The sequence below is a fragment of the Dechloromonas hortensis genome (assembly GCF_009469765.1).
In the GTDB taxonomy this organism is placed as follows: domain Bacteria; phylum Pseudomonadota; class Gammaproteobacteria; order Burkholderiales; family Rhodocyclaceae; genus Azonexus; species Azonexus hortensis.
The window spans coordinates 1-57,349 of record NZ_SSSQ01000016.1 but is presented as its reverse complement, the minus strand read 5'-3'; the positions used below and the strand labels follow the sequence as shown (position 1 = coordinate 57,349).

54 protein-coding genes, 1 tRNA gene and 2 pseudogenes (1 of these 57 cut by a window edge) are annotated in these 57,349 nt (G+C 58.6%); 11 read left to right on the top strand and 46 right to left on the bottom strand.

The genetic code is table 11. From position 1 onward, the window contains the following. Window positions 1-51: the start of a type I restriction endonuclease gene (locus GH663_RS19125; protein ID WP_153133194.1), read on the bottom strand. The gene continues 1,047 nt to the left of window position 1, outside the view; only the first 51 of its 1,098 coding nucleotides appear in the window; its start codon is at window positions 49-51; the stop codon falls past the left edge of the window. A gap of 164 nt (window positions 52-215) precedes the next feature. Between GH663_RS19125 and GH663_RS19120 the strand changes: the two are divergent. Continuing rightward, window positions 216-623: pseudogene (locus GH663_RS19120) on the top strand (leucine zipper domain-containing protein); the annotation flags it as partial. 262 nt (window positions 624-885) lie between these two features. Here GH663_RS19120 and GH663_RS19115 read toward each other — a convergent pair. The 4 genes from GH663_RS19115 to GH663_RS19100 form a co-directional block, all read right to left on the bottom strand. After that, complete coding sequence (locus tag GH663_RS19115) at window positions 886-1,320, bottom strand: HAD domain-containing protein (RefSeq protein WP_153133193.1); 435 nt, start codon at window positions 1,318-1,320, stop codon at window positions 886-888. Window positions 1,321-1,749: 429 nt separating this feature from the next. Continuing rightward, window positions 1,750-3,156 carry a hypothetical protein gene (locus GH663_RS19110; RefSeq protein ID WP_153133192.1) on the bottom strand — a complete coding sequence of 469 codons (1,407 nt, stop codon included), beginning with the start codon at window positions 3,154-3,156 and terminating at the stop codon, window positions 1,750-1,752. Beyond that, window positions 3,156-3,350: a helix-turn-helix transcriptional regulator gene (locus GH663_RS21460; protein ID WP_153133191.1), complete on the bottom strand. Its 195-nt coding sequence runs from the start codon at window positions 3,348-3,350 to the stop codon at window positions 3,156-3,158. Before GH663_RS21460 ends, GH663_RS19110 begins: the two co-directional genes overlap by 1 nt. Window positions 3,351-4,054: 704 nt before the next feature. After that, a tRNA-Ser gene (locus GH663_RS19100) sits at window positions 4,055-4,142 on the bottom strand. A gap of 26 nt (window positions 4,143-4,168) precedes the next feature. On the opposite strand from GH663_RS19100, the gene mltF reads away from it, so the two are divergent. Continuing rightward, window positions 4,169-5,575 carry a membrane-bound lytic murein transglycosylase MltF gene (gene mltF, locus GH663_RS19095; RefSeq protein WP_153133190.1) on the top strand — a complete coding sequence of 469 codons (1,407 nt, stop codon included), beginning with the start codon at window positions 4,169-4,171 and terminating at the stop codon, window positions 5,573-5,575. On the opposite strand, the gene serS is transcribed toward mltF, so the two are convergent. The 3 genes from serS to GH663_RS19080 all read right to left on the bottom strand — a co-directional run bounded on the left by serS (window position 5,565) and on the right by GH663_RS19080 (window position 8,798). Further along, entirely contained in the window at window positions 5,565-6,845 is a 1,281-nt protein-coding gene (serS, locus tag GH663_RS19090) for a serine--tRNA ligase (protein WP_153133189.1), read from the bottom strand. The genes mltF and serS overlap by 11 nt on opposite strands. A 64-nt stretch (window positions 6,846-6,909) precedes the next feature. Beyond that, a complete protein-coding gene (locus GH663_RS19085; RefSeq protein WP_246181647.1) occupies window positions 6,910-7,485 on the bottom strand; it encodes a DUF4126 domain-containing protein in 576 nt (191 codons plus the stop codon). After that, window positions 7,485-8,798, bottom strand: a complete 1,314-nt coding sequence (locus tag GH663_RS19080; protein WP_153133188.1) for a replication-associated recombination protein A — start codon at window positions 8,796-8,798, stop codon at window positions 7,485-7,487. The genes GH663_RS19085 and GH663_RS19080 overlap by 1 nt, the downstream gene beginning before the upstream one ends. 207 nt (window positions 8,799-9,005) lie before the next feature. On the opposite strand from GH663_RS19080, the gene GH663_RS19075 reads away from it, so the two are divergent. The 6 genes from GH663_RS19075 (at window position 9,006) to GH663_RS19050 (ending at window position 12,001) form a co-directional block, all read left to right on the top strand. Continuing rightward, window positions 9,006-9,620, top strand: a complete 615-nt coding sequence (locus tag GH663_RS19075; protein ID WP_153133187.1) for a hypothetical protein — start codon at window positions 9,006-9,008, stop codon at window positions 9,618-9,620. Window positions 9,621-9,652: 32 nt separating this feature from the next. Then, entirely contained in the window at window positions 9,653-10,171 is a 519-nt protein-coding gene (locus GH663_RS19070) for a DUF4231 domain-containing protein (RefSeq protein WP_153133186.1), read from the top strand. Window positions 10,172-10,228: 57 nt separating this feature from the next. Beyond that, window positions 10,229-10,603 carry a MerR family transcriptional regulator gene (locus GH663_RS19065; RefSeq protein WP_211371210.1) on the top strand — a complete coding sequence of 125 codons (375 nt, stop codon included), beginning with the start codon at window positions 10,229-10,231 and terminating at the stop codon, window positions 10,601-10,603. A 63-nt stretch (window positions 10,604-10,666) separates the two neighbouring features. Further along, the gene (locus tag GH663_RS19060) at window positions 10,667-11,245 is read left to right on the top strand and encodes an NAD(P)H-dependent oxidoreductase (protein ID WP_066883526.1); all 579 of its coding nucleotides are present in this window, start codon (window positions 10,667-10,669) and stop codon (window positions 11,243-11,245) included. Between the two features lie 42 nt (window positions 11,246-11,287). After that, window positions 11,288-11,788, top strand: a complete 501-nt coding sequence (locus tag GH663_RS19055; RefSeq protein WP_153133185.1) for a GNAT family N-acetyltransferase — start codon at window positions 11,288-11,290, stop codon at window positions 11,786-11,788. 18 nt (window positions 11,789-11,806) lie between these two features. Next, entirely contained in the window at window positions 11,807-12,001 is a 195-nt protein-coding gene (locus GH663_RS19050; RefSeq protein WP_153133184.1) for a tautomerase family protein, read from the top strand. A 112-nt stretch (window positions 12,002-12,113) separates the two neighbouring features. Here the strand turns inward: GH663_RS19050 and lolA are convergent, their stop codons facing one another. From lolA to GH663_RS19035, 3 genes are read right to left on the bottom strand one after another with little or no spacing between them, the layout of a single operon-like run. Next, window positions 12,114-12,734, bottom strand: coding sequence for an outer membrane lipoprotein periplasmic chaperone LolA (lolA, locus tag GH663_RS19045; protein WP_153133183.1), 621 nt, complete (start codon window positions 12,732-12,734; stop codon window positions 12,114-12,116). Further along, window positions 12,731-15,031, bottom strand: a complete 2,301-nt coding sequence (locus tag GH663_RS19040) for a DNA translocase FtsK (protein WP_153133182.1) — start codon at window positions 15,029-15,031, stop codon at window positions 12,731-12,733. The genes lolA and GH663_RS19040 overlap by 4 nt, the downstream gene beginning before the upstream one ends. A 2-nt stretch (window positions 15,032-15,033) precedes the next feature. Beyond that, window positions 15,034-15,696: a Crp/Fnr family transcriptional regulator gene (locus GH663_RS19035; protein ID WP_211371209.1), complete on the bottom strand. Its 663-nt coding sequence runs from the start codon at window positions 15,694-15,696 to the stop codon at window positions 15,034-15,036. A gap of 129 nt (window positions 15,697-15,825) precedes the next feature. Between GH663_RS19035 and trxB the strand changes: the two genes are divergently transcribed. Both trxB and GH663_RS19025 read left to right on the top strand, forming a co-directional pair. After that, a complete protein-coding gene (trxB, locus tag GH663_RS19030) occupies window positions 15,826-16,782 on the top strand; it encodes a thioredoxin-disulfide reductase (RefSeq protein ID WP_153133181.1) in 957 nt (318 codons plus the stop codon). Between the two features lie 12 nt (window positions 16,783-16,794). Further along, window positions 16,795-17,550 (top strand): Smr/MutS family protein, encoded by a 756-nt coding sequence (locus GH663_RS19025; RefSeq protein WP_246181646.1) that lies wholly within the window; start codon window positions 16,795-16,797, stop codon window positions 17,548-17,550. 45 nt (window positions 17,551-17,595) lie between these two features. On the opposite strand, the gene GH663_RS19020 is transcribed toward GH663_RS19025, so the two are convergent. The 35 genes and pseudogenes from GH663_RS19020 to gyrA form a co-directional block, all read right to left on the bottom strand. Further along, the gene (locus GH663_RS19020; protein WP_153133180.1) at window positions 17,596-17,934 is read right to left on the bottom strand and encodes a P-II family nitrogen regulator; all 339 of its coding nucleotides are present in this window, start codon (window positions 17,932-17,934) and stop codon (window positions 17,596-17,598) included. A gap of 27 nt (window positions 17,935-17,961) precedes the next feature. Further along, window positions 17,962-19,581 carry an NAD+ synthase gene (locus GH663_RS19015; RefSeq protein WP_153133179.1) on the bottom strand — a complete coding sequence of 540 codons (1,620 nt, stop codon included), beginning with the start codon at window positions 19,579-19,581 and terminating at the stop codon, window positions 17,962-17,964. A 12-nt stretch (window positions 19,582-19,593) separates the two neighbouring features. Continuing rightward, window positions 19,594-20,130 carry an inorganic diphosphatase gene (ppa, locus tag GH663_RS19010; protein WP_153133178.1) on the bottom strand — a complete coding sequence of 179 codons (537 nt, stop codon included), beginning with the start codon at window positions 20,128-20,130 and terminating at the stop codon, window positions 19,594-19,596. Between the two features lie 60 nt (window positions 20,131-20,190). Further along, window positions 20,191-20,976 (bottom strand): 3'-5' exonuclease, encoded by a 786-nt coding sequence (locus GH663_RS19005; RefSeq protein ID WP_153133177.1) that lies wholly within the window; start codon window positions 20,974-20,976, stop codon window positions 20,191-20,193. Continuing rightward, window positions 20,973-21,872 carry a cysteine synthase CysM gene (gene cysM / locus GH663_RS19000; protein WP_153133176.1) on the bottom strand — a complete coding sequence of 300 codons (900 nt, stop codon included), beginning with the start codon at window positions 21,870-21,872 and terminating at the stop codon, window positions 20,973-20,975. The genes GH663_RS19005 and cysM overlap by 4 nt, the downstream gene beginning before the upstream one ends. Beyond that, complete coding sequence (rfaD, locus tag GH663_RS18995) at window positions 21,865-22,863, bottom strand: ADP-glyceromanno-heptose 6-epimerase (protein ID WP_153133175.1); 999 nt, start codon at window positions 22,861-22,863, stop codon at window positions 21,865-21,867. The genes cysM and rfaD overlap by 8 nt, the downstream gene beginning before the upstream one ends. A 9-nt stretch (window positions 22,864-22,872) precedes the next feature. Continuing rightward, entirely contained in the window at window positions 22,873-23,799 is a 927-nt protein-coding gene (gene rfaE1 / locus GH663_RS18990) for a D-glycero-beta-D-manno-heptose-7-phosphate kinase (protein WP_153133174.1), read from the bottom strand. Between the two features lie 15 nt (window positions 23,800-23,814). After that, entirely contained in the window at window positions 23,815-25,134 is a 1,320-nt protein-coding gene (locus tag GH663_RS18985; protein WP_153133173.1) for a UDP-glucose dehydrogenase family protein, read from the bottom strand. Window positions 25,135-25,143: 9 nt separating this feature from the next. Then, the gene (gene lapB, locus GH663_RS18980) at window positions 25,144-26,316 is read right to left on the bottom strand and encodes a lipopolysaccharide assembly protein LapB (RefSeq protein ID WP_153133172.1); all 1,173 of its coding nucleotides are present in this window, start codon (window positions 26,314-26,316) and stop codon (window positions 25,144-25,146) included. Beyond that, window positions 26,313-26,594: a LapA family protein gene (locus GH663_RS18975; RefSeq protein WP_170291459.1), complete on the bottom strand. Its 282-nt coding sequence runs from the start codon at window positions 26,592-26,594 to the stop codon at window positions 26,313-26,315. Before GH663_RS18975 ends, lapB begins: the two co-directional genes overlap by 4 nt. Window positions 26,595-26,668: 74 nt before the next feature. Then, on the bottom strand, window positions 26,669-26,953 hold the full coding sequence (locus GH663_RS18970; RefSeq protein ID WP_066883492.1) for an integration host factor subunit beta: 285 nt from the start codon (window positions 26,951-26,953) through the stop codon (window positions 26,669-26,671). Window positions 26,954-26,965: 12 nt separating this feature from the next. Further along, the gene (rpsA, locus tag GH663_RS18965) at window positions 26,966-28,645 is read right to left on the bottom strand and encodes a 30S ribosomal protein S1 (protein ID WP_066883490.1); all 1,680 of its coding nucleotides are present in this window, start codon (window positions 28,643-28,645) and stop codon (window positions 26,966-26,968) included. A gap of 91 nt (window positions 28,646-28,736) precedes the next feature. Continuing rightward, entirely contained in the window at window positions 28,737-30,668 is a 1,932-nt protein-coding gene (locus GH663_RS18960) for a bifunctional 3-phosphoshikimate 1-carboxyvinyltransferase/cytidylate kinase (protein WP_153133217.1), read from the bottom strand. A gap of 53 nt (window positions 30,669-30,721) precedes the next feature. Continuing rightward, window positions 30,722-32,536, bottom strand: a complete 1,815-nt coding sequence (locus GH663_RS18955; RefSeq protein ID WP_153133170.1) for a nucleoside-diphosphate sugar epimerase/dehydratase — start codon at window positions 32,534-32,536, stop codon at window positions 30,722-30,724. Between the two features lie 188 nt (window positions 32,537-32,724). Beyond that, window positions 32,725-33,279, bottom strand: a complete 555-nt coding sequence (locus GH663_RS18950) for a sugar transferase (RefSeq protein ID WP_153133169.1) — start codon at window positions 33,277-33,279, stop codon at window positions 32,725-32,727. Beyond that, window positions 33,279-34,238, bottom strand: a complete 960-nt coding sequence (locus tag GH663_RS18945; RefSeq protein WP_153133168.1) for a UDP-glucose 4-epimerase family protein — start codon at window positions 34,236-34,238, stop codon at window positions 33,279-33,281. The genes GH663_RS18950 and GH663_RS18945 overlap by 1 nt, the downstream gene beginning before the upstream one ends. Beyond that, window positions 34,235-35,371: a glycosyltransferase family 4 protein gene (locus GH663_RS18940; RefSeq protein WP_153133167.1), complete on the bottom strand. Its 1,137-nt coding sequence runs from the start codon at window positions 35,369-35,371 to the stop codon at window positions 34,235-34,237. Before GH663_RS18940 ends, GH663_RS18945 begins: the two co-directional genes overlap by 4 nt. Further along, window positions 35,368-36,294 (bottom strand): glycosyltransferase family 2 protein, encoded by a 927-nt coding sequence (locus tag GH663_RS18935; RefSeq protein ID WP_153133166.1) that lies wholly within the window; start codon window positions 36,292-36,294, stop codon window positions 35,368-35,370. Before GH663_RS18935 ends, GH663_RS18940 begins: the two co-directional genes overlap by 4 nt. Before the next feature lie 48 nt (window positions 36,295-36,342). Further along, a complete protein-coding gene (locus GH663_RS18930) occupies window positions 36,343-37,410 on the bottom strand; it encodes a glycosyltransferase family 2 protein (RefSeq protein ID WP_153133165.1) in 1,068 nt (355 codons plus the stop codon). Further along, window positions 37,407-38,297 carry an alpha-1,2-fucosyltransferase gene (locus GH663_RS18925; protein ID WP_170291458.1) on the bottom strand — a complete coding sequence of 297 codons (891 nt, stop codon included), beginning with the start codon at window positions 38,295-38,297 and terminating at the stop codon, window positions 37,407-37,409. The genes GH663_RS18930 and GH663_RS18925 overlap by 4 nt, the downstream gene beginning before the upstream one ends. 7 nt (window positions 38,298-38,304) lie before the next feature. Then, complete coding sequence (locus GH663_RS18920; protein ID WP_153133163.1) at window positions 38,305-39,270, bottom strand: glycosyltransferase family 2 protein; 966 nt, start codon at window positions 39,268-39,270, stop codon at window positions 38,305-38,307. Further along, entirely contained in the window at window positions 39,267-40,967 is a 1,701-nt protein-coding gene (locus GH663_RS18915; RefSeq protein ID WP_153133162.1) for an FkbM family methyltransferase, read from the bottom strand. The genes GH663_RS18920 and GH663_RS18915 overlap by 4 nt, the downstream gene beginning before the upstream one ends. Window positions 40,968-40,995: 28 nt before the next feature. Next, entirely contained in the window at window positions 40,996-42,267 is a 1,272-nt protein-coding gene (locus GH663_RS18910; RefSeq protein ID WP_153133161.1) for an ABC transporter ATP-binding protein, read from the bottom strand. Between the two features lie 3 nt (window positions 42,268-42,270). Continuing rightward, window positions 42,271-43,119 carry an ABC transporter permease gene (locus GH663_RS18905; RefSeq protein WP_153133160.1) on the bottom strand — a complete coding sequence of 283 codons (849 nt, stop codon included), beginning with the start codon at window positions 43,117-43,119 and terminating at the stop codon, window positions 42,271-42,273. 29 nt (window positions 43,120-43,148) lie between these two features. After that, window positions 43,149-44,345, bottom strand: a complete 1,197-nt coding sequence (locus GH663_RS18900; RefSeq protein WP_153133159.1) for a DegT/DnrJ/EryC1/StrS family aminotransferase — start codon at window positions 44,343-44,345, stop codon at window positions 43,149-43,151. Further along, on the bottom strand, window positions 44,342-45,265 hold the full coding sequence (locus tag GH663_RS18895) for a GDP-L-fucose synthase family protein (RefSeq protein WP_153133158.1): 924 nt from the start codon (window positions 45,263-45,265) through the stop codon (window positions 44,342-44,344). Before GH663_RS18895 ends, GH663_RS18900 begins: the two co-directional genes overlap by 4 nt. 30 nt (window positions 45,266-45,295) lie before the next feature. Then, window positions 45,296-46,402, bottom strand: a complete 1,107-nt coding sequence (gene gmd / locus GH663_RS18890) for a GDP-mannose 4,6-dehydratase (RefSeq protein ID WP_153133216.1) — start codon at window positions 46,400-46,402, stop codon at window positions 45,296-45,298. A gap of 236 nt (window positions 46,403-46,638) precedes the next feature. Further along, window positions 46,639-46,986, bottom strand: coding sequence for a GDP-mannose 4,6-dehydratase (locus GH663_RS18885; RefSeq protein WP_246181648.1), 348 nt, complete (start codon window positions 46,984-46,986; stop codon window positions 46,639-46,641). 78 nt (window positions 46,987-47,064) lie between these two features. Then, window positions 47,065-48,010, bottom strand: a pseudogene (locus GH663_RS18880) (IS481 family transposase). Between the two features lie 147 nt (window positions 48,011-48,157). Then, a complete protein-coding gene (locus tag GH663_RS18875; protein WP_153133157.1) occupies window positions 48,158-48,997 on the bottom strand; it encodes a DNA ligase in 840 nt (279 codons plus the stop codon). After that, a complete protein-coding gene (locus tag GH663_RS18870; RefSeq protein WP_153133156.1) occupies window positions 48,997-49,878 on the bottom strand; it encodes a prephenate dehydrogenase in 882 nt (293 codons plus the stop codon). Before GH663_RS18870 ends, GH663_RS18875 begins: the two co-directional genes overlap by 1 nt. After that, entirely contained in the window at window positions 49,879-50,967 is a 1,089-nt protein-coding gene (hisC, locus tag GH663_RS18865) for a histidinol-phosphate transaminase (protein WP_153133155.1), read from the bottom strand. 9 nt (window positions 50,968-50,976) lie between these two features. Further along, window positions 50,977-52,068, bottom strand: a complete 1,092-nt coding sequence (gene pheA, locus GH663_RS18860) for a prephenate dehydratase (RefSeq protein WP_153133154.1) — start codon at window positions 52,066-52,068, stop codon at window positions 50,977-50,979. Window positions 52,069-52,074: 6 nt separating this feature from the next. After that, entirely contained in the window at window positions 52,075-53,160 is a 1,086-nt protein-coding gene (gene serC, locus GH663_RS18855) for a 3-phosphoserine/phosphohydroxythreonine transaminase (RefSeq protein ID WP_153133153.1), read from the bottom strand. Further along, on the bottom strand, window positions 53,160-55,784 hold the full coding sequence (gyrA, locus tag GH663_RS18850) for a DNA gyrase subunit A (protein ID WP_153133152.1): 2,625 nt from the start codon (window positions 55,782-55,784) through the stop codon (window positions 53,160-53,162). The genes serC and gyrA overlap by 1 nt, the downstream gene beginning before the upstream one ends. Window positions 55,785-55,881: 97 nt before the next feature. Between gyrA and GH663_RS18845 the strand changes: the two genes are divergently transcribed. Beyond that, complete coding sequence (locus GH663_RS18845) at window positions 55,882-57,216, top strand: TRZ/ATZ family hydrolase (protein ID WP_153133151.1); 1,335 nt, start codon at window positions 55,882-55,884, stop codon at window positions 57,214-57,216. Window positions 57,217-57,349 lie beyond the last annotated feature (133 nt).

Genomic DNA, 57,349 nt, shown 5'->3' with positions numbered 1-57,349 from the left:
GGTGTTTGCAATACGAGAAGACAACGCGCGCAGCTGGTCGATGAAGTCCATGAAATCCCCTTAATAGTTGTTTGGCGTATGACTTTCGGATGTTATCCCAAAATTTGAGATGGCCGCCAATCTGCCGCTAGCTGTGATCTCTCTGTAGGTTGTTCACTCGGGGCGTCTCCCCGGAGAATTGGAGGCGCCCACCATACAAGCCTCCGAGGCCCCGAATGAACATCCATAAAAATGCCCGATTAACGCCGCAAGATCGAGCCCTTCTTGTGCGCCGAATGCTCGCTGGCGGTCTGCGAGTCGAGGAAGCCGCTCACGCCAGTGGCGTCAGCGTACGAACTGCCTACAAATGGCTTCGGCGGGCCGGCCTTATGCTCGATCTCGACATCAAGAAGCCCGGGCGCTTTCAGCGGCCGGGGCATCGGGTCACCGGGGACCGCACCCAGAGCTCGCCCCGGGCCGGCTGGGAAATCGTCCATGTCGCCCTCGACGACCATTCGAGAGTCGCCTTTGCCGATATCCAGCCTGACGAAAGTAGGCGCAGCGCGTGCCGGGCCTTACTGTCGCCCCTCCGTTACTACCGCTCGTTCGGCATCGCCTTCCGGCGGGTTCTGACCGATAACGGCGGGTAAATTGCTTCAGGTGAGTCCGATTGATAGACGAAGAAGAACCATTGACGCTTCTGAAAAATCACCACGAAAATGGTCGAAGCATGATGTTATTTGACATATTTGTTACTTAATATCATAAAACATCTCATATCTTTGCTTACTATTCATCCGCAATTAGCCATTTCCGCTAGTTCAGGTGAGCTATTTTGAGCTGGCTTGAAACATATCATCGCGTCAGGTGAGCCGTTTTGATAGATCAACCGGATAATCTGCCACATCATTTTGACGGGATAAGTTCAAGAATCCGGTCAATATCCTGGCTGACCAGCCCAGTCCGGTAATCGATCAGTACAACCCTCGGGGAGCCGTGAGTGTAGTTGCTTGCAACATCGTCAACGGCAATCCAATCTGTCATCCCGTTGGCCTGCAACCATGCCTCAACCTCTCGTTCGCGACCACGATATTCATATCGATATTCGGGAATTTCCGGTGTCACGCCGGCAAAGCGATCCCTGAACTCTGGACGACCGCGAAACAGCATCTCGCTCAGTTGTTCGGCCGAATGTTTTAAGCGCCAATCCGATGTCACCACCAAGCGAGCTGCAGGACGTGCGAGCAGGATCGCATGCAAAATCGGCAGCGAACAGAACAATTGTTCTGCTGTTGCTGGTTCCGGATGCAATACTCCATCGAAGTCCAACATGATGATCATGCTTTGCAACTCAATTCCAGGTGACTTTGTTCAAGAGTATGCATCACACCCTTTCCTATGGTCGTTTGAACGCAAGACCTGCCCAATTTAGCTTGTGGGTAGCTGGGTAACAAACCACCCTTGCTTGCATTCCCATCTTCCGCCCGTTTCGGTAACTTCAAATAGCATTCGGCCAATATACTGTATAACCCACTGTATGCGTCTAGTGCCATTTACAGCCATCCACACCGTGTGGCACACGGTGCCCCGGACAGTGCTCCACACGGTGTGGTTACAACAGGACTTGCATCCGCCCCGCTTCGCGGTGGTTGCGCCCCGCTGGGGCGTTGCTACGACCCCAACACGCACAAGCCAGTCGACAAGAATCTCCGACGGCCTAGGCGGCTTCAGGTCGCGCATATCAAGCTTGCCGGCATTGCGGAGCACTCTTCATGCTGCGTCCTCAACTTTTTCAAGCATTAACGCCAGTTCGTCGGGCAATTCTGTATTGAAAATGGCGCGATAAGCTTCAGTAAAAGCTTGCTTTCCAGCATCCAGTGCAACTTTGAGTCGTTTCTCTTGGTTGAAAGTTGCGCCCTGAATCCGATTCATAATTGCCGTTCTTGGATCGCCGTAGTTAGTCCATTCCTCGTCGGTATTGAAATGCTTGTTGGCTGCCGGCTCCTGTAGCGTCCCAGCATTCGCCTTCTCGACGACCGACTGCCAAAACGCCCCGGTGCTGCGGATCTTGCGCGGCTCCGACCCGGCTATCGCCGCGACTGCCCGGTCGGCAGCTTCTTTGTTCTTAGCTGCTTTCAAGACAGTCTTCAAAATGGCGACTACATCTCCATCGCTCCACCCTGCATTTTGGAGTCGCGCTTTTGCCTTTGTCTTTTCTTCTTCATTAAAAACAACTCCATCCCCATCCTCGCCTTTATCGCTTTTTGTCTTTGGCGAAGGCGAAGGCGAAGCCGGAGCGGGTTGAGTGGAGTGAAGTGAACTAGAGTGAAGTAGAGTAAAGTCGAGTACACAGGAAGTGCTTGATTGCAATGAGAAAGCCTTTGCAAGTTCGGTGAACTTTGTATTGAGAAGGCGTTCAAGGTCACGCTTTACCGCGTTTTTTAGACGCCGAGATTGGATTTCGAGTGCCGCGCCAATGGCGTCGAGTTGCTGGTTCTTGTAGTCAAGTTTGCCTGGCATGGAAAGCCAACCAACAACCCGGTATTCTCCCGTCGACCAATCGACATCGACAATGCCGCGCTTCGCGACGTTGGCAACGCCCTGGGCGGCGGCGGCGCTAGTCTGTGCAGTCATCTCCGCAAGCATCGAGACGTTCAGCACGCCGATACCAGCCGCCGAGATATGCTCATTGCAAACCAGTGCCAAGGCAATCGCGGCATCGGAGACCATCACCTTGCCGCCGCGGGGGGGCAAGCTAGAAATGAGGTTAAGCCGCACCGCAAGGCTTGGGACTAGCTCACTAGCTTCTGCACGTAAGCGCTCCATGCTTTCGCGGACATGCGCAGAGCGGACGTTCTTGGTGTTCTCCTTTGCATGCTTTGCAAACCAGCTTTGGCCTCTGATGTTGTTGACCTCGAAGAAGTCAGCAGGAAATACTTCAAGCGTATGCTCGTCGAAAACAACCCGGCCGAGCCCATCCAAAACCTTCAATCCCGCCACTGCGACGTTGTGTTCGAAGCCGATAAGTGTGGCGGCAAGGGGATCGAAGTACGTGACGCCGGAGGCTTTCCGATATGGATGTACAGTGCAGCAAGCCAGCAATACGCGGTAGTCACAAGCCAGTCCGAGGACTGCGGGCTGGCGGAATAAATCCTTACGGGCGAGACAAATATCCATTACGCCACCCCGCACTTCTGGTCGATCCAAGCACTAACTGCCCGCTCGGACCAACGCGCAGCGGACTGTTGCGCAGAACCGCCGATTTTTACAGGAGCAAGGAAGTTCCCGCATTTGATCCAGCGGTAAATAGTCGCGCGGCTGACTTTCAGGCGCGCACACACGTCCTCGATAGTAAGAAACTCATTTGCCATTTTTGCCTCGTATTCATAACGAGACTGCGCAAAAACTTAGGCTGGCGTTGAGGCGGGGCGCGCAGCCCCTTTTAACCCGGCCTCAGCGCCAGGCGGCGCGAGGGACGGGAAGGAGGCGCGAGGCTAAGCAGACGTGCGTTAGCCTTGGCTGGGGCGGTTCCCCTGGGGGAACCGGCTGGAGGGACTGGGATTGATTGCTGGCATTCCTTAACAGCATGCACAGGAGCGAAGCCACGGCGGCCGATAGCCATGCTGGCACGATGACGAGTTGGCTAACGCCATAGCCCGCGATTGCCTTCGGCGCGAAGAGTAATGCATTAACGTCATGCACAGCCGCAAAGCCCAGCCGAGCATCATTACGGGCAGAGATGCCTTGGCGGATTCGCTGAGCAAGTTGGAGATGTGCATGACGAGAGTGCATGAGACAAATTGTGCCACACCCACGTACGCAAAACAACAAATATATTCACACAATCAACGACTTGCGCTATATCCGTATGCAACATCTCTGCGTTGCATGAACCTATAAGCCAGGGGTGAGGGTGTTTCACCGGTTCCCCTAGCGGCTACCCAAAGAGCCCTAGAAAGCAAAAAGGCCAATCCAAAGATCGGCCTAGGTCATTACCTGTTTGTACATTGTCTTGTACATCACTGGAGCACAAAAAGAAAAAAGCCACTATAATCAGTGGCTTAGTTCAATTAAATGGCGGAGAGGGTGGGATTCGAACCCACGGTACCTTGCAGTACGCCTGATTTCGAATCAGGTACATTCGACCACTCTGCCACCTCTCCGCGGGAGCGAAATAATAGCACAACAAATGCGTCTGAAAATAGCCCTGTTACTGATTACTTTTTGTTTTTTTATCGCCGGCTGCGGCGAAAACGCTTCGCGCCTGCCATTTCCGACACCTGCCCAGCATGACCTGGTCGTTCTAACGCAAGCCGGACCGCTGACTTATTCGAATGACGACAACGGTAATGGCGGCGGACTGGAGCGCGACCTGATCGAAACCTTCGCCCAGGAACTCGGCGTCGGCGTCAAATACATCGTCGCCCAGCCCAATGAACTGGCGGACCGCCTGAACCGCAGCGATTACCACATCGCTGCGGCCTGGCTGTCACCGAGCAGCGACCCGCAAACCCAAGCCACCCCGCCGATTTTCCAGACCCGCGACCTGCTCGCCCAGCACGACGCCTCGCTGCCCCTGACCGAGGTCGCCCAACTTGGCGGCAAGACGGTCCATGCCATGGCCGGCACGCGGCAGGCCGAGACCCTGCGGCGCCTGGCCCGGGAAATTCCCGAACTCAAGGTCGTCGAAGTCGGCCAGGGCGACGTTCTCGATTTGCTCGAATCGCTGGGTAACGGCAAGGTTGAATATGCGGTGATGGATGCCAATCTGGAAGACATCGCCAGCCAGTTCGTGCCGACCCTGCGCACGACGCTGAACCTGAGTCTGGAACTCCCCATCGTCTGGCAACTGGGGCGCCACCCCAATGTCGAACTGGCGGCCCGCGCCAGTGCCTTCATCGAGCGCGTCCAGCGCGACGGCACGCTGGCCCGGCTGGAAGATCGCTATTTCGGCCACGTGCACCGCCTGAACCAGGGCGATGTCGTCAAGTTCCTCGGCGAGATCGAAACCACGCTGCCCAAACTGCGCAAGCATTTCCACGTCGCCGAGTCGATTACCGGCATCGACTGGCGGCTGATTGCCGCGGTCGCCTATCACGAGTCGCACTGGGACGCGAACGCCACCAGCTATACCAACGTGCGCGGCATCATGATGCTGACCGAAGAGACGGCCGACCGCCTCGGGGTCAGCAACCGCCTCGACCCGCGCGAGAGCATCGTCGCCGGCGCCCGCTACATCAATCTACTGAAGGACCAGCAGTCCGAGGATGTCGCCGAACCGGACCGGACCTGGCTAGCCCTCGCCGCCTACAATATCGGGCCGGGGCATTTCAATGCCGCCCGCCGGCTGGCCAAGCATCTGGGGGCCGATGCCGGTGCCTGGTTCGAGATGAAGCGCATCCTGCCGCTGCTCGCCCAGCCGAAATACTACGAGAAGATCAAATCAAGCCGCGCCCGCGGCGGCGAGGCGGTCATCCTGGTCGAGAACATCCGCAGCTACTACGATATTCTGGTTCGCCACGAACCCGCCGCTCAGGCTGCCCCACCCCGCCTGAGTCTGCAGGGCGAAACGCGGGGCCTGCACCTCAAGCGCTGAGTTTTTCCAGACCGCCCATGTAAGGACGCAGCACGGCCGGGATGGTGACGCTGCCGTCGGCATTCTGGTTGTTCTCGAGAATGGCGACCAGCGTCCGGCCGACGGCTAGGCCGGAACCGTTCAGCGTATGGCACAGCTCCGGCTTGTTCTTGTCGTTGCGGAAACGGGCCTGCATGCGGCGGGCCTGGAAGGCGCCGAAGTTGGAGCAGGACGAAATCTCGCGATAGGTGTTCTGGGCCGGCAGCCAGACTTCGAGGTCGTAGGTCTTGGCGGCGGAAAAGCCCATGTCGCCGGAACAGAGCGCCATGCGGCGATACGGCAGTTCCAGCTTTTCGAGAATGATTTCGGCGTGGCGGGTCAGCGCCTCATGCGCCTCGGCCGATTGCTCCGGATGCACGACCTGGACCAACTCGACCTTGTCGAACTGGTGCTGGCGGATCATGCCGCGCACGTCGCGACCACCGGAACCGGCTTCAGAACGGAAGCACGGCGTATGGCAGACGAACTTCAGCGGCAGCGCCTCGGCAGCGAGGATCTCGTCGCGGACGATATTGGTCACCGGCACTTCGGCGGTCGGGATCAGGTAGAGCGGGTCCTGGTCGCCGCGCAGCACCTTGAACAAGTCTTCCTCGAACTTCGGCAACTGGCCGGTGCCATGCAGGCTGGCCGCATTGACCAGGTACGGCGCATAGAGCTCGGTATAGCCGTGCTCGGTGCCGTGCGTGTCGAGCATGAACTGGGCGAGCGCCCGGTGCAGGCGAGCCAGGCCGCCCTTGAGCAGCGAAAAGCGTGAGCCGGAAATCTTGGCGGCGGTGGCGAAGTCGAGCTGGCCAAGGGCCTCGCCGACATCGGTATGATCCTTGACCTCAAAGTCGAAAGTGCGCGGCGTGCCCCAGCGCTTGATTTCGACATTGCCGCTTTCATCGCTGCCGACCGGCACCGACTCGTCCGGAATGTTCGGCAGCGCAGCCAGGATGGCATTGAACTTGTCGAGCAGTTCGCCGAGGCGGGCTTCGGAAGCCTTCAGCTCGTCGCCCAGCGCCCCAACCTCGGCCATCACCGCGGAGGCATCCTCGCCCTTGCCCTTGAGCATGCCGATCTGCTTGGACAGCGCATTGCGCTGGGCCTGCAGTTCCTGGGTGCGCGTTTGCAGCGTCTTGCGCTCGGCTTCCAGCGCCTTGAATTCGGAAAAGTCGATCGGCTTGCCGCGCTTGGCCAGGCCTTCGGCCACGGCGTCGAGATTGGTACGAAGTTGTTGGATGTCGAGCATGGTTTTTCCTGTTTTTGTCCGGTCGACCGCAGGATTCAAGGAAAACGCGGCCCCAAAGGGGCAATTATACGCGACGCAGCAGTCGGCCCAAGGCGCCGCCCACCCGGTACAGCACGAAACCGGCCAGCAACAGGAAGAGCGCCAGCAGGCCGAGAAAAAGCAACGGTGAGGCGAGCATCACCGACAAGCCGCCGAGCACCATGCCGTCCTCGCCAAACGAGGCCAGCCAGTTGGAAAACGGTTCCGGCGAGGCATTGATCGCCAAGCGGCTGCTCGCCTTCGCGAAATGCGTGCCGGCGGTAATCGTGCCGCCGAGCAGGCCGGCCGCCACCATCCAGGCCGGATCGACCTCGCCCAGGGCAAAGGCGGCGAGCAAGGCGCCGGCCGGAATGCGAATGAAGGTCTGAAAGGCATCCCACAGTGAATCGAAAGCCGGCACCTTGTCGGCAACCAGCTCAGCCAGCGCCAACACCCCGGCGACGCCGATCACCAGCGGCTGCTGCAGGACGGCCAGCGTCGGTGGCAGCTGCAGGTAGCCGAGGTAAGAGAGCAGCCCGGCCAGGAAAACGACCAGATAGAGGCGCAAACCGCTGGCCCAGGCCAGTCCGGCCGACAGGGCAATGGTCGGCAGCAGATCCATTATTTCTTGCCGGCCTTGCGGTCCAGCTCGCGCAGGTGAGCCAGCTTTTCGCCGATCTTGCCTTCCAGCCCGCGCGGGGTCGGGGCGTACCAGCCCGGCTCCGGCATCCCCTCCGGCAGGTAGCTTTCGCCAGCGGCGTAGGCTTCCGGCTCGTCGTGGGCGTAGCGATAGGCATGGCCGTAGCCGAGTTCCTTCATCAGCTTGGTCGGCGCATTGCGCAGATGCACCGGCACCGGCCGCGAGCCGTCCTTGCCGACAAAGGCCCGCGCCGCGTTGTAGGCGTTGTAGCCGGCATTCGACTTGGCGGCGACGGCGAGGTAGATCACCGCCTGGCCGAGCGCCAGTTCGCCCTCGGGCGAGCCGAGGCGCTCGTAGGTGGCCGCGGCGTCGTTGGCGATCTGCATGGCGCGCGGGTCGGCCAAGCCGATGTCTTCCCAGGCCATGCGGATGATGCGCCGGGCCAGGTAACGCGGATCTGCACCGCCGTCCAGCATGCGGGTCAGCCAGTAGAGTGCGCCGTCCGGACTGGAACCGCGCACCGACTTGTGCAGGGCCGAAATCTGGTCGTAGAAGGCATCGCCGCCCTTGTCGAAGCGGCGCAGGTTCTGCGCCATGGTTTCTTCGATGAATTGACCGTCGACCGCCGGAATCCCTGCCGTATGCGCCGCCGTCCGCACCTGTTCGAGCAAGTTCAGCAAGCGCCGGGCATCGCCATCGGCCAGGCCGACCAGCCGCTCGCGCGCCTCGCCATCGAAGCTCAGGTCGGCCAGCGCCTGCTCGCAGGCGCGATCGAACAAAGCCCCCATCTCGGCCTCGTTGAGCGATTTCAGGACATAGACCGAAGCCCGCGACAGCAAGGCGGAATTGACTTCGAAAGAGGGATTTTCCGTGGTAGCACCGATGAAGGTCAGCAGCCCGGATTCGACGAAGGGCAGGAAACCATCCTGCTGCGCCTTGTTGAAACGGTGGATTTCATCGACGAAGAGAATCGTCCGCTTGCCCTGGCCGCGCCACAGCTCGGCCTGCGCCACCGCCTCGCGCACTTCCTTGATGCCGGAAAAGACCGCCGACAAGGCGATGAACTCGCACTGGAACTGCGTCGCCATCATCCGCGCCAGCGTTGTCTTGCCCACCCCCGGCGGCCCCCAGAGGATCATCGAATGCGGCTGCCCGGACTCGAACGCCAGACGGAGCGGCTTGCCCGGCCCGAGCAGGTGCTGCTGGCCGATTACCTCGTCCGGCGTTTGCGGGCGCAGTTGTTCGGCCAGCGGTGCATGGCGGTCAACGGTGTTTTGGGAGAACAAATCGCTCAAGGGGAATCCTGTCCGGCAGCGCGGCCGACTGAGTGGCTGAACGACAGAGTTTACCGCCTGCCAGCCGCCCGCCCAAGGCCAATACGTTCCAGCGGCCAGCCCCCCGCCATCCATTCGACATGGACTTGCGCCAGCCGTGTGCTACAAAGCAGGATGGGTTCGATGATTTCCGCTCCGATTGCAGGTGGCACTTCAGGAGGCTGCACCATGGATGCTTGGCAAAAGCTCGAAATTGTCAGCAAGGTCGTCGCGGCGATCCTGATTCCGCTGACCATCGCCTATCTGGGCAACGAAGTCGCCACGGCCAACAAGCAACGGGACAGCGAAACCAAGTTTGTCGAAATTGCCACGGCAATCTTGAGCAAGGAGCCGACAGCCGGTCAAACTCAGGACTCGAAGAACCTGCGCAAATGGGCGGTCGAAGTCATCGACCGCTTCTCCGGCGTGCCGATGCCGCGCGAAACCGCCGAAGCACTGATCCAGACCACCGCCTTGCCGCAGGTCGGCAATGCCGCTGTGCCGACCGAGAGCCAGCCCGACGCGCCCGGCACCTGGGGTGTGGTCTTTGGTGGCGATCCGACGCTGGATGCCGCGAAGTTCGAGGTCACCAAGACGGCGGAAAAAATGGGCATCGGCCCCGGCGTCATCTTCCGGCGCTCCGGCTCGTTTCGCAGCGTCAAGGTCTACGTTTCCCGCGCCGAAGCCGAAGACGCCGCCGGCAAGGCACGCGCCGTCCGCCCCTCGGCCTATGTCGTCAACATGAGCATCTGGTGCCCGACCAGCACCGAAAAAGGCGGCTACTTCGAATGCAGCGCCCCCTAAGAAGCAAAACTTGAATAATTGGAGGAGCATCCATGTCATCCCCTGAAACAAGCACGGACGGCTTTGCGCTGTTCGGTAGCTGGCGGCCTGCGGACTACATCGAACAACGGGTAAAGCAGTACCAGGCGTGGTACGACAAGAAAGCCGTCACCGCCAAGAGCAGTTACCTGCGCATGCGCACCACCATCGTTCTGGGCGGCGTTCTGGTGCCGGTCATCGTCAACAGCGCCATTCCCTACAAAGACCTGATTGCCTCGGTGATCAGCCTGGCCGTTGCCGCCTTCGTCGCGCTGGAAAGCGTTTACCACTACCGCGAGCAGTGGAAGAATTACCGCTCGACCGAACAGTTTCTAAGTCGGGAGCAAGTTCTTTTTCTAACCGGCGAAGGCGGCTACAAGGAGTTCAAATCGGCGCCGGCGGCCTTTATCTATTTTGTCGAACGCTGCGAAGGGGCCATCGAAGCCGAAAATGCATCAACACTGAACGTCATGACACTGGCCCAGCAGGAAGCCAAGCCGGTGAAAACGAGTCAAGCACCGCCCCATATCTGAGCAGCCAGCTCACAGCCCATCCATTTCACACTACAGAGACCTTCTCGAACCAAGGACATGATGTACATCGGTGAACTTGCCAAACTGACCGGTGCATCGCGCAAGGCGATACACCATTACGAAGCGCTTGGTTTGATTCCGCAGCCCCCGCGCAAAGGGCGATATCGCATCTATCGTGCAACGGATGTCGATCTGGTTGCCATGATCAAGTGCGCGCAGTCGCTGGGTTTCAGCCTCAAGGAAATCGCCGGCGTCACATCGGCGGCAGCGCAGACCGGAACGCTGCCCGCCGAGATGGTGCTTGAGTTGATCGAGCGCAAGCGCCAGGCCTTGCGCCAAACGATCGACCGCGCCCTGGCCCATGATCGCCAGCTGGTTGCCTTGCAGGCGGATCTGCGGCACAACGCCGGGCTATGCTCGAGCGCCGCTTGACTCTGCCCTTAGGGGGAGACTTTATGCTTGTCGCTACCGAAACCCTGCCAGAACCTGACAAACATGAGCAAACGCATCTTGGTCATCCTCGGCCACCCGGCACGCGACAGTTTTTGCGCCGCCTTGGCCGATTCATATGTTGAAGGCGCCAAAGCGGCGGGAAACGAGCTTGAATCGATCGCCCTTGGCAATTTGAGTTTTGACCCGGTGCTGCACAATGGCTACGCCACGATTCAGGATCTCGAACCGGATCTGGTGGCGGCTCAGGCAGCAATTGCCCGGGCACAGCATATCGTTTTCATCTACCCCATCTGGTGGGGCGCGATGCCGGCCTTGCTCAAGGGGTTTATCGATCGTGTCTTTCTGCCGGGCTTTGCCTTCAAATATCGGGATGACTCGATTTTTTGGGATCGCCTGCTTGCCGGGCGCTCAGCGCAGCTTCTGGTGACGATGGACACGCCGCCCTGGTACTTTCGCTGGCTGTACCGGATGCCGGGGCACAATCAGATGAAACGCACAATTCTCGAATTCAGCGGTATCAAGCCCGTCAGCATTTCAAGTTTCGGGCCGATACGCGGCTCAAGCGAGCAGCAACGGAACAAATGGCTGGCCCGCGTCCATGCCTATGGCCGCCAGGCCTGAACGACGCCGCCCTCCCTCACCTTCTCGAACTTGCCAGTCCCAATGTCACTGAACCATCGCCCCGTAAATACGGCGGATATTCCTGTTATCTGCGCTTTTCCGCAAAGTGAAGACGAGTCGCTTTTCTTTTTCCCCAAGGCGACATTTCCACTGCCCCCCGCGCAACTGCAGGAAGCCATCGCCCAGCGCGCCGACGCAACGGTTGTCGAGCGCCGTGGTGAAGTTGTCGCCTTCGCCAACTTCTACCGCTGGGAAGCCGGCGGTAGTTGCGCCATCGGAAATGTCATCGTTGCGCCGACCGCCCGTGGCTGCGGCATTGGACGCTATCTTGTAGAGAAAATGATTGGGCTCGCCTTCGCAAAATATCAGGCCGCCGAAGTCACGGTGTCCTGCTTCAATCACAACACGGCGGGCTTGCTGCTTTATCCGAAGCTCGGCTTTCAGCCTTATGCGCTAGAAGAGCGGCAGGGCAAGCACGGAAAGCGCTTAGCACTGGTTCATATGCGCTTGCCACGACCGGCAGCAAGCAACGTCACCTTTTGAACAACGGAAACCCTACCCATGCCATACGTCAATATCCAGATCACCAAAGGCGCCAGTCGGGCGCAAAAAGCGCAGTTGGTCAAAGAGGTCACCGATTCGCTGGTGCGTGTACTCGGCAAAAAGCCGGAGCATACGCACATCGTCATTCAGGAAATCGATGAGGAAAACTGGGGATTTTCAGGCCTGCTGACCGACGACTGGAAAAAGCTATAGCACCCAGCGGACCGGATGCCTACAGGGGGCGCCACCCCCTGCCAGACAACAGTGTCTGTCATTTTCCCCATTTTCGCGGGGTCGACCGCCGGAGTCGGGGATTCCGCCGAATTTATTCCCCGACCACGTCCACACCGGCTGGCGGCGTGAATTTGAAGGTGGCGGCGGGTAGTGCCGGGTTGCGCTCAAGGCGGGAAAAGCGGATATGCGTCGTTTGCCCGAAGCTGTCCTGCAACTCCATCGCTTTCAGGTCGCTGCCGACCAGGCCGAGGCGGACTTTCTCGAAGCCGCTGTCGCCGGCCTTGGGCGTTGCCTCGACCCAGGTCATGCCCTCCGCCTCGCCGATTTCCTTCAGGCTGAAGTTCTTTTCCAGTTCGTTGCTGCCGGCCAGCAAGGCTGCCGGCGAACCGCTGACGGCCTGGCCGGCCTGGCGCACGGTCACTTGCTGCAACTCAGGGTCGTAGATCCAGATCTTTTCGCCGTCGCCGACCACCAGTTGCGGATAAGGCTTGAGGATTTCCCAGCGCAGCTTGCCCGGCCGGGAAATGGCGAGCAGGCCGGACGACAATTGCGGCTTGCGGCCGCTCTTGCTGATCACGCTCTGCGCGAACTCGGCTTTCAGCGTCCGCGTGCCCTGCAGAAACTGGTGCAGCTGATCGATGGCGCCCGCCTGGGCGAGCAACGGGAAAAGAGTGATTGCTGCGGTGGACAGCAGTTTTACGGCAAATTTCATTCGGCTTCCTTGCGGGCCAGCACTTCGCGGCCGCCACGGCCATCCATCGAGGAAACCAGGCCGGCCTTTTCCATGGCTTCAATCAGTCGCGCCGAACGGTTGTAACCGATGCGCAGGTGGCGCTGGACCAGCGAGATCGAGGCCCTTTTGTTCTTCAGCACGATGTCGACCGCCTGGTCGTAGAGCGGATCGGCTTCGGCATCGCCGCCGCCCTCGCCGCCGTCGCCACCCTCTTCGTCGTCACCGGCCGCCCCGTTGAGGATGTCCTCGACGTATTCCGGCGCCCCGGTTGCCTTCAGGTGTTCGACCACGCGATGCACTTCATCGTCGGAGACGAAGGCGCCATGGACGCGGGTCGGGTAGCCGGTCCCCGGCGCCAGATAGAGCATGTCACCCTGGCCAAGCAAGGCTTCGGCGCCCATCTGGTCGAGAATGGTCCGCGAGTCGATCTTGCTCGACACCTGGAAAGACAGGCGGGTCGGGATGTTGGCCTTGATCAGGCCGGTGATCACGTCCACGCTCGGGCGCTGCGTCGCCAGCACCAGGTGGATGCCCGAGGCGCGGGCCTTCTGGGCGAGACGGGCGATCTGTTCCTCGACCTTCTTGCCGACCACCATCATCAGGTCGGCCAACTCGTCGATGATGACGACGATGAACGGCATGGCCTTCAGCGGCTCGGGCGTTTCCGGCGTCAGCGACAGCGGATTCGGAATGTGTTCGCCGCGCTTTTCGGCATCGCGGATCTTGGTGTTGAGACCGGCGATGTTGCGTACGCCCATCGCCGACATCAGCTTGTAACGCTTTTCCATCTCGGTGACGCACCAGTGCAGCGCGTTGGCCGCCTGCTTCATGTCGGTGACGACCGGCGCCAGCAAATGCGGAATACCTTCGTAGATCGACAGTTCGAGCATTTTCGGGTCGACCATGATCAGCCGGACATGCTCCGGCTCGGACTTGTAGAGCATCGACAAAATCATCGCATTGACGCCGACCGACTTGCCGGAACCGGTTGTCCCGGCAACCAGCAGGTGCGGCGTCTTAGCCAGATCGGCGACTACCGGCAGGCCGCCGATGTCCTTGCCGAGGCAGACGGTCAGCGGGCTGGTCATGTCGTTGTACGGCTTGCTGGAGATGATTTCGGACAGCTTCACCGTCTGCCGCTTCGGGTTGGGCAACTCCAGCGCCATGCACGACTTGCCGGGCACCGTTTCGACGACGCGGATCGAGACCATGGCCAGCGCCCGCGCCAGGTCGCGCGCCAGATTGACGATCTGGGCGCCCTTGACGCCGACCGCCGGCTCGATTTCGTAACGGGTGATGACCGGCCCCGGCATTGCTGCCAGCACCTTGACCTGGACGCCGAAGTCGGCCAGCTTGCGCTCGATCAGCCGCGACGTGTATTCCAGCGTTTCGGCGCTCACCGTCTCGGTCACCGGTGGTGCCGGGTCGAGCAGATGCAGCGGCGGCAACTGGCCGCCGACGATCGCCTCGGGGAACAGCGCGACCTGCTTCTCGCGCTCGATCCGCGCCTCGGCCTTCTTGGAAACGGGAATTTCCGGCTTCGGCGTTTCGATGATGATCGGTTCGTGCTGTTCGACGCGGCGCTTTTCTTCCTCGACGACCACCTCGCGCTGCTGCGCCACTTCCTTGCCGATCTGCCGGTCACGCCAGGTATCGACCCGGCCATAGAAGAAGCCGGTGGCAGTTTCCAGGAAAGCACCCAGGCGCTCGAAAGCCCACAGCCAGGACATGCCGGAAAACACGCTCCAGCCCGCCGCCATCGCCGCCAGCAGGAACATGGTGGCGCCGGTGTAGCCCAGTTGTCGGGCCAGAAGGCCGCTCATCTCGACCCCCAGGATACCGCCCGGACCAAGCGGCAAAGCCGCCTTGAGACTGTAGAAACGCAGCGCTTCGAGCGCCGAACTGGCCACCAGCAAAAAGACGAAACCGGCCAGCGCAATAAACAGCGGGCGACGGTCCTCCGCCCCCCAGGTATGCAGGCGACGCACGCCCCACCAGACGAACATGCCGAGCAGCACGATCCACCACCAGGCGGAAAGGCCGAAAATGTAGAGCATCAGATCGGCAATCCACGCCCCGGCGCGACCGGCCGGGTTATGCAGGCTCTGCCCGACAACGGCGTGCGACCAGCCCGGGTCTTCCTTGTTGAAGCCCCACAGCGCCATGCAGAGAAACAGCGCAATGGCGCCGACGCCCAGCCATCGGGATTCCTGCAACAACGCACCAATTTTTTCCGGCAGCGGGCTCGGCGTACTGCGATCGATCGTCCGTGCCATGCTCAGGCTCCGAGAATGACCACCAGGTCACCTTCACAACAAATATAGGCACTCAATTCCAGATCTCTCATCACCTTGCTGACCATTTCGCGCGACGCACCAATCATCCGCGCCATGTCCTGCTTGGATATCTTTTTACGGACGACACGGCGACCGTCCACTTCCTCAGAGAGGTCAAGCAGCAAGCGGGCGACACGACCATAAACATCGAGCAGCGCCAGGCTCTCGATCTTGCGGTCGGCCTCGCGCAAGCGGCGGACCAGGCTCTGCATCAACTTCTGCGCCACCTGAAAATTGTCCTGCATGCAACGCTGGAAGGCATCCTTGCTCAGGCAGAGCAGTTCGCAGGCCTCGCTGGCGACGACGCTGGCCGAGCGCGGGCTGCCGTCGATCAAGCCCATTTCACCGAAAAACTCGCCGGGGCCCAGCCAGGCGAGAATGATCTCGCGCCCCTCTTCGTCGCTATTGGTGACCTTGGCCCGACCGCTGAGCAGGATATAAAGCGAATCCGTATCGTCGCCGGCGCGGACGACGAAGGCGCCGCGCTCGACGCGTTTTCGGCCCGAAACCTTGGAGAGTTTCTCCAGTTCAACCTCATTCAGCCCGGCAAACAACGGCACATTGCGCAGGACAACCAGACTCAAGCCGAAATTGGTAGCGGACATAAATCATTTTCCGTTCATATAGTTACGCAACGATTATAAACTGCTTTCCCAAACAACATAGGAACTCGGGAAAAATCTGTGGCTCTGAGAAGGCTATAATTTTCCGTTCGACAACCCAAGAGGATGACCATGTCCCAACCCGCCCGCCACAGTCCCCTGATTATTCTCGGTTCCGGTCCTGCCGGTTACACCGCGGCCGTCTATGCCGCCCGCGCCAACCTGAAACCCGTGCTGATCACCGGCATGGCCCAAGGTGGCCAATTGATGACCACGACCGACGTCGACAACTGGCCGGCCGATGCCGACGGCGTCCAGGGCCCGGAACTGATGGCCCGTTTCGAAGCCCACGCCCGCCGCTTCGACACCGAAATTCTGTTCGACCACATCCACACAGCGAAGCTGACCGAGAAGCCCTTCACGCTGATCGGCGATGCCGGCACCTACACCTGCGACGCCCTGATCATCGCCACCGGCGCCTCCGCAATGTACCTCGGCCTGCCTTCCGAAGAAGCCTTCGCCGGCAAGGGCGTCTCGGCCTGCGCCACCTGTGACGGCTTCTTCTACCGCAACAAGCCGGTCGCCGTCGTCGGCGGTGGCGACACCGCCGTCGAGGAAGCACTTTACCTCGCCAACATCGCCAGCCATGTAACGCTTATTCACCGTCGCGACAAGTTCCGCGCCGAGAAGATCATGCAGGACAAGCTGTTCGAAAAGGAAAAGGCCGGCAAGATCACCATTCTCTACAACAATGCCGTGGACGAAGTACTCGGCGATGACTCCGGCGTCACCGGCCTGCGCATCAAGAATACGCAAACCGGCGCCACGCAGAACCTGGAAGTGCATGGCGTCTTCATCGCCATCGGCCACAAGCCGAATACCGACATGTTCGTCGGCCAGCTGGAAATGGATGGCGGCTACCTGATCACCGAGGCCGGTCTCAAAGGCAATGCGACGCAAACCAGCATCCCCGGGGTTTTTGCCGCCGGCGACGTCGCCGACCAGATCTACAAGCAGGCCTGCATCTCGGCCGGCACCGGTTGCATGGCGGCGCTCGATGCCGAGCGTTACCTCGACCAGCTCAGCTAAGCCCCGACCGGCTTGATCGACCCGGAAGACCTTGCCGCCTTCCACGCGGCGGTAGCGGACATTGCGCCGCTGCCGCCGGTCAACCGCGTCCATTTGCCGAAAACCAAGCCCCGGCGCGTCACCCCGCCGGCACCACAGGCTCCGGCAAAACCGGAACGACCGAAGCCGCACGCCGAACCTGCCCTACCGACCAACTGGCAGGCCGCATCTGCCAAGCCGCCAGCCGCCCTGCCGAGCGACCCGGAGCAGGCGGCCTTTCAGCTGGCGATGTCGGGCGTCCAGCCCCTGCCCGCCCCGAACCGGGTGCATCTCGGCGGCCCGTTGCCGGCGCCGCGCCCGCAACAGTTCGTGGCCGACGAGCAAGCGGCGCTGCACGAAAGCCTGCACGGCCCGATCGGCCTGCAAGACCGCCTGGAGGGCGGCGACGAGCCGAACTATCTGCGCTCGGGCCTGGCCGGCACCGTCCTCAAGGATCTGCGCCGCGGGCGCTGGGTAATTCAGGAAGAACTGGACCTGCACGGCCTCAATCGCGACGAAGCACGCCAGCTGCTCGGCGGCTTCCTGGCCGAATGCCTGCACCACGGCAAGCGCTGTGTCCGCATCATTCACGGCAAGGGGCATGGCTCGCCCCAGAAGCTCTCCATCCTGCGTCAACTGGTCCGTGGCTGGCTGATGCAGCGTATCGAAATCCTCGCTTTTTGCCAGGCCCGCCCGCAGGATGGTGGCGAGGGTGCCTTGATCGCGCTGTTGCGCTCCAGCAAAAAATAAAAAGGGCGACCGCAGTCGCCCTTTTCCGGTCGCAAGCAGCAGCGCTTAGATGGCGGCTTCGTTGGTTTCGCCGGTACGGATACGCACGACCTGCTCGACCGCCATCACGAAGATCTTGCCGTCGCCGATCTTGCCGGTCCGGGCGGCCTTGATGATGGCATCGATCGCGGCATCGACATTCTCGGTGGCAACGACGATTTCGATTTTCACCTTGGGCAGGAAGTCGACGACATACTCGGCGCCACGATACAGCTCGGTGTGGCCTTTCTGACGGCCAAAGCCCTTGACCTCGGTCACGGTCAGGCCTGTGATCCCCACTTCCGACAGCGCTTCACGCACTTCGTCAAGTTTGAAGGGCTTGATGACGGCTTCGATTTTTTTCATGGTCTGTTTCCTCGGGAAGTCAGTTTCTTAGAATTCGTCTTGATAACGATTGGTAATAGGGTAACGCCAATCCTTGCCGAAACCGCGCGGCGTGATGCGGATTCCGACCGGCGACTGCCGGCGCTTGTATTCGGCGATCCGCAACAGGCGCACGACGCGGCGCACGTCGGCCTCCGGCAAGCCGGCGGCGATGATCTCGCGCGGACTGCGATCCTCTTCCATATAGGCGCGGACGATGGCGTCGAGCACCTCGTAGGGCGGCAGGGAATCCTGGTCGGTTTGGTCCGGCTTCAGTTCGGCCGAGGGCGGCCGGACGATGATGTTCTCGGGAATGACCGGGCCGGCATCGCCGCACAGCGTATTGCGGTAGCGCGACAGGCGGTAAACCAGCGTCTTGTAGACATCCTTGATCACCGCGAAGCCGCCGGCCATGTCGCCATAAAGCGTGCAGTAGCCGACCGCCATTTCCGACTTGTTGCCGGTGGTCAGCACCAGCGCGCCGGTCTTGTTGGAGAGCGCCATCAAAATGTTGCCGCGAATGCGCGCCTGGATGTTCTCTTCCGTGGTGTCGGCCGGCAAGCCGGCGAACAGGGGGTCGAGCAGGACGGCATAGGTCTGCATGGCCGGCGCGATGGCGATTTCGTCGTAACGCACGCCCAGTTTCTCGATCATCGCACGCGAATCATCGAGGCTCATCTGGGCGGTATACGGCGACGGCATCATCACGGCCCGCACTTTGTCGGCCCCCAGCGCGTCGACCGCGACGCACAGCGTCAAGGCCGAGTCGATGCCGCCGGATAGGCCGATGATGGCGCCCTTGAAGCCGCTCTTGCCGATGTAGTCGCGCACTCCCAGCACCAGGGCCTGGTAGGCTTCGGCCTCGATCGACAACTCGGCCGCCATGTCCGCCGACTGTAAATTGCCGGCCGTGAAATCGACGATACCGAGCGCTTCCTCGAATTGCGGCAGGCGCATCCGGCAAACTTTGTGCGCATCGAGGGCGAAAGAAGCGCCGTCAAAAACCAGCTCATCCTGGCCGCCAACCAGATTGGCGTAGACGGCCGGCACCCCGGTCGCCTCGATCCGCTCGCCGAGCACCTGGGCCCGCTGCTGGTGTTTTTCCAGATGGCAGGGCGAGGCATTGAGCACCAGCATCAACTCGGCGCCAGCCGTGCAGGCCAGTTCGAAAGCACCCGGCTCCCAGATATCGGCGCAAATATTGATGCCGCAACGAACGCCAGCGATAGTGACGACACAGGCTTCGCTGCCAGCTTCGAAATAGCGCTGTTCGTCGAACACTTCGTAGTTGGGCAGGCGAATCTTGCGGTAGACCGCCTTTTTCTGGCCATTTTCAATGACCATGGCCGCGTTGTAGCAGCGGCCTTCGCTTTCTTCCGGGTAGCCGACGATGAGGACAATGCCCTCGACCCGGCTCACCAGATCATCCAGTGCCTGGCGGCAGGCCCGATAGAAATCGGGACGCAGCAACAGGTCTTCCGGCGGATAACCGCAGAGCGACAACTCAGGCGTCAACAACACCTGGGCGCCGCGGGCCTTGGCCTGTGCAGCACACTTCAAGATACGTTCGACGTTGCCCGTCAGGTCACCGACGGTGGCGTTGAACTGGGCAACGGCGATTCGCATCATACTGACGGCGTCTTACTTGGCTTCGGCCTGATAACGGGCAACGCCTTCCATGATTTCATTCTTGGCGGCATCAATACCCTGCCAGCCAACGATCTTGACCCACTTGCCCTTCTCCAGATCCTTGTAGTGGGAGAAGAAGTGGGCGATCTGGTCGCGCAGCAGTTGCGGGATGTCTTCGTAGGTCTTGGCGTCCTTGTAGAGCGGGGTCAGCTTGTCGACCGGCACGGCCAGCAGCTTGGCATCCTGACCGCCCTCGTCTTCCATGGCCAGCATGCCGAGCGGGCGGCAACGCACGACAACGCCCGGCGGCAGGCCGAACGGGGTAACGACCAGCACATCGACCGGGTCGCCGTCACCGGCGATGGTGTTGTTGATGTAGCCGTAGTTGCACGGATAGTGCATCGCGGTACCCATGAAACGATCGACGAAAATTGCGCCGGATTCCTTGTCGACTTCGTACTTGACGGGGTCGGCGTGGGCGGTAATTTCGATGATGACGTTGAAGTCGTCGGGGAGGGACTTGCCGGAAGGAACGTTGTTAAGAGCCATCGTAATCTCTCTGCGTTTAGGTTTTGAGAACTTGTGATTATAACGCTGTGCTAAGCACTGTCAGTGCCAGGCGGCGAGAAACTCTTGCCAGTGCGGCGCGCCGATCTTGGCGAGTTGCGCCTTGACGAAGTCGATTTCCGCCCCCTCCTCGGCCGCCGTCAGTTCGCCGCGCAGGCGACGAAAGCGGTTATAGACGAGATAGGTGTTGATGACATCGGTTTCGCAATAGTCGCGAATTTCGGCGCTCTTGCCGGCCTGCCAGGCTTCCCAGACCTTGCCGCCATCCATGCCGAGCTTCCCGGGAAAACCGTAGAGCTTGGCCAGGTCGTCGAGCGGCGCGTTGGCGCGCGGGTTGTAGAGGGCGAGCAGGTCCATCAGGTCGAGATGGCGCATGTGGTAGCGACTGATGTAGTTGTTCCACTTGAAATCACGCGAATCGGCGTAGTCGCCATCGCCCAGATCCCAGTAGCGCGGCGCGCTGACGCCATGCAGCATGCCGCGATAGTGCAGCACCGGCAGATCGAAGCCGCTACCGTTCCAGGAAACGATCTGCGGCGTGAATTTCTCGATGCCGTCGAAGAAGCGCTGGATGATCTCACCCTCGCCCTGCTCCGGCTCGGCCAGCGACCAGACCTTGAGGCCTTCACTGGTGCGCAGCACGCAGGAGATGGAGACGACTCGCTGCAGGTGCAACTGCAGGAAATCGTTGCCGGTCTTGGCCCGCCGTTGCTGGAAGGCGAGCTCGGCGACCTCGTCGTCGGAAAGCTCGCCGGGCAGATCGTTCAGGCGGCGCAGGCCGGCGACATCGGGAATTGTCTCGATGTCGAAGACGAGAACCGGTTTCATGCCGGAAAAACGCCGGTGGACAGGTAGCGGTCGCCCCGGTCGCAAATAATACTGACGATCACCGCATTTTCCAGCGTCTGCGACAGGCGCAACGCGACGGCCAACGCTCCGCCCGAGGAAATGCCGGCAAAGATGCCCTCTTCCATCGCCAGACGACGCGTCATCGCCTCGGCATCGGCCTGGCTGACGTATTCGATGCGGTCGACGTTGGTTTTGTCGTAAATCTTCGGCAGATAGGCTTCCGGCCATTTGCGGATACCGGGAATCTGACTGCCCTCTTCCGGCTGGCAGCCAACGATCTGGATCGCCGGATTCTGCCCCTTCAGGTAGGCCGAGGTGCCCATGATGGTGCCGGTCGTGCCCATGCTGGAGACGAAGTGCGTCACCTTGCCTTCGGTGTCGCGCCAGATTTCCGGGCCGGTGCCTTCGAGGTGGGCGAGCGGATTGTCCGGGTTGCCGAACTGGTCGAGGATGATGCCCTTGCCTTCGTCGCGCATCTTGTCGGCGACATCGCGCGCCAGTTCCATGCCGCCATCCTTGGGGGTCAGCACCAGCTCGGCGCCGTAGGCGCGCATGCTCTGCCGGCGCTCGATGCTCTGGTTTTCCGGCATGACCAAGATCATCCGGTAGCCCTTGATCGCCGCCGCCATCGCCAACGCGATGCCGGTATTGCCGGAGGTCGCCTCAATCAGCGTATCGCCCGGCTTGATGTCGCCGCGGGCCTCGGCATGGACGATCATCGACAGGGCAGGCCGGTCCTTGACCGAACCAGCCGGATTGTTGCCTTCCAGCTTGGCGAGGATGACGTTGTTGCGCTTGTCGTTCTCCGCCCCCGGAATACGCACCAGGCGTACCAGCGGGGTGTTGCCGACAAAATCCTGCAGGGTTTTATACATTTTTATGGAGCCACTCGATGTATTGGGAGACGCCCTCCTCAACCGTCGCCATCGGAGCATCGTAGCCGGCAGCGCGCAAGCGGGTCAGATCGCCCTGCGTGAATGCCTGGTACTTGCCCTTCAAGGCCTCGGGGAAAGCGACATACTCGAGCAAACCCTGTGCCCGCAGTTCGTCCAGCGTCAGCGGCGCCTCGCTTTTTGCCTTGCGGCAGCCGTTGACCGCAGCAACCGCCACATCATTGAAACTCTGGGCCCGACCGGAGCCTAGATTGAAGATGCCGGACTTTTCCGGATGGTCGAGGAAGAACAGATTGACCTTGGCGACATCGCCAACAAAGACGAAATCTCGCATCTGGCCGCCGTTCTCGTAACCATGCGAGCCTTCGAACAGCTTGACCTTGCCGTCGGCCTTGAACTGGTTGTAGTTGTGGAAGGCGACCGAGGCCATCCGCCCCTTGTGCGTCTCGCGCGGGCCATAAACGTTGAAATAGCGGAAACCGACGATCTGCGACGACGGGCTCTGGGCCAGACGCTGGCGCACCACCTGATCGAACAGAAACTTGGAATAGCCGTAGACGTTGAGTGGGCCTTCGTACTGGCGCTCTTCCTTGAAGATATTGCTGCCGCCGTAGGTCGCCGCGCTGGAAGCATAGAGCAACTGGACGTCCTGATCCTGACACCAGTCGAGCAGGATCATGGAGTAACGGTAGTTGTTCTCCATCATGTAGCGGCCATCGGTCTCCATGGTGTCGGAGCAAGCACCCTCATGGAAGATCGCTTCGATCTCGCCATCGAAATGGCCGGCCTGGATGCGCTCGATGAAATCCTGCTTGTCGAGGTAATCGGCGATTTCGCAGTCGATCAGGTTCTTGAACTTGTCGGCCTTGGTCAGGTTATCGACCGCGATGATCTTGGTGACGCCGCGCTCGTTGAGGGCCTTGACGATATTCGAACCAATGAAGCCGGCAGCGCCGGTAACGACTGTGTACATATTTATTCCTTACAGAGCTGCTGCGAGTTCTTGGCGGGTAACAACAGCGGTCCCCAGCTTGCCAACCACGATGCCTGCCGCCACATTGGCGACACGAATGGCTTCGGCCCAGTCAGCACCGGCCGCAATCATCACAGCCAGCGTTGCGATCACCGTATCGCCGGCCCCGGAAACATCGAACACTTCCCGAGCCTGGGCCGCCTGATGATGCGTTTCACCATCGGCAAACAGGGTCATGCCTTCTTCACTGCGCGTCACCAGCAAGGCTTCGAGACCGAGATCGGCGCGGAGTTTCTGCGACTTGGCGATCAGGTCGGCTTCCGAAGACCAACGACCAACCACTTCGCGCAATTCGGAGCGGTTCGGAGTAATTACCGTCGCACCGGCATACTTTTCCCACTCATCGCCCTTCGGATCGACCAGCACCGGCTTGGCTGCGGCTCGGGCGATGCGGATCATCTCGGCGATATGGGTCAGGCCGCCCTTGCCGTAATCCGACAGGATCACGACATCAGCATCGGCCACCCGGCGCTCAAAATCGGCCAGCTTGGCCTGCAGGATTTCATGCGACGGCGGCGTTTCGAAGTCAATACGCAGCAATTGCTGCTGACGGCCGATGACGCGCAACTTGACGATGGTGTCGATATCGCGATCGACATGCAGGCCGGCATCGATCAGGCCTTCTTCGAGCAGGCGGCCGAGCGAACGCCCGGCATCGTCATCGCCGACCACCGACAGTAGCGCCGTCGTCGCACCGAGCGAGGCCGCATTGCGGGCGACATTGGCAGCACCGCCCAGACGCTCCTCCTGGCGCTCGACCTTGACCACCGGCACCGGCGCTTCCGGCGAAATCCGGTTGACCTCGCCGAACCAGTAACGATCGAGCATCACATCGCCCACCACGAGCAGGCGAACCTGCGAAACTTTTTCCAGCATGCTGCCTACCGTCAATTAACGTCCGATTGCGAAATATTCGATGCCCAGTCCACGTACCAGCTTGGGATCGTAGAGGTTGCGCCCGTCGAAGATCACCGGGTTCTTCAGGGTCTGCTTGATGGCATCGAAGTCCGGGCTGCGGAATTCCTTCCACTCGGTGACGATGACCAGTGCGTCAGCATTGTCGAGCGCCCCCATCGGGCTCTCGGCGTACATGAGACGTGCTTCATCGCCGAAGATGCGTTGCGTTTCGTGCATGGCGACCGGGTCGTAGGCAGTGACGGTGGCGCCGGCGGCGAACAGGTCGGCGATCAGTTCGCGGCTCGGCGCTTCACGCATGTCGTCGGTGTTGGGCTTGAAGGACAGGCCCCACAGCGCGAAGTGCTTGCCCTTGAGATCGCCGAAGCGGGCCTTGAGCTTGTTAGTCAGGACATGCTTTTGTGCGTCGTTGGCTTCTTCGACGGCGGTCAGCACCTTGAGGGTGATGTCAGCGTCGTCCTGGGCGGTGGCGATCAGGGCCTTGACGTCTTTCGGGAAGCAGGAGCCGCCGTAGCCGCAGCCCGGGTAGAGGAAGTGATAACCGATGCGCGGGTCGGAGCCGATGCCCTGGCGGACCATTTCGATGTCGGCGCCGAGCACTTCGGCCAGGTTGGCGAGTTCGTTCATGAAGCTGATGCGGGTGGCCAGCATGGCGTTGGCGGCGTACTTGGTCAGTTCGGCGCTCTTGACGTCGGTGATGATCAGACGTTCGTGGTTGCGCTGAAACGGGGCGTAGAGGGCGCGCATCAGGTGGATGGCCTGCTCTTCTTCGGCCCCGACGACGATGCGGTCGGGGCGCATGAAGTCTTCGACGGCGGCGCCTTCCTTGAGGAATTCCGGGTTGGAAACGACGCTGTAGGGGATGTCGACCGCCCGCTTCTGGAGTTCGTCGGCGATGGCGGCCTTGACCTTGGCGCCGGTGCCGACCGGGACGGTGCTCTTGTCGACGACGACCTTGTAGTCGGTCATCAGGCGGCCGATGTTGCGGGCGGCACCGAGCACGTACTGGAGGTCGGCCGAGCCGTCTTCGTCGGGCGGAGTGCCGACGGCGATGAACTGGATGGTGCCGTGGTGGACGGCCTTCTCGACATCGGTCGTGAAGCTCAGGCGGCCAGCAGCGACGTTGCGGCGAACCATTTCCTGCAGGCCCGGTTCGTAGATCGGGATGCCGCCTTCTTCGAGAATGCGGATCTTTTCCGGATCGACGTCCAGGCAGAGGACGTCGTTGCCGACTTCAGCGAGACAGGTACCACTTACCAGACCGACATAGCCGGTGCCGACGACGGTGATTTTCATGGATGCTTCCTACAGAGTTTGATCGAATTCTTCGCTACGGCGCGGCGGATAGGTTTCCCAGCCGCCACAGGCAGGACAGCGCCAGTAGAACTGGCGCGCCTTGAAACCGCAATTATCGCACCGATAGCGCGACAGGCGCTTGGTGTAGCCCTGGATGATGGTCTTGGCCAGCTCGACGTCGCCACGCACATCTGGCGGGGCTAACGGCAGGCGGGCACTCATCAGTTTCTCGAGACCAAGCAGGGTCGGATTGCGCTGCAATTCATCACGCACCAGGCGATAGGCAGACTCAGTCCCCTCACCCTCAAGAATCAACTGATAGACGACATCCAGCAGATCGAGCGACGGGTAGCGTTCGAGATAACCGCGCAACAAGGCAATGCCCTCATCGCGGCGCTCCAGCTTGCGATAGGTCTCGAGCAGGCGCTGGGCAACCAGGGCCAGATAGGCCGGATCCTGCTGCTCGATCCGCTGCCAGGCCTCAATGGCCGCTTCCGGCTTGCCTTCCTGAAGCAACAGGTCGCCCTGCAACAGACTGGCGCGGACACATTTCCGGTTCTGCTGGATAGCGGCTTCAATATATCCGCGCGCCGAGTCGGGCTTGGAGCGCATGATTTCATTGGCGGCCAACTCACAATAGAACTCTGCCACCTGCTGCTGCGTTACACCATCCGGCAATTCACCGGCAATTTCGATGGCCTTCAGCCATTCTTTCTCGACTTGGTAGATTTCCAGCAGGTTGCGCTTGGCCTCGAGTTCAAAAGCCGTTCCCCGCAGCTTGTTGAAAATCTCTTCGGCACGATCGAGCAAGCCGGCCTTCAGAAAATTCTGCCCGAGCTCGGAGAGTGCATGCAAACGCACCTCCTCTTCCAGATCGGGACGATCAATCAGGTTCTGATGCATGCGGATGGCACGCTCGGTTTCCCCGCGCCGGCGAAACAGATTACCGAGGGCAAAGTGGAGCTCGACCGTTTGCGAGTCGACCTTGGCGACCTCGAGAAAGGAGTCGATTGCCTTGTCCGGCTGTTCGTTGAGGAGGAAATTCAGCCCCTGGAAATAGGAGCGCGGCAAGGCGCGGGATTCATGCACCACCTGGCGCATGTCAACGCGGGCCGCCGCCCAGCCCAGCCCAAAAAACAAGGGAATGAGCAGCAACTGCCAGTATTCAAAAAGATCGTTCATGCGACCGGTGGAGGTTCCTGCGAAATGACGGACTGAGGTTTGTTGACCGCACGCTTCAGGCGCGCGATTTCCCGGCGCTGGCGATAGATCACGCCCAACAGCGAGAGCACACCGAGCATTGCACCGCCGACGAAAAAGGCAAGCAGCACGATAACCAGCGGTGCCTGCCAGGCCTGACCGAGGATGAAGTTCAGAACCACCGGATCGGTGTTCTGCACCGCAAAAACGACCAGAAAGGAAAAAATGATGAGCCGGATGGCCCAAGTCAGTGCTGTCATGACATTCAATAAAAAAGGGCAGTGAAATCATTCACTGCCCTGAATCTACCACATTGCGTCTGCTCAGCGGACTGTCAGATCGCCTGATCAACCCGCTCACGCAGTTCTTTGCCCGCCTTGAAGTGGGGAACCCACTTGGCAGGAACGCTGACCTTCTCCCCCGACTTGGGGTTACGACCGGTGCGTGGCGGCCGGTAGTTGAGCGCAAAGCTGCCGAATCCGCGGATCTCGATACGATCCCCACGCACAAGTGCGTCGGACATCGCATCGAGAATCATCTTGACCGCAAAATCAGCATCCTTCGCCACCAACTGCGGAAACCGCTCCGCCAGCCGGGCGATGAGCTCGGATTTGGTCATGCTTTATGCCTATCAGCCTTGCTGGTTGAGCTTGGCCTTCAGCAGGGCGCCCAGGTTGGTCGTACCGGAAGCAGCAGAATTCGACTCGGCAGAGAACTTCTGCATCGCTTCGTGCTGCTCGGCTTGATCCTTGGCCTTGACGGACAGGTTGATACCACGGGTCTTGCGATCCACGTTGATGATCATGACTTCAACCTCGTCACCCACCTTCAGGTGCTGCGACAGGTCGTCGATACGATCACGAGAGAACTCGGAAGCGCGCAGATAGCCTTCGTTCTCGCCATCCAGCGTCATCACGGCGCCGCGGGCATCAACCGTCTTGACGGTAGCGCGCACGATGCTGTTCTTTTCGTGGGTAGCGATGAAGTTGGTGTACGGGTCGCCTTCGAGCTGCTTGATGCCGAGGGAGATACGCTCCTTCTCGACGTCGATACCGAGCACGACGGCTTCAACTTCGTCACCCTTCTTGAAGTTGCGGATGGCTTCTTCGCCAGTGCTGCTCCAAGAGAGGTCGGACAGGTGAACCAGACCGTCGATGCCGCCAGGCAGACCGATGAAGATACCGAAGTCGGTGATCGACTTGATCGCACCGCGAACCTTGTCGCCCTTCTTCTGGTTCATCGCGAAATCATCCCACGGATTCGGCAGACACTGCTTCATACCGAGGGAGATACGACGACGCTCTTCGTCGATTTCGAGGATCATGACTTCAACTTCATCACCCAGGGAAACAACCTTGGAGGGATGAACGTTCTTGTTGGTCCAATCCATTTCGGAAACGTGAACCAGGCCTTCGATGCCTTGTTCGATTTCAACGAATGAACCGTAGTCGGTCAGGTTGGTAACCTTACCGAACAGGCGGGTACCAGCCGGGTAACGGCGGGCAATACCAACCCAGGGATCGTCGCCCAGTTGCTTCATACCCAAGGAGACGCGATTCTTCTCGGCGTCGAACTTGAGGATCTTGGCGGTAACTTCGTCGCCCACGGCCAGCACTTCGGACGGGTGACGGACGCGGCGCCAGGCCAGGTCGGTGATGTGCAGCAGGCCATCGATACCACCGAGATCGACGAATGCACCGTAATCGGTGATGTTCTTGACGATACCCTTGACGGTGGTGCCTTCCTTGAGGTTCTCAAGCAGCTTTTCGCGATCTTTGTCAGCGGTGGCTTCGAGGACGGCGCGACGGGACATGACCACGTTGTTGCGCTTGCGATCCAGCTTGATAACCTTGAATTCGAGGGTCTTGCCTTCGTACGGGGTGGTGTCCTTGACCGGACGCATGTCGACCAGCGAACCCGGCAGGAATGCACGGACGCCGTTGGACATGACGGTCAGGCCGCCCTTGACCTTGCCGGTGATGGTGCCGGTAACCAGGGTATTGTCGTTCAGGGCCTGCTCCAGGAAGTTCCAGGCAGCGATGCGCTTGGCGCGATCGCGCGACAGGCGGGTAGCGCCGTAGCCGTCTTCCAGCATCTCGATGGCAACCTGGACGAAATCGCCCACTTGCACTTCGAGTTCGCCCTGATCATTCAGGAATTCTTCGAGCGGAACATAGGATTCCGATTTCAGGCCGGCATTGACCACAACGAAGTTGTGATCGATGAGCACCACTTCTGCAGTGATAACTTCGCCTTGACGCATTTCCTGGCGAGCCAGGGATTCTTCAAATAGTTGAGCAAAAGATTCCATTGACGGAGAGAACTTTCATGCCGCGAATCGTGAAATTCACAGCGGGTTAGAGGTTTCAAACATATTGCCGACCATTGCAGCCGGCAACACCTTACTTCAACGCTTCCCTGCTCCACACCAGCACCTGATCCACCGCCTGTTCGATGGTGAGCCCGGTGGTATCGAGCAATTTGGCATCATGCTCCTGCCTGAGCGGAGCAACGCTGCGCTGCGAATCGCGCTCGTCACGTTGCTGAAGATCTAACAGAAGGTCCGCGAGATTAGCAGATAATCCTTTTTCGATCAACTGCTTATAACGGCGCTCGGCGCGCACTTCGGCACTCGCCGTCAGGAAGACCTTGAGCGGGGCATGCGGGAAGATGACCGAGCCCATGTCGCGGCCATCGCCGACCAAACCGGGTTTGGTATTGAAGGTACGCTGACGAAACAGCAAGGCCTCGCGCACCGCCGGCAAAGCCGCCACTTTCGAGGCCCCGGCCGACATTGCCTCGGTGCGGATCGCATCGCCGACCAGTTGCCCGCCCAAGCGAATTTCGTTCTCAAGGAACTCAACATCCAGCGCCGCAGCAATTGCCGCCACACGCTCTTCATCAGCCCAATCGACTCCCGCCCGTTGCGCCGCCAGCGCGGTCAACCGGTACAAGGCACCGGAATCGAGATAGGCAAAACCGAGCGCCGCCGCAACGCGTGCCGCCACCGTTCCCTTGCCGGAGGCCGAAGGGCCATCGATGGCAATCACCGGCGCAGCTTGAGTAACGCCAGCGAAACGCTCGAAGTAACCCGGGAAGGTCTTGGCCACACACTTCGGGTCATTGATACGCAATGGGGTGCCAAATGCCGCCAAGGAGAAACACATCGCCATCCGGTGATCGTCGTAAGTATCGATTGCAGCCGGCTTTAGTTCGACTGGCGTAACACGGATGAAATCCTCGCCTTCCTCAACCACCGCCCCCAACTTGCGCAACTCAATCGCCATGGCAGCGATGCGGTCGGTTTCCTTGACCCGCCAGCTAGCAATATTGCGCAGCGTGGTGGTACCCTTGGCGAACAACGCCGTCGTGGCCAGCGTCATCGCAGCGTCGGGAATGTGATTGCAATCAAAGTCGACCGCAGCAAGACCCGACTTGGGCGCCCGCGCCGCCATCCAATTTGGCCCCATCTCGATTTCGCCACCCATTTGTGCCAACGCTTCGGCGAAGCGGACGTCGCCCTGAATCGAGTCGCGACCAACCCCCTCGACACGAACCGGCCCACCACCGATGGCGCCCAGCGCGAGAAAATAGGATGCGGACGAAGCATCGCCCTCGACATAAACCGTGCCCGGCGAAACATAACGACTGCCGGCCGGCACCGTGAAACGCTGCCAACCCTCGCGCTGCACCTGCACACCAAAGCGCGCCATAATGGCCAATGTGATTTCAATGTAGGGCTTGGAAATCAGCTCCCCAATGACGTCGACCGTAGCAGTCTCGCCAGTTAGCGGCAGCGCCATCAGCAAGCCGGTCAGAAACTGACTGGAGACATCGCCACGCACCTGAACCGTGCCCCCGGCCCTGATCGTTGCAGACTTAAGGTGCAGCGGTGGAAAACCGTCGTTGGCCAAATAAGTGACATCCGCCCCCAACTGGCGCAGGCCATCGACCAGATCGCCAATCGGCCGCTCGTGCATCCGCGCCACCCCCTTCAGGATGTAGTCGCCACCCGCCAGCGCCAACGCCGCCGTTAGCGGCCGGAAGGCGGTGCCGGCATTGCCGAGAAACAACTCAGCCTGCCTGACCGGAAATTTCCCGTCACAACCCTTGATCCGCCAATCTTCCCCACCCAGCGCCTCAACACCGACGCCAAGCGCCTCAAGGGCGTCAAGCATGCGTTCGGTATCATCGGAAGCCAGCAAGTCGCGAACTTCGGTTTCACCATCAGCGAGCGCAGCCAGCAACAACACCCTGTTGGAAATGCTTTTTGAGCCAGGCAAGCGAACCGTGCCGCCGGCAGAGATCAACTGGGGAAGATCAAGGAATTCGATACTCAAGGAAGACTCCATTTGCAGAGAAAGAAGGCCCCACGCCTCCGAACGAATCAATTCATCACGTATTCAGGCACAAAACGCTGCAAGCCAACCTTGACGGCAGCAGCCTCACGCACACTGGGCGCCAACCAACCGAGAAGCTCCTGAAACTCAAGATCACTCATACTGTCAGCCAGCTTGGCTATGCGCAGCTTTGGATGCGGCGTCGGCAAGGTTGCCTCATCATCCGCCAGCAACTCTTCGTAAAGTTTTTCTCCAGGACGCAGGCCGGTGAACTCAAGCTGAATTTCGTCCTCGGAAAAGCCGGACAGCCGAATCATGTCACGCGCCAGATCAACAATCTTTACCGGTTCGCCCATGTCTAGGACAAATATCTCGCCCCCTTGCCCCATCCAGCCCGCCTGCAAAACCAACTGAGCCGCCTCGGGTATGGTCATGAAATAACGGACGATATCCGGGTGAGTCACGGTAACCGGCCCACCACGAGAAATCTGCTCACGAAACTTGGGAATCACACTCCCATTGCTGCCCAGCACATTGCCGAAACGCACCGTAATAAAACGCGTCCCGCCAGCAGCCTGAGTCGCCCGACAAAGACGCTCGGCCAGACGCTTGCTGGCCCCCATTACGTTGGTTGGATTGACGGCCTTGTCGGTAGAAATCAACACGAACTTATCGACCCCCGCCTGTTGCGCCGCCCGTGCCAGCGTCACGGTTCCGAGCGCATTCGTCCGCACTGCCTGCCAGGCATTGGCATGCTCCATCAATGGAACGTGCTTGTAGGCGGCCGCATGAAAAACAACAGCGGGTTGCTCAGCTGCCAGAATCTCAGCTACCCGCTCAGCGTCCCGCACATCTCCTGCCCAACACCCACAATCCAGCTTGGGGAAAGACTGTTTCAGTTCATCATCGATTCGATACAAGGCAAACTCTGAGGCCTCCAACAAGACTAGGCGTGACGGTTCAAAACGGGCAATCTGGCGGCACAGCTCTGAGCCGATTGACCCCCCCGCCCCGCTGACCAAAACAACACGCCCGGTCAGCAACTCATGCAGGCCAGCATCATCCAGCGAAACAGCATCACGCCCAAGTAGGTCCTCCAACTCGACGCGACGGATGCTCGAAACAGACAGACGCCCGGCCAACAGATCGTCGTAGGAAGGCATAGTCATCACGGTCAAGCCCGCAACGGCCGCCAACTCGGCAACTCGGCGCCGCTCGCCGGACTTGGCGCCAGGCAAAGCCATGACGACATGCTTGACGCCGTATTTCTCGGCCACTTCCGGCACATTGGCCAAAGGTCCGAACACGGGCAAGCCACGCAGGCGACGCCCCACCTTGGCCGGATTGTCATCCACCAGCGCAACGGCATACCACAGTCCACTACGATTCAGCTCTCGCAACAAGGAATCGGCAGCCTCCCCAGCGCCAAGAACAAGCACCGGTTGCCCTCGCATTTTGGCCGGACCGTAAAGGCGATGCTCCTTCCAACTGCGATAGGCAAAGCGACTCCCGCCCATCACCAATGCCAGGAGCAGCGGATGCAAGACCAGCACCGAACGAGGGATCGGCCCCAGGCCAAGAAATACGACGGCCACCATCGTCAAAACCGCCCCGGTCAGCACCGCGGACAAAATGTGCTGCAAATCGGACAGGCTAGCAAATCGCCACAATCCACGATACAGACCGAAAGCAAAAAATAGCGAGCCAAATAGGGGCAGCACCCAAAGCAGCGAATAAGCAGCAGACTGCGCGAACTCAGCTGGCACGTCAAAGTTGAAGCGCAGCCAGAAAGCAAGCATCCACGCCAGCGCAGCCGCCACCAGATCGTGAACAAAGGCGGCCAAAGTACGAGGATTGGTCATGCAACGGCTTCCAGAAAAAATAGAGTCGCCCTCTACGGGACGCAAACTTATAATTCTACCCCGCCAACGAGCCCCGGCCTGCCCCTCAATGCGAAACGCAACGAAGAATCGCTTGAATCTCATCCACATCCGAGCAAGTGAGCACCAAGTGGGACCCACAGCTCCGAAAACGACTAGCCATCGTCACGTCACCCCTGCCGTATGCGGTCACCACTGCCTGCACCTATCACCGTCTTGAAAATATATATGAAGTACTTAAGCCCCCCCAAGTCCTGCAGCATGCAAGCATCTGTCTCGGCAAGCCGTCGGGGGGTCGACATGTCTATTCCACTGATTTGCGCTAAACCGGTGATACCAGGGCGCGCAGCAAAAACCCCCCGCAAGGCGCGCTCTTCAATCAGTTCTAGCTGACTGAACAAACAGGGGCGCGGCCCGACTAAACTCATTTCCCCTTTGAACACATTCCACAACTGCGGCAGTTCGTCCAACTTCGTACGCCGCAAAAAGATACCCAATGGAGTTACTGCCGCCGGGTTGGCCAAGTGTGTCGCGACCGATTGCGTACCGGGTCGCATGGTACGGAATTTCACCAAAGTAAATGGTCTTTGGTGGCGCCCCACGCGTACCTGCCAAAACAGGGGAGCCCCTGTGTCAAACAGGCCTAACAGGAATAGAAGCGCCATCACGGGAAGAGTGAGCAACAACCCAATGCCAGCAAGCACAATATCCAGAAAGCGCAGCATCACGTATTTGCCTTGGTGTTGCGATACCAGTGCGCAGTAGCCTCAAGCCCCGCCTGCATCGTGTAGGGTGGCCTCCAGCCCAAACCCTCCCTCAGAGGTTCGATATCAGCATACAAAGAACCAAGCAAACGATCAACCACAGCCTGCTTGGCTAGCATTCCCCCAACCCACCTAATCCACGAAACCGGAACTGGCACAAGAAACAGCCGACATCCCAAAGCGGTTGCAACTCGGCGAATCAGCTCAGGCGTAGACACATCGTCACCGTCGCTCACCAAATACGACTTCCCGGCCGCCTCGGGGTGTGTAAGACACAGACGAATAACATCCACTAAATTGCCCAGATAGATCAAACTGCGCCGGTTCCGAATGGCACCAAAAGGCAAAGGCAGTTGCTTATCGATCGTCTGCATGAGGCGTAGAAAATTGCCTTTGACCCCAGGGCCGTACACCAATGGTGGCCTAAGTACCACTACCTCCATCCCCGTCTCGGAAGCGATCTGCCATAGTATCTGCTCAGCCTCATGCTTGGACACTCCGTAGCGATCTTCCGGAGCCGGTAGATCGTCAGCTGTGAAAGGCTGCCCAACCCTCGTTAGCTCACCATTGACCTTGATAGAGCTGACAAAGATAAAACGCCTCACCCCTGCTGCCGCCGCTTGCCGTGCGAGATTGGCTGTTACCGCGACGTTTATGCTGCGAAACTCTGCCAACTGGTCTGAGCACCTATCGTTCATCACATGCGCTCGTGCAGCCAGATGCACCACCTCTCGCACATTTCTCAGTGCAAAAGTCCAATCGGTCCCTGAAGAAACTCTAGCAATAACGATGTCCTCGATGCAGCTCGGATGTGACTTTAGCGTTCTAACAACACCACGTACAGAGACGGCCTCTCTAGACAAGCTTTCGCAGAGAGCAGAACCAACAAATCCATTTGCACCCGTTACCAATACCGTCATTTCATAAGCATTTCTTTATACAAAGCTAGTGTTCTTTCGTTTACATATTGTGCTGAAAATTCCTGCTCCAAACGCTTTCGACCACACTCCCCCATCTTCCTAGCCAACTCAGGATTACGCAGGAGGCATTCGAGTGCATCTGCAAGGGCAGGGACATTCTTTGCCGGTACGAGCAAGCCATTTTCACCATCCCTTACGGCTTCGCGACAACCCGGCACATCAGTTGTGACACAAGGCAATCCTGCGGCCATGGCCTCTAGCAGCGACTTTGGCAGGCCTTCCCGATAAGAGGGCAGACAAGCAACCGTTGCCTCCCTCAATACTTGAGGTATGTCACTGCGGAATCCCCACAATTCGACAACGCCCTGCGCTTTCCAAGCCTCAAGCGTGGCGGAATCGATGCAAGCTCTGTTATCGGGATCGATCTCGCCAACAATGACAAAGCGTGCCTTCACGCCACGCAACCCTAACACCCGGGCCGCCTCGACAAATTCACCGATCCCCTTGTCCCACAGCAACCGTGCCACGAGTACGACAGTTGGCAATCTATCTTCCGAAAAACCTGACTGAAATCTATCAGGTTCCACCCCGGCACCGCGTATCAGGGATGAATCCCTCCTTCGCACCAACCCTGCCTCAACGAAGCTAGATAAATCGTCACTATTCTCAAAAACGACGCGGCTACCTTGTGGATTTAGCAGTAGCCTTAAACCCACTTTCAGAAACGGGCGGAGCATGAGCGCAAAAGGGTGCTGCGAAGTAAATGCATAACCGCCGCCAACAACGGCATTGATGACCCTATGACATCCGATAAAACATGCCGCCAGCCCACCAAGCAGAATAGGTTTAAGGGCAACGTGGTGAATCAGATCTGGCTGCTCTTTGCGGTATACGCTCAATATGCGCACCAACGCAAGCAGCGCACCAAAGGGATTCAAGCTGCTACGACGAATCGGCAAAGGTAACAAGCGCAATCCAGCATTCCGTACTATGTCGCCGTGACGATCAACGTCAGTAAGGACCAACACCTCATATCCCGCTTCGCGAGCAGCGATTGCACGCCCTAGGAAATGAGAGCAGAAGAACCAGTCTACCGTCACAAAAAAAAGTAGCTTAGGTCGCGACCGATTCATGTAACCCGCCTATGCCTAAGCTGCTTAGCCAAGCGTAAAACACTCAAAGGCAGTAATATAACTAAACGTATCGCAATAGAGGATTTCACCCGCCCACTATCGCGCATCAATTTGGCAATTTTTTTTGCCCCGACCACATCACCACTCAAGTAAAAACCAGCAGCAGTCACCAGTGCAATTCGATCAAACAGCACCGCTATACTGTTGCCGACATGAGCTTTCAGCTCATGACTCCTCAACAATTTGGCCAAATAGAGGAGCGAACCGGGAGGCTCTTGCTCTCGCAACATGGTACTTCTGTTTTCGGCCTCTTGGTTATATACAGACGTCGGAATCGCTTTGTGAGCCACTACATTGCCTAAAGCCAAACGAGTCCATGCAACAATATCTTCCCCACGTTTCACCCCCACGGGGAACCCCCCCTCGTCTATCAACCTCTGGCGGTTAACGCATGCAGTCGAAGAGTTCACCAAGGAAAGACCGTTAGCATATATTTCAAAGAAATTTTCTATACCCCCCTCCCAGCCCGCGGGTAACGAGGATTTAGCAGCGTAAAGCTTTCCGCCCCGCTTGATGTAATGCGAAGTAGACACCAACGATGCCTGAGGCCACCTTTCTATCAGACCATAGAGAGTCTTCAAATGATCAGGTAGCCAATAATCATCTGCATCCAAAAATGCGACATATCTGCTAGTCGCCTCTTGTAACCCCAAGTTTCGTGCAGCGCTAACACCTAAATTAGGCTGACGTAGCAATCGAACGCCAGCGTCATTAAATTGACTAACTATGGTCACACCATTGTCGGTTGAACCATCATCAACCACAATAATCTCTTGAGGTGCAACACTTTGCGCCAAAACACTTTTTATTGCATCAGCAATATGTGCAGCCTTATTGTATAGCGGTATAACGACAGAAATCATATACAGTTTGCCCTGAAAGCATTTTTGAGCGAACCAAGAGCGCGAATTTCAATACCGGGCACTGACGGCAGCCTTTAACTTTCGCCACAACAGCTCGGAGGATGCCCTCGGATGCAAGCGCAAGGCTTCAGAAAAGGCACGCATAGCCAGACTGCCATCTCGGTTACGCACTGCGCCATTGAGCAGTCGCATGAGAAAGTCGCACATTATAGTTTCTCGCTGCGCCAGAGAGCCCAGCTGCAAGTACTGCTTCCAAGCAGCAATAATCTCTTCTCTTCCCGCAAGCGACAAATGAGCATGCCGCAGTACGAAAAATGCCGCGTCCACATCTTGTCGCAGGTATTCAGGTACCGCCTCAATAAGCCTGGCATGAATCGTCTCAACCCCATATGTAGGATCAGGCAGCCCAGCCTTGCGTGCCCGATGGGCGAGGCGAGCCACGATGCTGCCCAGTTCCTGCGCCTCACGATGGACCGCTGACACATTAGCACCATGCATACGGTAGTTCAGTAGAGGCTGCGGCAGATTGGCAATGCAGTAACCCAGCTCGCTGATCCGCAGCCACAGGTCATAGTCCTCGCAATGGGAGAAAACCTTTCGGTAGCCCCCTGCCTTCAGCACCGCATCCCGTCGCATCATTACGGCGGGGTGCGCGACAGGACAACCGTGCTCTAGAAAACGCAAGGTCTCTGCCGGGGTGACCGGATAGTCACCCTGCCGGATGAAGCCGCCGACCTTATCTATGATCTGAATGGAACTACCCAACACCCCCAGCTGCGGCTCGGCGACTAAGCGTGCATACTGAAGCCCGAAACGCTCAGGTCTGGCCACGTCATCCGCATCCATGCGTGCAATGAACTCAGCACGCGCGCGTGCGACCCCCTCATTCAGGGTCGTCACCAGCCCTGCGTTCGGGCGTTCCACCAGCACAACGCGCGGATCGCGGGCAGCCAACTCGCGCAGGATCTCACCGCTACCATCCTTGGAGCCATCGTTAATGACGATCAGCTCAAAATCCCCAAACGTCTGCGCCAGAATGCTTTCCACGGCCTCCCGAAGATAGGCCTCACCGTTATACACAGGCAGCACAACACTTACAGCAGGGGTCTGACTCATTTCAGCAGAATCCAGTCATCAGGATAAAGGTCGAGCACATTGCAAGCCGCCAATCTGCCGGGGGTAAACCAGCGGGCGGGTGCGATGACCCGCTTGCCCTGCGCAGGGTTCAGCCAAGCGCCCCACCAAGAATAGGAACTGTTGGCGATGATATTGTGGTGGCAACGCGCCATCAGGAACATATCCTCCCACGGGACAGCCGGATCAGAACGAACCACATGCGCGCGCGACAACCCAGCAAAAGCCTCCGCGACGAAGTCCGGCTCATCGGAAAACAGGAAGAAGTCCGCCTCTGGCCCCACCAAATCCTGCATCAGCGCCACGGCACGGTCATAGTAATTTCGATCCAGCGCCACATGCACCGCAGAGGCAGCGGCCTGCAAATAATCCCCCCGGCGCACATGCAAAGAAATGCTGCGTGGGGAAGCTGCAATCTTCGCCGCCCAGCCCGCTGCAGCCTCAGTCAGCGGCGCCTTCGGCTGAAACCGCTCACACACTAAGGCTGCCGCCCCCTCAAAGTAGCGCGGACTCTGGAAATATCCGTCGAGCAGAATTTCCTCGCCTACGAGGCTGAAGAAAGTCGGGTCAAAATGGAAATGGGGCTCCCGATACACGCCCCCACGGAAAGAGTAGCCACCCTTGAGCCGCCGCATCACTCGTGCCGCAAACGATGCAGAAACAGGCCCAGCCAAGGGCACACCGGTGTACAGATCCTGCGGCACCCGCAGGCAATCTAGTTGGTAGGGCCACGTCTTGTAGGCTTTGAACGCAGACAAATCCAGACGCAGCCCCCTGCCCTGCCGTTCAGCTAACCCCAACGCAGCCGCATACTGGAACATCTGGTTGCCGAGCCCGCCCACCAGACGGATTGTAACGCTGCCACTCATATCTGGCTCACTCCCCATTCAACCCCGCCTTGGACTTTGCATGCCACCAAACGATACGAAGAACACGAATGCATACCTCTAGCCAGAACGTCAGGGCATTGCGTACAATCGAACGCACAAGCACACTCTCGCTCGTGGCCAGGTTCCAGTAAAACGACAACGCTTCGGCAGGATGGGTGAGCACCGGCAAGACCGCATCGACGGCCTGTTTGCGTAAGCGTGCCTTGAAGCGCTTATCACCACTAATAAGCGCCTCCCATTTCGAATACACCAGCAACTGCTGCTGGAAAAACTGCAATGCCCGACCGGGCCGTGCGCGGCGTTGCGCGCTGCCGTCATGCACACGGATGCCGACAACGGCCTCCGACGTAAAATCCACCTTGCTCACCTGCGCCAAGCGCAGCCAAAGATCCCAGTCCTCGCCATAGAACAAGCGCTCGTCGAAATAGCCCACCTTGTCTAGCACAGTGCGCCGCACCAGAACGCTCGACGCAGAACCTGACAACACATAGCCGTCAAGCAGCAGCGGCATGAAAATGTCACCGCGCTGCTTGGGAGGCACGACCTTCTGATCCGGCAGACACTCGCCCTGCGTGTTGATACAGAAGTAGGACGAGTGCACAAAGCCTGTCTCCGCCCCCCCGCGTTCAAAGGCATCAAGCTGGCGTTCGAGCTTCTCCGGCAGCCAGATGTCGTCGGCATCCAGAAAGGCTACATACGCTGCCGTCGAAGCACGAATCCCTTGATTCCGCGTAGCTGACACACCAGCATGCGTCAGTTTCAGATAAAGTACCCGATCATCAGACTGCCTGAAGTTCTCAATGATTTGTGCAGTCCCGTCCGTGGAGCCATCATCGGCAATGATGATACGCGCCACTGGCACTGTCTGTTGCTGAACCGATTGCAGCGCCTTGGCGATATATTTTTCACCATTAAAAACTGGCACCACAACGTCAATGTCATGGAAACTCATGTAGGCTGCTTACTCGCATCCTTCCGGAGAACCCAAGACTCCCAGACGAAGGGATAGCGCCATTGGAGCTTGTGTGTGCGCCGCAAGCGTTTCGCCAGTTGCTTGTATTGTTCTCTCGCACCAGGGACATGCAGGTGAAACTGTACCTGCAGATACTTGATCGTCCTGATACGTCCAGTATCAATGAGCCGATTCAGAAGAGCGTACTCCCCACCTTCAATGTTCAGTTTTGCAAGGTGCCACTCATCGGTTCCGAACTGGCTGAGAAACCGCTCTGCATCCCACAAATTAACTTGCACTTTCTGACAGCCAGTCGAACCAAACACCCCAGAGGCATCCGCATCAAGATCAAATTCAACTACTTCATCCTTATCTGACAACCCCGCTTCATAGACGCTAATTTTTGTGTTTTCAACAAACCTTTGCTCAATCTGAGATGCAAATTTCGGAATCGGTTCAAACACCGCTATATTGGCATCACAGATATCAACAAATCTCGCCGCAAAATCGCCCACATAGCCCCCCACATCAAGAATATTGGCGCCAAGCGGCAGTTCGTACTGATAGCGAACCTCATCTTTGGGATTATGAGAAATCCATCTTTGATGCGATCTGTAGAATTCGTCCGTCAAATACATCCAGCAATGTCGCATTGTTTCATTTTTCTTTGTCCCCCATCCTTTTAGAGACCGCAATATTTTCCTAAGCATGGGCAATCTTCCTAGCTGGATACGTAACCACAACCGCGGGCTTTCCACAAAGGACATAAACTGGTTTTCTGAACGGAATGTTCTTGCGCGCCACTGCATTGAATCAGTTTCAGGAGCAAGCATTTGCTTAGCGACCCTAGCAAGCAGACCGAATACATTATGTTCATGCATAACGCGTCTGCGGGCTTCCAGCAAATGCTCTCGACTACGTTCAGCCAAGTCTGAACCAATTACCTCTTTGATTGTCTCTATCGCTTCATCCGGCTTGTAGATATTGATCATCCGCAAGGCATCTTGAGGAAAATAGTCAGTAATGTTGGGACAACCGTGATAGATCGGAAATGTCAATGTCAAAAATGGATCAGCAAGCTTTTCGGTCCAATAGTTTTCAATAGCACAATTTTCTATCGCAATATGATATCTATATGAATCAAGAACATCCCTCTTGTCAGCGAAATCGACAATTCCGCGCCCAAACACATCAACCTGGTCCCCCAAGGCTTCCTTGAGTTTCGCAACAAACTCAAGTCTGGCACGATGTTCAGCGGTAAAAGCTTTGTTAGATGACACTACAGAAGCGAGTTTTGTTTTACTTGGTTCATGCTTTTTAAAGTCATCAAATGTCATCGGAGACGCAAGAAATCCACCTTTTTCTGATACGCAACCAACATGCCACGGCAGCCCTGCCTGAACAAAAATGCGCCGCGGATGCTGCGTCTCACGGTCCGCGGTAATAACTGCGTCGAACTGCTCCAGAAAAGCCGGGGCGTAACGCTTGACTGTCTCCGGTTCAGACGAGATAAAAACCACTGGCACTGGCCGCTTTAGAACAAACCTGCTCTCCGGCAACGCATCATAGACAAAAACGATTTCTGCCTCATCAGTCGAGGCGAAAAAATCCACCCCTTCAAAAACATGCTGCTGACTAGGCAGCTGACGCTCCCAAGGCCAGCTCTCATGCTGGGTGACAAAAGCTGCCTTAATCATCAGACTCTCCAGCCTCTTTGCATCGATTTTAATTCGCTACCCAATTAAGCACTGGGGCAATGAAGCCTGGACGGCGAGAGCGCCAGTAAGGCGACTCGCTCAACCCTCCAGATACCTGCAAGTGCACACTCACTGACGTATTGCCGGGTTCGGAAAACCAGCCCTGTCCATGGAGTGAAGCAAAAAAATCCATGCGATAACGCCCCTCATTCAGCAGATGGGCGGGCACCCGTGCCGTGATTACGTTCCGCCCAACTTTTAGCTCTGGCCAGTCTTCGACCGCTTTGTCAGTCGTGACAGACCAGAGAACATGCTGACCATTTTCATCAACCACGACGCACCCAAAATTCAGCAGCGGGCTCAAGCGGTGAATATCCAGGGTGATCTCAACGCCAAAATCGCAGCTCCCAGGAATCGGGTGGTCAAGCGTGACGCCTTCTGGCCCCACAATCCGGAAAGAGCGCAGCGAGAAAAAGTCACATTCAAGCGCACCATGAAGCTCGGCCTCATGACCCCCCTGTAATTTCCCCTCCTCGCCCAACAGATAGCGCCCGCAGGTCTGGTGGACATCTTTGCTGTCTGCCTTGACCTGACCACGCTCCAGCCAAACGATACGGGAGCATAGCTGCATTACTGCATTCATGTTATGTGACACGAACAGGACGGTACGGCCCGCGCTGGCTACATCGCGCATCTTGCCCAGACACTTGGTTTGGAAATCGACATCACCAACAGCCAACACTTCGTCGATAATCATGATTTCGGGCTCAAGGTGGGCCGCGACGGAAAATGCCAGTCGCATTTTCATGCCACTCGAATAACGTTTGATCGGCGTATCGATGAAAGCCTCAATACCGGAGAAGGCCACGATCTCGTCGAAGCGCGCCTTGATCTCGTGTTTTCTCAGACCGAGGATGGTGCCGTTGAAATAGACGTTCTCACGCCCGGTCAGTTCGGGGTGAAAGCCCGTCCCCACCTCCAGCAGCGAGCCTACGCGCCCATTGAGGATGGCCTCACCGGTCGTGGGTGTGGTGATACGCGAGAGTATCTTCAGCAGCGTACTCTTGCCTGCCCCATTGCGGCCGACAATGCCGACAACCTCGCCCTCGTTCACATCGAAGCAGACATCTTTCAACGCCCAGAATTCACGCGGATTTGCTTGGGGCGCCTCTGTAGCGCGCTCCGGGCGATTGCGTGAGATCATTGAAGCCAACAAGTCCCGCAGGGTGTCATGTGCAGACCCTGCGCCGTTCAGCCTGTACTTTTTACCTATGCCATTGACACTAATGATAGGGGTCATGCGTCAGATCCTGTCAACAATGGCGGGCTCTAGCTTTCGGAAGGTGCGGAAGCCGAGCGTGAAAATGAATGCCGTCCACAGCAGCAGGACACCATAGGCAGCCAGCGACGGAAACGGGCTACCCAGCAGAGCCGCACGGGCGGTATCCAGCAACGCAGCGACGGGGTTGAACAAAAAGACCCACTGGTAACGCTCCGGAACGAAGCTGACCGGGTAGATCACGGGCGTCAGGTACATCCCGATCTGCACGAAAAACGGCAAGGCAATACTGACATCCCGATAGATCGCGTTGATCGGCGACAACATAAGGCCAATGCCATAGCCCAGCAGACCCGCAAACAGAAGCAGGACTGGCAGCAGTAGCACATATGGCGTGGGGGTGACACCATAGATCAGCATCAGCACAAACAGAATGACAAGGGAAATACCCAGTTCCACTGCAGCCGACAGCGCGGGGACCAAGGGCAGGATGAGGCGCGGGAAGAAAACCTTGGTAATGATCCCCTCATTTTTGACGAGGGAGCCAGACGCTTCTGACACTACCTTGCTGAAATACTGCCAGAACAGCAGGCCCGACAGCACAAACACCGGATATGGCACCCCATCGGTAGGGATCTTGGCCAGAAGACCGAACAGAAGAGTGAAAACCACCGTCGTTACCAACGGCTGCAGAACAGCCCAAGCCACGCCGACCACAGATTGCTTGTAGCGGATCTGGATCTCGCGTAGAGCTAGCGTCCAGGCAATGTGGCGGTTCGAGTACACATCGCGGATGCAGTCAGCAAGCGTGTGGTCTGCTCGGGGACGGATCACGACGCGGGTAGCGCCGTGACCGGTAAGGGTATCTGACATCTGTTTGTTTCCGCTTTCTGGCCTGTGCCTCAGGTGTTGGCTGTCACACCCATTGCTGCATCAAGTGCCTGCCGCAGCAAAGAAAATGCCTGATCGAGCTGATAGTGATGGTTGCCGATGAACAGGCCGCTGGTATCGATTTCTTCCGCGTTCTTGAGTGAGCCGTGAATTTCGTAGTCGAACCAGCGCAAGACCTCGTTCTTGGCAAAATTACCCGCCACGATGGGACGCACATCGATTTTGTGCTCGGTGAAAATGCGCACCAGATCGGCACGTGTGAAAGGAGCATCCGGCTCGACAATAATGCTGAACCCGAACCAACTGCTTTCACCAATTTCTTTCTGAACGCGTAGACACGGGTAATCGGCCAGCAGCTCCACGAATTTCTTGGCGTTACGACGCCGCTCAACGACCATCCCTGGCAGTTTGCGAATCTGCTCGATGCCGATCGCCCCGCTCATTTCCAGCGGCCGAAGGTTATAGCCGGGCAGCACGAACTTGAACGATTCCACAAACGGATCATCGCTCTTTGTGCCGGTCAGTTGGTTATGCCTGGGCAGGTTCCGCGTCCATCCATGCGCACGTACCGACAGCATGATGTGATAGAGTTCTTCGTCATCGGTGACCACCATGCCACCTTCCATCGTGGAAATGTGGTGGCTGAAGAATGCGCTGTAGGAGCCCATCACGCCGAAAGTCCCGGCCTGACGCCCGTTGAAGCATGCCCCCATGGACTCGCAGTTGTCCTCCAGCACGAGGATGTTGCGGCCATTGATAATGCGCTCGATAGCCGCGAAATCATTCGGGTTGCCGAGCAGATTGACCACCATGATGGCGCGCGTTTTGTCGGTAACTGCTGCGCTCAGCGCAGCGATATCGTAGTTCAACGTATCGCGATCTACGTCAACAAATTTCAGCTTCAGGCCATATTGCTGCAAGGGATGGTAGGTGGTGCTCCAGGAAACTGCCGGAACAATGATTTCATCGCCAGCTTGCAGGGAATTTTCCTTGCGAAACCGCAAGGCGGCGACCATCAGCAGATTGGCCGATGATCCGGAGTTGACCATGACACAGTAGCGGCTACCGGTGTAGGCGGCAAATTGCTTCTCGAACTCTTGAACATGAGCCCCCATGGTGAACATGCCGGATTCAACAACCCGTTGGATTGCGTTGTATTCAGCGTCATCCCAGGTGGCTGTCGCAAGCGGGTAGGTTGGCAGAGTCATGCCTTGAGTCCTTCCAAATAGAATTGATACGTTCTGGCGATGCCATCGTCAAGGCTTGTAGTGGCACGCCATCCCCATTGTTCAAGTTTTTCAACGCTCACCAATTTCTGGGCCATGCCTTCGGGCTTAGTCAAATCATGCACAAAGCTGCCGGAGTAACCAACCACACGGGCCACCGCCTGGTAATAGCCTAGAACTGCCAAGTCCGTGCCCAGGCCTACGTTCAGCATCGAAGGCAAGGTGTCGAAATGCGCCAGCGCTCTCCACATGCAATCAGCAAGATCACCGGCATACATGAATTCGCGCCGTGCCTTGCCCGTCCCCCAGATTTCAACCGTATCGGCACTACCCACCTTGGCTTGGTGAATCTTGTGAATCACGGCCGGAACCATGTGCGAGTGCTTGGGGTCGAATTTGTCGTGGCGACCATAAATATTGCAAGGAATCAGTGTCTTGAACTGAAATGAGGCATCCTCACGACCAATGTAATCACACAGCCGGGCTGTCATGATTTTGGCAAGTGCATAGCCTTCATTGGTCGGCTCAAGCTCCCCTGACAAAACCATTTCTTCGCGCAAGGGATTGGCAACATTGCGGGGATACATGCAAGAGCTGCCCAGATTCAGCAGTCGCTTCACACCAGCATGGCGCGATGCTAAGACGATGTTGCGGCCCATATCCAGGTTCTCAACCAGGAAGGCCACAGGGTGATGCATGTTCGCCTGAATACCCCCCACGCGCCCCGCTGCGTGTACGACAACATCAGGCGAATATTCCTTGAGGTAACAGCCGACAGCGTGAGCGTCACGCAGATCAAGTTCGCTGCTCGCGGGAGCAAGAATTTCGTGATCTTTCGCTGCAGCATGCTCTATGAAATTGCGGCCGACCATACCCTGACCGCCAGTGATTAATATGCGCATTGCCACCTATCGTTATCTGCAAAATCGGTTTTACTGTTCGTGATAGTTAAAGGCGTTGAACCCGTGGTGTTTGACCAGTTCATCACGTTTTGCAGAGTTCAGGTCTTCCCGAACCATTTCCGCCACCAGCTCAGCAAAGGCGGTTCGCGGTTGCCAGCCTAGCTTTTCCTTGGCCTTTGAAGGGTCGCCCAGCAGCGTTTCAACCTCGGTCGGCCGGAAGTAACGCGGGTCGACTTCGACGATGGGGATATCCGGGTTGCCTGCACCACGATTCACCCAGTAGCCCTTTTCATTGACGCCCTGGTTTTCCCAGCGGATTTCCATCTTGAGCTCACGCGCCGCTGCGTCAACAAAATCGCGAACGCTGTATTGCACACCCGTAGCAATGACAAAGTCTTCCGGCTTGTCTTGCTGCAGCATCAGCCATTGCATCTCGATGTAATCACGAGCATGCCCCCAGTCACGCTTGGCATCTAGATTTCCCAAGTACAACCTCTCTTGCAGGCCCAGTCTAATTCTGGCGAGCGCACGAGTGATCTTTCTGGTCACAAACGTTTCACCACGGTTCGGGCTTTCGTGATTGAATAGAATCCCGTTGCAGGCGTAAATGCCATACGCCTCGCGATAGTTTACGGTGATCCAATATGCATATAGTTTTGCGACAGCATAAGGACTACGTGGGTAGAAAGGGGTAGTTTCTTTCTGCGGTATTTCCTGAACCAAACCGTATAACTCTGACGTACTGGCCTGATAGAACCTAGTCTTTTTTGTAAGCCCAAGTATGCGAATCGCTTCCAAAATTCGCAATGCACCTAAGCCATCGGAATTCGCAGTGTACTCTGGCTCTTCAAAGCTAACAGCCACATGGCTCTGAGCAGCCAAATTATAGATTTCATCTGGCTGGACTTTTTGAATTATGTGCACCAGACTCGACGAATCGGTCATATCCCCATGATGCAAAATGAAGCGCCCATCAGAAATATGCGGATCTTTAAATAAATGATCGATTCTATCCGTATTAAAAAGCGAAGTGCGTCTTTTTATTCCATGGACCTCATAATCCTTCTCAAGCAAAAACTCAGCAAGATAGGCGCCATCTTGCCCGGTCACACCGGTAATAAGTGCTATTTTCTTCATTTTCAATCCGTATATTTTGCCAAAATCATAAATGCCATAAAACTGATGATTATCCAAGTTTACCACGAGGAGTCTCTGCGCCCCGACAAGTGCTTGCCAAGTAAAAAGTGACAAGTGAACTGAGGCTCAACAGGTATTGAGGCGATTTTTCTGCCCCTAACCGGGTACTGCCTATCGTCGCCAGCATCCAAACGGCATTTTATTTACAAATCATTACCTTAACTCAGTCGAACGCTTCAGCCTGAGCCCCCCCCACCGGATTGAAGTAGCGCAGGGTACCGATACGCCAGAATGGGTCGGAACGATACACGTCGCGCAATATCTCCCCTACAACCAGCCTGGTGCCCCCATAGGGGTTGGTTGCCGATAGCGGATGTATCGGTCAAGGGCAAAAACTGCGGTCCGCCACAGACCGTTGCCGAGAAACTGATGACCAACATTTTGATACCACAGTTAGCCATGGCCTGGAGCAGGCGATGCGTGCCGATGACTTTGTTGTAATAGTCGAGCGGCTTTTCAACTGATTCACCAACTGCTTTCAGGCCGGCGAAGTGAATAACGACGGTGCAATTATAGCGGCGAATTGCTTCTTTTAGGTAGCGTTGATCGCGAATATCACCTTTGACAAGATTGAGCTTGCGGCCAGAAACTTTCCACTCTGGCTAGCCGTGTAAGCCCACCAGGTTGTTCAGTGCGGTGATTCGGGTGATTGGCGGCTGATATTGAAGGCTGGCATGAGGTCTGTTCCAGTTGTAGTAATGCAGCCAGAGCGGCAGATGTTGAGCGCGGTGACTGGAGGACTCATAGGTCCGGGCATAGGCCCATTCCCGCAAGGCGGTCTGGATGAAACGCTCTGCCTTTCCGTTGGTTTGAGGCGTGCAGGGCTTGGTCCGCACATGGCGCAGCCCCAGACGCTGGCAAAGCCGGGCGAAGCGCCGGGATTTGTAGCTGGCGCCGTTATCAGTCAGAACCCGCCTGAAGGAGATGCCGAACGAGCGGTAGTAGCGCAGGGCCGACAGCAAGGCCCGAGAAGTACTGCGGCCGCTTTCGTCCTGCTGTATGTCGGCAAAGGCGACTATCGAATTGTCGTCGAGGGCGACATGGACGAATTCCCAACCGGCCCCGGGGTGAGTTCTGCGCGCGATCCCCAGTGACCCGATGTCCCGGCCGCTGAAAGCGCCCGAGCCTCTTGATGTCGAGATGAAGCATGTCGCCAGGCTCGGGATGCTCGTAACGCACAATTGGGGCCGCCGAATAGAGGGCAGCCAGGCGGTTGAGGCCGGCCAGCCGGAGCTAGCGGGCAATCGTGCTCTGACCAATCCCGCATTGCTGGCTGATCTGGCGATACGTCTGGCGGCTGCGCCGCTGTTCGATCACTTGGGCCTGGAGGGTTGCCAGCAAGGCATGCGGACAGATTTTCGGGCGTGATGAGCGGTCGTTGAGCCCGGCTACGCCTTCGGCTCGGAAACGCTGTAACCATTTGTAGGCGGCGCGAACGCTGACACCACTGGCTTGGGCTGCTTCTTCAGGGCGTAGCCCGCCCAGCATGCAGTGAACAAGAAGGACTCGACCGCGCGGCGTTAATCGGGCATTTTTATGGATGTTCATTCGGGGCCTCGGCGGCGGGCATGGTTGCCCCCCTCAATACCCCGGGGAGACACCCCGAGTGAACAACCTACAGAGAGATCACAGCTAGGCTGGATGGCATACTGTAGATTGATACCCCACTGCCCCCCATGCAATCAGCGTATCCAATCAATCGCCACGAACACGCAAAAACGTTGCAAACCGGGGCAGTCCATTTACCGTAAACTCCCGATAACGATAAGTCACCACCGTACCAATCTCAGGGGGATTCCGGCGCCGTTCATCGGCAAACCCGGAACCCAGATAAAACTCCCTACCATCCGGCATCCGGACTCGCAGAGCCCCTAAGGCACCGGCATACTTCCCCTTGCCTGGCTTGTAGCCAACCACCTCCGCCTCGGCATCATCCCAAGGTTTCATTTTGAGGAGCACGTCGCTACGTCCGGTCTGGTACTCGGCGTCGGCATGGTGCAGCATCAAGCCTTCGCCGCCGGCCTTAACGACCTTACTGAAGTGTGTTTGCAAAGTGCCGCGGTCGACTACTGAAAACTGCTCAATTTCACGCAACCATGGGACACTGGCCTGGCGGACTATTTGCCGAATGACTTCGGCGCGCTCCCTAAAGCCACCTTCCGCGCCAGGGAGTTCAAAAATCATGTAGCGAACTTGCCGCCACTCGGCGTCATCAGGTGAATCGCGGCGAACGGCACCGGAAAGACGTTCGAAACTGCCCCGTCCCATCCACAACTCACCGTCGAGCGATTGTTTTGGCAACCCCTCCAGAAACCAGCGCGGCGCTTGAATTTCTTTGCCGCTCCGAAAGCTGAGCGTTTTGCCATTCCAAAGGGCACGGACGCCATCCAGTTTCTCGCTGATCAAATAACGGGAAACATCGACTTGCCCACGATAGGTTTGCGCCAGCAGAATAGGCGGCGGTTCCGCAGCAGATGAATAGAGCGGCTGGACCAATGCGAGCCCGAGCAGCAAGGCACGCAACAGGCGTGACATCAGTTGTCGCCCGCCCAGCTTCGCCGCGCCTGGCGGGCGATACCGAACACCTCTTCGAGCCGCTCGCCATCGTTTTGCGCCAGGGCCAGTCGCAGTTCATCGAGTTGCGCCCGGTAACTGTCGAGTTCACCAAGCAGGGCCGTCCGGTTGGCAAGACAGATGTCGCGCCACATTTCCGGATGACTGGCCGCGATGCGGGTGAAATCGCGAAACCCCGAGGCAGCGAAGGTGAAGAACAGGTCGGCATCCTCGCGGACTGCCAGATCGTGCACCAAGGCATAGGACAGCAGGTGCGGCAGGTGGCTGACTGCCGCGAATACCCGGTCGTGTGCTTCCGGCGCCAGTTCGTAGATATCGGCGCCACAGAGGGACCAGGCGCGCTTGATGTGATCGAGCGCATCGTCGCTGTTTTCGGGCAAAGGAGTGACGACCACTTTCTTGCCCTGATACAGATCCCAACGCGCCGCAGCCGGGCCACTGTTTTCCGCCCCGGCGATCGGGTGGGCCGGCACGAACTGGCTGATCTTGTCGCCAAAGGCGGCCCGTGCCGCGGCAACGACATCCCCTTTGGTTGAACCACCATCGGTGACGATGGTATTCGGCCCCAAGTAAGGTTCGATGCGCGCAAAAATCTCCGGCATCTGGGCCACCGGCGTGGCGACCAGAACAATGTCGGCTTCCTCGATTTCGTGCGTCGGGTTGATCCCGGCCCGGTCGATTACGCCGAGTTGCTGAGCGGCGCGCAGGGTAGCAGGCGTCCGGCCGAAACCGACCACCTCTTCCACCGCACCGGCTTCCTTAAGGGCAAGCGCAAAAGAACCGCCAATCAGGCCGGTGCCAAAAACAACGACTTTGCCGAACTCGGGCGCATGCGCGGACATTTAGAGGGCTTTCTCCAGCGCCTCCAGGAAGCGCGCATTTTCCGGCTCGGTGCCGATCGTCACCCGCAACCATTCGGGCAAGCCGTAACCACCGATCGGCCGGACAATCACGCCTTGCTGCAGCAGCTTCTGATTGACCGCCGCGCCGTCGCCAGCCTTGAAGGTCACGAAGTTGCAGAACGACGGAATGTATTCGAGGCCAAGGCGCTGCAGGCCGGCAACGATCTGCGCAGTGCCACGGCGGTTCAGTTCGTAGCTCTCGGCAATGAACTCATGGTCGTCGAGTGCAGCCAGCGCGCCGGCCAGGGCCAGGTTGTTTACATTGAACGGCTGGCGGACGCGGTTCATCAGGTCGGCGACCTCGGCCGAAGCCAGGGCATAGCCAACGCGCAAACCGGCAAGGCCGAAAATTTTCGAGAAAGTGCGGCAAACCACCAGATTCGGGAAATCATTTATCCAAGCAGCCGTATCGGCCCGCTCTTCTGGAGGCAGGTACTCGTTGTAGGCCTCATCGAGCACGACGACAACATCCTTCGGTACGCTTTCCAGGAAAGCGCGCACTTCCGGGTAAGGCAGGAAGTTGCCAGTCGGGTTGTTCGGATTGGCGATCCAGATGATCCGCGTATCCGGCCGAATGGCGGCGCGCATCGCTTCCAGATTGTGACCGTAGTTCTTGGCCGGCGTGACGATCAATTCGGCGCCGGTCGACAGCGTGGCCAGCGGGTAAACCGCAAAGGCATGCTGGGCAAACACCGCCGAACGACCGGGCGCCAGGAAGACTCGGGCAACCAGATCGAGCACATCATTCGAACCGTTGCCGAGCACGACTTGCCCCTGGGCGACGCCGGAACGCTCGGCGACGGCCTTGATCAGATCGAACTGGTCCGGGTAACGCTCAACGCCGTTGATCGCCGCTTCGACCGCCTTCTTGGCTTTCGGGCTGACGCCCAGCGGATTTTCATTGGACGCCAGCTTGACGATACTGTCGACCGGAATACCCATCTCCCGGGCCAGCTCGGTGATCGGCTTGCCCGGCTGGTAAGGCGAAATAGCGCGGACGTAGGGGAGCGCTTGTTCGGCGAGGCTCATGAACTTTCCTCAGTAAACGGCAACCGGATAGGAGCCGAGGATTTTCAGGTAGGCGGCGCGGCCGGCCAGTTCGTCGAGCGCGGCCTTGACGGTCGGATCGTCGCGATGGCCATCGACATCGACATAAAAAACGTATTCCCACAGGGCATGGCGCGCCGGGCGGGATTCGAGGCGGGACAGCGAAACGCCGGTATGCGAGAAGGGCAACAGCAATTCGTACAGCGCGCCCGTCCGGTTCGGGGCCGACATGATCAGCGAGGTCTTGTCGCGCCCGGAAGGCCCCGCGTCGTGCTTGCCAAGAATCAGGAAGCGCGTCGTGTTATTCGGCTCGTCCTCGATGTTTTCGGCCAGACGCGGCAGGCTGTAGCGCGTTGCCGCGGCTTCCCCGGCAATCGCCGCCACCCCGGCCTCCTCGGAGGCCTTTTGCGCCGCCTGGGCATTGCTGCCCACCGAAATACGCTGCGCGTTGGGCAACACCCGGTTCAGCCATTCGTGGCACTGAGCCAGCGACTGTGCATGCGAATAGACTTTGGTGATCTTGCTCAGATCGGTCTCGTTGGAGAGCAGGTTCTGGTGAATGCGCAGCACCACTTCGCCGCAGATCTTCAACGACGAACCGAGCAGCAAATCCATCGTCCGGCCGACCGCCCCTTCGGTCGAGTTTTCGACCGGCACCACTGCATAGTGGGCATGCCCTGATTCGACCTCGCGGAAGACATCGTCGATCGAGGCCTGCGGCAAAAGGCGCGCCGCGTGGCCAAAATGCTTGGTCGCCGCGGATTCGGAAAAGGTACCGAGCGGCCCGAGGAACGCCACACCGAGCGGCTGCTCGAGCGACAGGCAGGCCGACATCACCTCGCGGAAGAAGAAGGTAATGCCCTCGTTCGGCAACGGCCCAGGATTGGCATCCTGCAACCGGCGCAGAACCTGGGCCTCGCGCTCGGGGCGGTAGATATGCCCCGCTTCGCCGTGCTCGGCCTTGATCTCGCCGACCTTTTGGGCGCAACGGGCGCGCTGGTTGAGGAGATTCAACAACTCGGCATCGATGCCGTCAATTTCGGCGCGAACGCCGGCCAGAGCCTTCTGCAGATCGTCGCTCATCGTGGGTTAACCGTTGCGCTTGGCGAAATCGTTCATGAAGTCCACCAGCGCCTGCACACCGGCCAGCGGAACCGCGTTGTAGATCGAGGCACGCATGCCGCCGACCGATTTGTGGCCCTTCAGGGAAACCAGACCGGCTGCCTTCGATTCGGCGAGGAAAGCCGCATCGAGTTCCGGCTGGGCCAGCGTGAATGGCACGTTCATCCGTGAGCGGCAATCCGGATCGACCGGATTGTGGTAAAAGCCGGCGGATTGATCGATAGCCTCGTACAAAATACGTGCTTTTTCGGCGTTGACCGCATCAATCGCGGCCAGACCGCCCTGCTTCTTCAGCCACTGGAAAACCAGACCGGCCATATAGATACCGTACGTCGGCGGCGTATTCAGCATCGAGCCGTTTTCCGCCATCACCGCGTAATCCATCACGCTCGGGATGGTCAGCGGCGCCATGCCGAGCAGGTCGTCGCGAATGATGACCAGGGTCAGACCGGACGGACCGATGTTCTTCTGAGCGCCGGCGTAAATGAGGCCAAACTTCTCGACCGGCACCGGCCGCGACAGAATATGCGACGACATGTCGGCGACCAGCGGCACCCCGGTATCGGCAATGCGCTGGGCGGGAATCTCGACACCATGGATGGTTTCGTTGGTACAGACGTGCAGGTAGGCGGCAAACGGGTCGAGCTTGATTTCCTCGGCCGTCGGCAGACGGTTGAAACCGCTGCTTTCAGTCGTTGCCGCACAGCGCACGTCACCGATGCGCTGCGCTTCCTTGAGCGCCTTCTTCGACCAAGAACCGGTGACGATGTAATCGGCCGAACGGCCGGCCAGCAAATTCATCGGAATCTGTGCGAACTGCTGCGTCGCCCCGCCCTGCAGGAAAAGCACCTTGTAATTGGCGGGAATCCCCATCAGTTCGCGCAGGTCGGCTTCGGCCTGGTCGAGGATGGACATGAACTCCTTACCGCGATGACTCATTTCCATGACGCTGCAACCGGCGCCGTGCCAGTCGAGTAGTTCTTCCTGCGCCTGGCGCAGGACTTCTTCTGGCAGAGCAGCCGGACCGGCGCTGAAATTCCAGATTCGACTCATCAGGCTTCTCCACCTTCTTCTGCGTTCGGGGTCGGCACCTCGGGTGCCGCTTCGACCTCAGCGCCAACTTCGACTTCGGCCTCAGCCTCCACTACGGATTCGGCCACCTTCTCCAGGCCGGCCAGCTTCTCGCCTTCATCCAGCGAAATCAGCGTCACGCCCTGCGTCGCTCGGCCCATGCCGCGCACTTCCGAGACACGGGTACGAATCAGCACGCCACCGGTGGTGATCAGCATGATTTCGTCCTCGTCGCCGACCAGCTTGGCGCCAACCACCGTGCCGTTGCGTTCGCTGTCGGCAATGGCGCGCACGCCTTGGGTGCCGCGCCCGGAATGGCGGAAATCGGCCAAAACAGTACGTTTACCGTAGCCATTCTCGGTAGCCACCAGCACGGTCTGCTGATCGCTCTCGGCGACCAGCAGGGAAATCACCGACTGGCCTTCCTGCAGCTTCATGCCGCGTACGCCGCGAGCCCCGCGCCCCATCGGACGGACATCTTCCTCGTCGAACCAGACAGCCTTGCCGGCGTCGGAAACGAGCACGATGTCGCTCTGCCCGGAAGTCAGCTCGACGCCGACCAGGTAGTCGCCCTCGTCCAGCGCGACGGCGATGATGCCGGCCTTGCGCGGGTTGGAGTAATCGGACAGCGGCGTCTTCTTGACGGTGCCCATGACGGTCGCCATGAAGACATACTGGTCGTCGGAGAATTCCTTGACCGGTAGCACGGCGTTGATCCGCTCGCCCTCTTCCAGCGGGAAGAGATTGACGATCGGCTTGCCGCGGCTGACCCGGCTGCCCTGTGGCGCTTCGTAAACCTTGAGCCAGTAGCAACGGCCGCGGTTCGAGAAGCACAGGATGTAATCGTGGGTATTAGCCACAAACAGGTGATCGACGAAATCCTCGTCCTTGATCGCCGCCGCCTGCTTGCCGCGGCCGCCACGACGCTGGGCGCGGTAGTCGGCGAGTGGCTGGGCCTTGATGTAGCCGCCGTGCGACAGGGTGACCACCATGTCCTGCGGCGTGATCAGATCTTCGATGCCGAGTTCGGAAGTCTGCAGGATGATTTCGGAACGACGGTCGTCGCCGAACTGCTCGCGAATGGCAGTCAGTTCATTGACGATGATTTCGGTGATGCGCTCCGGACGAGCCAGGATGTCGAGCAGATCGAGGATCTTGGCCATGACTTCCTTGTACTCGCCGACGATCTTGTCCTGCTCAAGGCCGGTCAGGCGCTGCAGACGCAGCTCAAGGATGGCCTGGGCCTGGGCGTCGGACAGCCGGTAGCCCTGTGCCGACAAACCGAATTCCGGCGCCAGCCCTTCCGGTCGCGAAGCGTCGGAAGCGGCGCGGAGCAGCATTTCCTCAACCACGGCGCTGCGCCACATGCGCTCCATCAGGCCGCGCTTGGCGTCAGCCGGCGTCGGCGCCGCCTTGATCAGGGCGATAATTTCATCGACGTTGGACAACGCAACGGCCAGGCCTTCGAGGATATGGCCGCGTTCGCGTGCCTTGCGCAATTCATAGACGGTGCGCCGCGTCACCACTTCCCGACGATGCGACAGGAAGCATTCGAGCATCTGCTTCAGGTTGAGCAGGCGCGGCTGGCCATCGACCAACGCCACCATGTTCATGCCGAAGGTGTCCTGCAACTGGGTCTGCTTGTACAGGTTGTTGAGGATGACCTCGCCGACTTCGCCGCGCTTCAGTTCGATGACGATGCGCATGCCGGACTTGTCCGACTCGTCGCGGATATCGGAAATGCCCTCGATCTTCTTCTCGTTGACCAGTTCGGCGATCTTCTCGATCAGCGACTTCTTGTTCACCTGGTAGGGAATCTCGTCGACGATCAGCGCCTGACGACCGCCCTTCTCCATGTCCTCGAAGTGGGTGCGGGCGCGCATGATGACGCGGCCGCGGCCGGTCCGATAACCTTCGCGAACGCCCATCACGCCGTAGATCAACGCGGCGGTCGGGAAGTCGGGGGCCGGGATGTAGTCGATCAAGTCATCGATCGAAATCGCCGGGTTTTCGAGCAGGGCCAGACAGCCGGCAACCACTTCATTTAGGTTGTGCGGCGGGATATTGGTCGCCATGCCGACCGCAATACCGGACGAACCGTTGATCAGCAGATTCGGAATGCGCGCCGGCATGACCAGCGGCTCATGCTCTGAACCGTCGTAGTTCGGCCCGAAATCGACCGTTTCCTTGTCCAGGTCTTCGAGCATCTGGTGGCCGATCTTGGCCATGCGGATTTCGGTGTAACGCATCGCCGCCGCGCTATCGCCGTCCACCGAACCGAAGTTGCCCTGGCCATCGACCAGCATGTAGCGCAGGGAAAAATCCTGCGCCATGCGGACGATGGTTTCATAGACTGCGGAGTCGCCGTGCGGGTGATATTTACCGATCACGTCACCGACGATACGCGCCGATTTCTTGTAGGCCTTGTTCCAGTCGTTGTTCAACTCGTGCATCGCGAACAGCACGCGGCGATGCACCGGCTTCAGGCCGTCGCGCGCATCCGGCAGCGCACGGCCGACGATCACGCTCATCGCGTAATCGAGATAGGAACGCCGCATCTCGTCTTCGAGGCTGATCGGCAGTGTTTCTTTGGCGAATTGATCCATGTCTCACAATCGCACCGCTTGCGCGATGCCTTATTGGTTGAATTGAGCGTAATTTGTTATTTTAACACGCCCCAACATAGAGCCGATGCCGTTTTCCATGACAACAACACCCGAAGTAATCGACCTTCTGATCGAAGCCCGCTGGATCGCTGCGGTCGACCCCGATGTTGTGCTCAAAAACCACGCCGTTGCCATCCGCGATGGCCGTATTCTCGCCGTGCTCCCCGGCAGTGAAGCCCGCCAGCGCTATCTGCCCGACCAGCACGTCACGCTGGAAGAGCATGTCCTGATCCCCGGCCTGGTCAATCTCCACACCCACGCAGCGATGTCGCTGATGCGCGGCATAGCCGACGACCTGCCGCTGCACGACTGGCTGCAAAAACGCATCTGGCCCGCCGAAGCCGCCCACGTCTCCTCACAGTTCGTTTACGACGGCACCCGGCTAGCCTGCGCCGAAATGCTCAAGGGCGGCATCACCTGCTTCAACGACATGTACTTCTTCCCGGAAGCGGCGGCCGCGGCCGCCAGCGAATACGGCATGCGCGCGACACTGGGCATCACCACCCTCGAATTCCCGACCACCTACGCCAGCGATGCCGACGACTACCTGAACAAAGGCCTGGCCGTCCGCGAAAAACTGCTCAACCAGCCGCTGATCAACTTCTGCCTCGCCCCCCACGCCCCCTACACGGTCTCCGACAGCACATTCGAACGCGTGCTGACCCTTTCCGAGCAAATGAATCTGCCCATTCACTGCCACATCCACGAGACGCGCCAGGAAGTCGACGACAGCCAGCGGCAAAACGGACAGCCGCCACTCGCCCGCCTGCACCAACTCGGTCTGCTCGGCCCCGGCTTCATCGGCGTGCACGCCGTGCACCTCAGTGAAGACGAACTGCAACTGCTGGCAGAGACCGGCAGCTCGATCGCCCACTGCCCGACCTCGAACCTGAAACTGGCCAGCGGCTTTGCTCCTGTGGCAAGAATGAGACAACTGGGCATCAACGTCGGCCTCGGCACCGATGGCGCCGCCAGCAACAACCGGCTCGACCTGTTTGGCGAAATGCGCCTCGCCGCCCTGCTCGCCAAAGGCAGCACCGGCGACGCCAGTGCCCTACCGGCCAACGAGGCGCTGCGCATGGCGACACTCAACGGCGCCATCGCACTCGGCCTCGGCGACGAGATCGGCTCGATCACCCCCGGCAAGGCTGCTGACCTTTGCGCCGTCAGCCTGGCCGACATCGAAAGCAAGCCGTGTTTCGACCCGGTGTCACATCTGGTACATGTCGCTGGTCGAGAATGCGTCACCCACGTCTGGGTCGCCGGAAAGTGTTGCGTAGACCACAAAACACTTCGCCCGGCCGACCAAAATGACTTGGAATCGACTGTTGCACTATGGCAAAATAGGTTGGAAGTCCGCTGGGAGGCTTAGTTTTAGGCTGAATTGCGGGTTAAAGATTTTCAAATTTTCTTCAACGAGGGAAAACAATGATCAAAAACATCGCCAAGAAGTCGCTGGTTCTGGCCCTGCTGGCCGGTATCGGCTTTGCTGCCACCGCCCAGGA

Bases quoted from the DNA above. Each gene is read 5' to 3' on its own strand.
- GH663_RS19115 (WP_153133193.1), bottom strand. From the start codon at position 1,320: ATGATCATCATGTTGGACTTCGATGGAGTATTGCATCCGGAACCAGCA.
- GH663_RS19110 (WP_153133192.1), bottom strand. From the start codon at position 3,156: ATGGATATTTGTCTCGCCCGTAAGGATTTATTCCGCCAGCCCGCAGTC.
- GH663_RS21460 (WP_153133191.1), bottom strand. From the start codon at position 3,350: ATGGCAAATGAGTTTCTTACTATCGAGGACGTGTGTGCGCGCCTGAAA.
- mltF (WP_153133190.1), top strand. From the start codon at position 4,169: ATGCGTCTGAAAATAGCCCTGTTACTGATTACTTTTTGTTTTTTTATC.
- serS (WP_153133189.1), bottom strand. From the start codon at position 6,845: ATGCTCGACATCCAACAACTTCGTACCAATCTCGACGCCGTGGCCGAA.
- GH663_RS19085 (WP_246181647.1), bottom strand. From the start codon at position 7,485: ATGGATCTGCTGCCGACCATTGCCCTGTCGGCCGGACTGGCCTGGGCC.
- GH663_RS19075 (WP_153133187.1), top strand. From the start codon at position 9,006: ATGGATGCTTGGCAAAAGCTCGAAATTGTCAGCAAGGTCGTCGCGGCG.
- GH663_RS19070 (WP_153133186.1), top strand. From the start codon at position 9,653: ATGTCATCCCCTGAAACAAGCACGGACGGCTTTGCGCTGTTCGGTAGC.
- GH663_RS19065 (WP_211371210.1), top strand. From the start codon at position 10,229: ATGATGTACATCGGTGAACTTGCCAAACTGACCGGTGCATCGCGCAAG.
- GH663_RS19060 (WP_066883526.1), top strand. From the start codon at position 10,667: ATGAGCAAACGCATCTTGGTCATCCTCGGCCACCCGGCACGCGACAGT.
- GH663_RS19055 (WP_153133185.1), top strand. From the start codon at position 11,288: ATGTCACTGAACCATCGCCCCGTAAATACGGCGGATATTCCTGTTATC.
- GH663_RS19050 (WP_153133184.1), top strand. From the start codon at position 11,807: ATGCCATACGTCAATATCCAGATCACCAAAGGCGCCAGTCGGGCGCAA.
- lolA (WP_153133183.1), bottom strand. From the start codon at position 12,734: ATGAAATTTGCCGTAAAACTGCTGTCCACCGCAGCAATCACTCTTTTC.
- GH663_RS19040 (WP_153133182.1), bottom strand. From the start codon at position 15,031: ATGGCACGGACGATCGATCGCAGTACGCCGAGCCCGCTGCCGGAAAAA.
- GH663_RS19035 (WP_211371209.1), bottom strand. From the start codon at position 15,696: ATGTCCGCTACCAATTTCGGCTTGAGTCTGGTTGTCCTGCGCAATGTG.
- trxB (WP_153133181.1), top strand. From the start codon at position 15,826: ATGTCCCAACCCGCCCGCCACAGTCCCCTGATTATTCTCGGTTCCGGT.
- GH663_RS19020 (WP_153133180.1), bottom strand. From the start codon at position 17,934: ATGAAAAAAATCGAAGCCGTCATCAAGCCCTTCAAACTTGACGAAGTG.
- GH663_RS19015 (WP_153133179.1), bottom strand. From the start codon at position 19,581: ATGATGCGAATCGCCGTTGCCCAGTTCAACGCCACCGTCGGTGACCTG.
- ppa (WP_153133178.1), bottom strand. From the start codon at position 20,130: ATGGCTCTTAACAACGTTCCTTCCGGCAAGTCCCTCCCCGACGACTTC.
- GH663_RS19005 (WP_153133177.1), bottom strand. From the start codon at position 20,976: ATGAAACCGGTTCTCGTCTTCGACATCGAGACAATTCCCGATGTCGCC.
- cysM (WP_153133176.1), bottom strand. From the start codon at position 21,872: ATGTATAAAACCCTGCAGGATTTTGTCGGCAACACCCCGCTGGTACGC.
- rfaD (WP_153133175.1), bottom strand. From the start codon at position 22,863: ATGTACACAGTCGTTACCGGCGCTGCCGGCTTCATTGGTTCGAATATC.
- rfaE1 (WP_153133174.1), bottom strand. From the start codon at position 23,799: ATGCTGGAAAAAGTTTCGCAGGTTCGCCTGCTCGTGGTGGGCGATGTG.
- GH663_RS18985 (WP_153133173.1), bottom strand. From the start codon at position 25,134: ATGAAAATCACCGTCGTCGGCACCGGCTATGTCGGTCTGGTAAGTGGT.
- lapB (WP_153133172.1), bottom strand. From the start codon at position 26,316: ATGAACGATCTTTTTGAATACTGGCAGTTGCTGCTCATTCCCTTGTTT.
- GH663_RS18975 (WP_170291459.1), bottom strand. From the start codon at position 26,594: ATGACAGCACTGACTTGGGCCATCCGGCTCATCATTTTTTCCTTTCTG.
- GH663_RS18970 (WP_066883492.1), bottom strand. From the start codon at position 26,953: ATGACCAAATCCGAGCTCATCGCCCGGCTGGCGGAGCGGTTTCCGCAG.
- rpsA (WP_066883490.1), bottom strand. From the start codon at position 28,645: ATGGAATCTTTTGCTCAACTATTTGAAGAATCCCTGGCTCGCCAGGAA.
- GH663_RS18955 (WP_153133170.1), bottom strand. From the start codon at position 32,536: ATGACCAATCCTCGTACTTTGGCCGCCTTTGTTCACGATCTGGTGGCG.
- GH663_RS18950 (WP_153133169.1), bottom strand. From the start codon at position 33,279: ATGCTGCGCTTTCTGGATATTGTGCTTGCTGGCATTGGGTTGTTGCTC.
- GH663_RS18945 (WP_153133168.1), bottom strand. From the start codon at position 34,238: ATGACGGTATTGGTAACGGGTGCAAATGGATTTGTTGGTTCTGCTCTC.
- GH663_RS18940 (WP_153133167.1), bottom strand. From the start codon at position 35,371: ATGAATCGGTCGCGACCTAAGCTACTTTTTTTTGTGACGGTAGACTGG.
- GH663_RS18935 (WP_153133166.1), bottom strand. From the start codon at position 36,294: ATGATTTCTGTCGTTATACCGCTATACAATAAGGCTGCACATATTGCT.
- GH663_RS18930 (WP_153133165.1), bottom strand. From the start codon at position 37,410: ATGAGTCAGACCCCTGCTGTAAGTGTTGTGCTGCCTGTGTATAACGGT.
- GH663_RS18925 (WP_170291458.1), bottom strand. From the start codon at position 38,297: ATGAGTGGCAGCGTTACAATCCGTCTGGTGGGCGGGCTCGGCAACCAG.
- GH663_RS18920 (WP_153133163.1), bottom strand. From the start codon at position 39,270: ATGAGTTTCCATGACATTGACGTTGTGGTGCCAGTTTTTAATGGTGAA.
- GH663_RS18915 (WP_153133162.1), bottom strand. From the start codon at position 40,967: ATGATTAAGGCAGCTTTTGTCACCCAGCATGAGAGCTGGCCTTGGGAG.
- GH663_RS18910 (WP_153133161.1), bottom strand. From the start codon at position 42,267: ATGACCCCTATCATTAGTGTCAATGGCATAGGTAAAAAGTACAGGCTG.
- GH663_RS18905 (WP_153133160.1), bottom strand. From the start codon at position 43,119: ATGTCAGATACCCTTACCGGTCACGGCGCTACCCGCGTCGTGATCCGT.
- GH663_RS18900 (WP_153133159.1), bottom strand. From the start codon at position 44,345: ATGACTCTGCCAACCTACCCGCTTGCGACAGCCACCTGGGATGACGCT.
- GH663_RS18895 (WP_153133158.1), bottom strand. From the start codon at position 45,265: ATGCGCATATTAATCACTGGCGGTCAGGGTATGGTCGGCCGCAATTTC.
- gmd (WP_153133216.1), bottom strand. From the start codon at position 46,402: ATGAAGAAAATAGCACTTATTACCGGTGTGACCGGGCAAGATGGCGCC.
- GH663_RS18875 (WP_153133157.1), bottom strand. From the start codon at position 48,997: ATGTCACGCCTGTTGCGTGCCTTGCTGCTCGGGCTCGCATTGGTCCAG.
- GH663_RS18870 (WP_153133156.1), bottom strand. From the start codon at position 49,878: ATGTCCGCGCATGCGCCCGAGTTCGGCAAAGTCGTTGTTTTTGGCACC.
- hisC (WP_153133155.1), bottom strand. From the start codon at position 50,967: ATGAGCCTCGCCGAACAAGCGCTCCCCTACGTCCGCGCTATTTCGCCT.
- pheA (WP_153133154.1), bottom strand. From the start codon at position 52,068: ATGAGCGACGATCTGCAGAAGGCTCTGGCCGGCGTTCGCGCCGAAATT.
- serC (WP_153133153.1), bottom strand. From the start codon at position 53,160: ATGAGTCGAATCTGGAATTTCAGCGCCGGTCCGGCTGCTCTGCCAGAA.
- gyrA (WP_153133152.1), bottom strand. From the start codon at position 55,784: ATGGATCAATTCGCCAAAGAAACACTGCCGATCAGCCTCGAAGACGAG.
- GH663_RS18845 (WP_153133151.1), top strand. From the start codon at position 55,882: ATGACAACAACACCCGAAGTAATCGACCTTCTGATCGAAGCCCGCTGG.